Annotated in this window: 45 protein-coding genes, 2 tRNA genes and 1 riboswitch (1 of these 48 running past the window's edge); of the genes, 12 read left to right on the top strand and 35 right to left on the bottom strand. The window is 65.8% G+C overall.

Annotation, left to right across the window (positions count from 1 at the left end; all coding sequences use genetic code 11):
- From AZ34_RS03230 to AZ34_RS03205, 8 genes are all read right to left on the bottom strand, one after another.
- On the bottom strand, positions 1-3,013 hold the 5' portion of the coding sequence (locus AZ34_RS03230; protein ID WP_231495449.1) for an excinuclease ABC subunit UvrA. Its footprint begins 2,879 nt before the window's first position; only the first 3,013 of its 5,892 coding nucleotides appear in the window; the start codon lies at positions 3,011-3,013; its stop codon lies beyond the left edge, outside the window.
- A 135-nt stretch (positions 3,014-3,148) separates the two neighbouring features.
- Positions 3,149-4,282, bottom strand: coding sequence for a PPC domain-containing protein (locus tag AZ34_RS17860; protein ID WP_081767057.1), 1,134 nt, complete (start codon positions 4,280-4,282; stop codon positions 3,149-3,151).
- A 208-nt stretch (positions 4,283-4,490) separates the two neighbouring features.
- Positions 4,491-4,640, bottom strand: a complete 150-nt coding sequence (locus AZ34_RS18515; RefSeq protein ID WP_197026490.1) for a hypothetical protein — start codon at positions 4,638-4,640, stop codon at positions 4,491-4,493.
- Positions 4,641-4,824: 184 nt separating this feature from the next.
- The gene (locus tag AZ34_RS03225; protein WP_035604727.1) at positions 4,825-6,483 is read right to left on the bottom strand and encodes an MFS transporter; all 1,659 of its coding nucleotides are present in this window, start codon (positions 6,481-6,483) and stop codon (positions 4,825-4,827) included.
- 224 nt (positions 6,484-6,707) lie between these two features.
- Positions 6,708-7,430: a 2-hydroxychromene-2-carboxylate isomerase gene (locus AZ34_RS03220; protein ID WP_035604725.1), complete on the bottom strand. Its 723-nt coding sequence runs from the start codon at positions 7,428-7,430 to the stop codon at positions 6,708-6,710.
- A gap of 75 nt (positions 7,431-7,505) precedes the next feature.
- Complete coding sequence (locus AZ34_RS03215; RefSeq protein ID WP_035604722.1) at positions 7,506-8,039, bottom strand: YbaK/EbsC family protein; 534 nt, start codon at positions 8,037-8,039, stop codon at positions 7,506-7,508.
- Between the two features lie 43 nt (positions 8,040-8,082).
- Positions 8,083-8,889 (bottom strand): DUF1289 domain-containing protein, encoded by an 807-nt coding sequence (locus tag AZ34_RS03210; RefSeq protein WP_035604719.1) that lies wholly within the window; start codon positions 8,887-8,889, stop codon positions 8,083-8,085.
- An 87-nt stretch (positions 8,890-8,976) separates the two neighbouring features.
- Entirely contained in the window at positions 8,977-9,924 is a 948-nt protein-coding gene (locus tag AZ34_RS03205) for a 2-hydroxyacid dehydrogenase (RefSeq protein WP_035604716.1), read from the bottom strand.
- Positions 9,925-10,147: 223 nt separating this feature from the next.
- On the opposite strand from AZ34_RS03205, the gene AZ34_RS03200 reads away from it, so the two are divergent.
- Positions 10,148-12,472, top strand: coding sequence for a bifunctional diguanylate cyclase/phosphodiesterase (locus AZ34_RS03200; protein ID WP_231495448.1), 2,325 nt, complete (start codon positions 10,148-10,150; stop codon positions 12,470-12,472).
- A 30-nt stretch (positions 12,473-12,502) separates the two neighbouring features.
- Here the strand turns inward: AZ34_RS03200 and AZ34_RS03195 are convergent, their stop codons facing one another.
- The gene (locus tag AZ34_RS03195) at positions 12,503-13,195 is read right to left on the bottom strand and encodes an HAD family hydrolase (RefSeq protein WP_081767056.1); all 693 of its coding nucleotides are present in this window, start codon (positions 13,193-13,195) and stop codon (positions 12,503-12,505) included.
- Between the two features lie 165 nt (positions 13,196-13,360).
- On the opposite strand from AZ34_RS03195, the gene AZ34_RS03190 reads away from it, so the two are divergent.
- The gene (locus AZ34_RS03190; protein WP_035604713.1) at positions 13,361-14,692 is read left to right on the top strand and encodes an aspartate aminotransferase family protein; all 1,332 of its coding nucleotides are present in this window, start codon (positions 13,361-13,363) and stop codon (positions 14,690-14,692) included.
- On the opposite strand, the gene AZ34_RS03185 is transcribed toward AZ34_RS03190, so the two are convergent.
- Positions 14,689-16,203 (bottom strand): PLP-dependent aminotransferase family protein, encoded by a 1,515-nt coding sequence (locus AZ34_RS03185; protein WP_231495447.1) that lies wholly within the window; start codon positions 16,201-16,203, stop codon positions 14,689-14,691. The two genes, AZ34_RS03190 and AZ34_RS03185, sit on opposite strands and share 4 nt — an antisense overlap.
- Positions 16,204-16,390: 187 nt before the next feature.
- On the opposite strand from AZ34_RS03185, the gene AZ34_RS03180 reads away from it, so the two are divergent.
- From AZ34_RS03180 to AZ34_RS03155, 6 genes are all read left to right on the top strand, one after another.
- The gene (locus AZ34_RS03180; protein WP_081767055.1) at positions 16,391-17,293 is read left to right on the top strand and encodes a transporter substrate-binding domain-containing protein; all 903 of its coding nucleotides are present in this window, start codon (positions 16,391-16,393) and stop codon (positions 17,291-17,293) included.
- 78 nt (positions 17,294-17,371) lie between these two features.
- Positions 17,372-18,013, top strand: coding sequence for an amino acid ABC transporter permease (locus AZ34_RS03175; RefSeq protein WP_035604706.1), 642 nt, complete (start codon positions 17,372-17,374; stop codon positions 18,011-18,013).
- Positions 18,014-18,027: 14 nt separating this feature from the next.
- A complete protein-coding gene (locus AZ34_RS03170) occupies positions 18,028-18,705 on the top strand; it encodes an amino acid ABC transporter permease (protein WP_035604704.1) in 678 nt (225 codons plus the stop codon).
- A complete protein-coding gene (locus tag AZ34_RS03165; protein ID WP_051509491.1) occupies positions 18,698-19,489 on the top strand; it encodes an amino acid ABC transporter ATP-binding protein in 792 nt (263 codons plus the stop codon). Before AZ34_RS03170 ends, AZ34_RS03165 begins: the two co-directional genes overlap by 8 nt.
- A 61-nt stretch (positions 19,490-19,550) precedes the next feature.
- A complete protein-coding gene (locus AZ34_RS03160) occupies positions 19,551-20,300 on the top strand; it encodes a sulfite exporter TauE/SafE family protein (RefSeq protein WP_035604701.1) in 750 nt (249 codons plus the stop codon).
- Positions 20,301-20,371: 71 nt separating this feature from the next.
- Complete coding sequence (locus AZ34_RS03155) at positions 20,372-21,139, top strand: SDR family NAD(P)-dependent oxidoreductase (protein ID WP_035604698.1); 768 nt, start codon at positions 20,372-20,374, stop codon at positions 21,137-21,139.
- 107 nt (positions 21,140-21,246) lie between these two features.
- On the opposite strand, the gene AZ34_RS03150 is transcribed toward AZ34_RS03155, so the two are convergent.
- The 6 genes from AZ34_RS03150 to AZ34_RS03125 form a co-directional block, all read right to left on the bottom strand.
- Positions 21,247-22,428, bottom strand: coding sequence for an acetyl-CoA C-acyltransferase (locus AZ34_RS03150; RefSeq protein ID WP_035604696.1), 1,182 nt, complete (start codon positions 22,426-22,428; stop codon positions 21,247-21,249).
- Positions 22,429-22,636: 208 nt separating this feature from the next.
- Complete coding sequence (locus AZ34_RS03145) at positions 22,637-23,569, bottom strand: hydroxymethylglutaryl-CoA lyase (RefSeq protein ID WP_035604694.1); 933 nt, start codon at positions 23,567-23,569, stop codon at positions 22,637-22,639.
- 53 nt (positions 23,570-23,622) lie between these two features.
- Positions 23,623-25,764: an acetyl/propionyl/methylcrotonyl-CoA carboxylase subunit alpha gene (locus AZ34_RS03140; RefSeq protein WP_035604692.1), complete on the bottom strand. Its 2,142-nt coding sequence runs from the start codon at positions 25,762-25,764 to the stop codon at positions 23,623-23,625.
- Between the two features lie 130 nt (positions 25,765-25,894).
- The gene (locus AZ34_RS03135; protein ID WP_051509490.1) at positions 25,895-26,683 is read right to left on the bottom strand and encodes an enoyl-CoA hydratase/isomerase family protein; all 789 of its coding nucleotides are present in this window, start codon (positions 26,681-26,683) and stop codon (positions 25,895-25,897) included.
- Between the two features lie 31 nt (positions 26,684-26,714).
- On the bottom strand, positions 26,715-28,343 hold the full coding sequence (locus AZ34_RS03130; RefSeq protein ID WP_035604690.1) for a carboxyl transferase domain-containing protein: 1,629 nt from the start codon (positions 28,341-28,343) through the stop codon (positions 26,715-26,717).
- A gap of 52 nt (positions 28,344-28,395) precedes the next feature.
- Positions 28,396-29,577 (bottom strand): isovaleryl-CoA dehydrogenase, encoded by a 1,182-nt coding sequence (locus AZ34_RS03125; protein ID WP_035604687.1) that lies wholly within the window; start codon positions 29,575-29,577, stop codon positions 28,396-28,398.
- A 230-nt stretch (positions 29,578-29,807) separates the two neighbouring features.
- On the opposite strand from AZ34_RS03125, the gene AZ34_RS03120 reads away from it, so the two are divergent.
- Positions 29,808-30,953, top strand: a complete 1,146-nt coding sequence (locus AZ34_RS03120; protein WP_035604685.1) for an AraC family transcriptional regulator — start codon at positions 29,808-29,810, stop codon at positions 30,951-30,953.
- Here the strand turns inward: AZ34_RS03120 and AZ34_RS03115 are convergent.
- Entirely contained in the window at positions 30,950-31,888 is a 939-nt protein-coding gene (locus tag AZ34_RS03115; protein WP_035604682.1) for an AraC family transcriptional regulator, read from the bottom strand. The two genes, AZ34_RS03120 and AZ34_RS03115, sit on opposite strands and share 4 nt — an antisense overlap.
- A 99-nt stretch (positions 31,889-31,987) precedes the next feature.
- Between AZ34_RS03115 and AZ34_RS03110 the strand changes: the two genes are divergently transcribed.
- Positions 31,988-32,743 (top strand): SDR family oxidoreductase, encoded by a 756-nt coding sequence (locus AZ34_RS03110; protein WP_035604678.1) that lies wholly within the window; start codon positions 31,988-31,990, stop codon positions 32,741-32,743.
- 84 nt (positions 32,744-32,827) lie between these two features.
- Here AZ34_RS03110 and thiC read toward each other — a convergent pair whose 3' ends face one another.
- Positions 32,828-34,741, bottom strand: coding sequence for a phosphomethylpyrimidine synthase ThiC (gene thiC / locus AZ34_RS03105; RefSeq protein ID WP_035604675.1), 1,914 nt, complete (start codon positions 34,739-34,741; stop codon positions 32,828-32,830).
- Positions 34,742-34,914: 173 nt separating this feature from the next.
- Positions 34,915-35,017: riboswitch (TPP riboswitch) on the bottom strand.
- A gap of 214 nt (positions 35,018-35,231) precedes the next feature.
- Here thiC and AZ34_RS03100 point away from each other — a divergent pair.
- Positions 35,232-36,020, top strand: a complete 789-nt coding sequence (locus AZ34_RS03100; protein WP_035604671.1) for an SDR family oxidoreductase — start codon at positions 35,232-35,234, stop codon at positions 36,018-36,020.
- A gap of 44 nt (positions 36,021-36,064) precedes the next feature.
- On the opposite strand, the gene AZ34_RS03095 is transcribed toward AZ34_RS03100, so the two are convergent.
- Positions 36,065-37,024, bottom strand: coding sequence for a LysR family transcriptional regulator (locus tag AZ34_RS03095; protein WP_035604665.1), 960 nt, complete (start codon positions 37,022-37,024; stop codon positions 36,065-36,067).
- Positions 37,025-37,045: 21 nt separating this feature from the next.
- Positions 37,046-37,714 (bottom strand): carbonate dehydratase, encoded by a 669-nt coding sequence (gene can, locus AZ34_RS03090; RefSeq protein WP_035610731.1) that lies wholly within the window; start codon positions 37,712-37,714, stop codon positions 37,046-37,048.
- Positions 37,715-37,836: 122 nt separating this feature from the next.
- On the opposite strand from can, the gene AZ34_RS03085 reads away from it, so the two are divergent.
- Entirely contained in the window at positions 37,837-38,925 is a 1,089-nt protein-coding gene (locus AZ34_RS03085) for an MBL fold metallo-hydrolase (protein WP_035604661.1), read from the top strand.
- A 106-nt stretch (positions 38,926-39,031) separates the two neighbouring features.
- Here the strand turns inward: AZ34_RS03085 and AZ34_RS03080 are convergent, their stop codons facing one another.
- From AZ34_RS03080 to AZ34_RS03010, 15 genes are all read right to left on the bottom strand, one after another.
- Positions 39,032-39,427: a hypothetical protein gene (locus tag AZ34_RS03080; RefSeq protein WP_035604659.1), complete on the bottom strand. Its 396-nt coding sequence runs from the start codon at positions 39,425-39,427 to the stop codon at positions 39,032-39,034.
- Between the two features lie 414 nt (positions 39,428-39,841).
- Positions 39,842-39,917 (bottom strand) — tRNA-Phe (locus tag AZ34_RS03075).
- A gap of 39 nt (positions 39,918-39,956) precedes the next feature.
- Positions 39,957-40,724, bottom strand: coding sequence for a response regulator (locus AZ34_RS03070; protein WP_035604657.1), 768 nt, complete (start codon positions 40,722-40,724; stop codon positions 39,957-39,959).
- 56 nt (positions 40,725-40,780) lie between these two features.
- Positions 40,781-43,195, bottom strand: a complete 2,415-nt coding sequence (locus AZ34_RS03065; protein WP_051510042.1) for a sensor histidine kinase — start codon at positions 43,193-43,195, stop codon at positions 40,781-40,783.
- Positions 43,196-43,209: 14 nt separating this feature from the next.
- The gene (locus tag AZ34_RS03060; protein ID WP_051509489.1) at positions 43,210-43,896 is read right to left on the bottom strand and encodes a DUF4390 domain-containing protein; all 687 of its coding nucleotides are present in this window, start codon (positions 43,894-43,896) and stop codon (positions 43,210-43,212) included.
- A gap of 40 nt (positions 43,897-43,936) precedes the next feature.
- Positions 43,937-45,343, bottom strand: coding sequence for a 16S rRNA (cytosine(967)-C(5))-methyltransferase RsmB (gene rsmB, locus AZ34_RS03055; RefSeq protein ID WP_035604651.1), 1,407 nt, complete (start codon positions 45,341-45,343; stop codon positions 43,937-43,939).
- Between the two features lie 83 nt (positions 45,344-45,426).
- The gene (gene rpoC, locus AZ34_RS03050; RefSeq protein ID WP_035604648.1) at positions 45,427-49,653 is read right to left on the bottom strand and encodes a DNA-directed RNA polymerase subunit beta'; all 4,227 of its coding nucleotides are present in this window, start codon (positions 49,651-49,653) and stop codon (positions 45,427-45,429) included.
- A gap of 20 nt (positions 49,654-49,673) precedes the next feature.
- Positions 49,674-53,786 (bottom strand): DNA-directed RNA polymerase subunit beta, encoded by a 4,113-nt coding sequence (rpoB, locus tag AZ34_RS03045; RefSeq protein ID WP_035604646.1) that lies wholly within the window; start codon positions 53,784-53,786, stop codon positions 49,674-49,676.
- 274 nt (positions 53,787-54,060) lie between these two features.
- The gene (gene rplL / locus AZ34_RS03040) at positions 54,061-54,438 is read right to left on the bottom strand and encodes a 50S ribosomal protein L7/L12 (protein WP_035604644.1); all 378 of its coding nucleotides are present in this window, start codon (positions 54,436-54,438) and stop codon (positions 54,061-54,063) included.
- A gap of 48 nt (positions 54,439-54,486) precedes the next feature.
- On the bottom strand, positions 54,487-54,987 hold the full coding sequence (gene rplJ, locus AZ34_RS03035) for a 50S ribosomal protein L10 (RefSeq protein WP_035604643.1): 501 nt from the start codon (positions 54,985-54,987) through the stop codon (positions 54,487-54,489).
- Between the two features lie 262 nt (positions 54,988-55,249).
- The gene (gene rplA / locus AZ34_RS03030; RefSeq protein WP_035604642.1) at positions 55,250-55,945 is read right to left on the bottom strand and encodes a 50S ribosomal protein L1; all 696 of its coding nucleotides are present in this window, start codon (positions 55,943-55,945) and stop codon (positions 55,250-55,252) included.
- A 1-nt stretch (position 55,946) separates the two neighbouring features.
- Positions 55,947-56,378, bottom strand: a complete 432-nt coding sequence (rplK, locus tag AZ34_RS03025) for a 50S ribosomal protein L11 (RefSeq protein WP_035604641.1) — start codon at positions 56,376-56,378, stop codon at positions 55,947-55,949.
- A 122-nt stretch (positions 56,379-56,500) separates the two neighbouring features.
- Positions 56,501-57,091 carry a transcription termination/antitermination protein NusG gene (nusG, locus tag AZ34_RS03020; protein ID WP_419670193.1) on the bottom strand — a complete coding sequence of 197 codons (591 nt, stop codon included), beginning with the start codon at positions 57,089-57,091 and terminating at the stop codon, positions 56,501-56,503.
- A complete protein-coding gene (gene secE / locus AZ34_RS03015; RefSeq protein ID WP_035604640.1) occupies positions 57,091-57,474 on the bottom strand; it encodes a preprotein translocase subunit SecE in 384 nt (127 codons plus the stop codon). Before secE ends, nusG begins: the two co-directional genes overlap by 1 nt.
- A 110-nt stretch (positions 57,475-57,584) precedes the next feature.
- A tRNA-Trp gene (locus AZ34_RS03010) sits at positions 57,585-57,660 on the bottom strand.
- Between the last annotated feature and the right edge of the window lie 11 nt (positions 57,661-57,671).

Below are 57,671 nucleotides of genomic sequence, written 5' to 3'. Positions count from 1 at the left end.
GGCCGCCGGCTTCCCCCCCCTCCGGGCCGAGGTCGATCAGCCAGTCGCTGGCGCGCATCACGTCCAGATTGTGTTCGATGACCAGCAGGGAATGACCGGCGTCCAGCAGCTTGCGCAGCGCACGCATCAGCTTGGCAATGTCGTCAAAGTGCAGGCCCGTGGTCGGCTCGTCGAACAGGAACAGGGTGCCCTTCTTGGCGATGAACTGGCGGCTGCCCGCAGCGCGCGCGGCCTCCGCCAGAAAGCCGGCCAGCTTGAGGCGCTGCGCCTCGCCACCGGACAAAGTGGGCACAGGCTGGCCCAGGCGCAGGTATTCCAGGCCCACGTCGGCGATCGGCTGCAAGGCACGCAAGACCTCGCGGTCCTGGGCAAACAACTGGGTGGCTTCATGAACAGTGAGTTCCAGCACGTCGGCGACGTTGAAGGCACGACCCGCGCGCTCGATCGTGACTTCGAGGATCTCGGGTCGGAAGCGCTTGCCATCGCAGTCCGGACAACGCAGGTAGACGTCGCTCAGGAACTGCATCTCCACATGCTCGAAGCCCGAGCCGCCGCAGGTCGGGCAGCGGCCGTCGCCGCTGTTGGCGCTGAACTTGGCGGCGGTGTAGCCCCGCTGCCGGGCCAGCGACGCGTTGGCGTAAATCTCGCGCACCGCGTCCCAGGCGCCGACGTAACTCACGGGGTTGGAGCGCGCCGTCTTGCCGATGGGCGACTGGTCCACGAACACCACGCCGGCGAGCTGCTCGGCGCCGAGCAGCTGCTCGTGCGCGCCCGGCGTCTCGGTGGCCTGCCCGAAATGGCGCATCAGGGCCGGGGCCAACACGTCCTGGATCAGCGTGGACTTGCCCGAGCCGGAAACACCCGTCACGCAGACCAGGCGCTGCAGCGGGATCTCCACCGACACATTCTTCAGGTTGTGCTCGCGCGCGCCCTCCAGAATCAAGCGCGGGGTGTTCGCGGCCACCATGCGCTTGAAACCCATGCCGATCTGCTTGCGTGCGCCCAGGTAGGCACCGGTCAGGGTGTCGGCGTTCTTCAAGTCTTCCGTGCTGCCGTCGAAGACGATCTGCCCGCCCCGTTCGCCCGGCCCCGGCCCCATGTCGATCATGCGGTCGGCGGCGAACATCACGGCCGGGTCATGCTCCACCACCACCAAGGTATTGCCCGCGTCGCGCAGGCGCTGCATGGCCTCGATGATGCGGTGCATGTCACGCGGGTGCAGACCGATGCTGGGCTCGTCCAGCACGAACAGCGTGTTCACCAGGGACGTGCCCAGGGCCGTGGTCAGGTTGATGCGCTGCACCTCGCCACCGGACAGCGTGCGGCTCTGGCGGTCCAGCGTCAGGTAGCCTATGCCCACGTCGCAGAGGTACTGAAGGCGGGCGTTGATTTCCTCGAACAGGAGTTTGAGCGCTTGTTCTTCCCCTGTTCTGCTTGCACTGGTCGAACCCCCTCGCCCTTCGACGGGCTCAAGGCGAACGGAAGCGACGCGCTCAAAAAACTGTCGCAGCTTGTCCAGCGGCAGCAGCATCAGGTCATGCAGACTCAGGCCCGGCAGGGCATCCAGCTGCGCGCGCGTCCAGTCCACGCCCACGGGCATGAAACGCTCGTAGCGTTGGCCTCCGGGGAGGCCGTCGTCGCCTGGGATGGCCCGGCGCGACGCTGGCGCCAGCACCGCGTCCGCGTCTTCCTTCGTGCCGATGCGCCAAAGCAGGCTCTCGGTCTTGAGGCGCGCGCCGCCGCAGACCGTGCAGGGCGTGTAGCTGCGGTAGCGCGAGAGCAGCACGCGGATGTGCATCTTGTACGCCTTGCTCTCCAGGTAGCCGAAGAAGCGGCGCACGCCGTACCACTGCTTGTTCCAGTTGCGCTCCTTGAAGCCGGGCACGCCTTCGATGACCCAATCCTTCTGCGCTTGGGTCAGCTTGTACCAGGGCGTGTCGCGCGGAATGCCTGCCGCCTCGGCGTGACGCATCAGGTCGTCCTGGCATTCGGCCCAGGCCGGCGTCTGGAAGGTCTTGATGGCCCCAGAACGCAGTGTGAGTTTTTCATCGGGAATGACCAGACCAAAATCGACACCGATCACCCGGCCGAAGCCCCGGCAGGTGTCGCAGGCGCCCACCGCCGAGTTGAAGGAGAACATCGACGGAATGGGCTCGGCGTAGCGCAGGTCGCTTTCGGGGCAGTGCAGGCCGGTGGAATATTTCCAAACATCAGGAAGCTCGCCTTCGTCCTTCAAGGCATACACGTTCAGCCGCCCACCACCGCGCTTGAGCGCAACTTCAATGGCCTCGACCACACGGGCGCGTTCGGCGTTGCCCAGGCGGAAACGGTCCGCCACGACATCAAGCACTTTCCTGGGGCCGGACGGCGTGCCAACTTCGCGCTCGGCCTGCACGCGCGTGAAGCCGCTGGCGGACAGCCATTGCTCGACTTCCTGCGCCGTGGTGTTGCCCGGCAACTCCACAGGGAAAGTCAGTACCAACCTCGGATCAGCACTGGTCTGGGCCCGCTCCACCAACTGCGCGTAGATCGAATCCGGCGTGTCGTGCCGCACGGGCAAAGCGGTCTTCTTGTCGAACAGCTGACCGGCACGGGCGAAAAGCAGCTTGAGGTGGTCGTTCAGCTCCGTCATCGTGCCGACCGTGGAACGCGAACTGCGCACCGGGTTGGTCTGGTCGATGGCGATGGCGGGCGGCACGCCCTCCACCTTGTCCACCGCAGGTTTGTCCATGCGGTCGAGGAACTGGCGCGCGTAGGCGCTGAAGGTCTCGACGTAACGGCGCTGGCCTTCGGCGTACAGCGTGTCGAAGACCAGGCTGGACTTGCCCGAGCCGCTGGGCCCCGTCACAACCGTCAACTCACCGGTGCGGATGTCCAGGTCCAGGTTCTTGAGGTTGTGCTGGCGCGCGCCTCGGATGCGGATCAGGCCCTGCTCCGGCCCTGGGTTGTCTTGTGGGAGCGCCTGCGTCTGCGCGTCTACTGCTTGCTTGCCTGCGGTGCTGCCCTGGGTCATGACGGTGGCCGTGAAATGTTCGGGGCAAACATTCTAGGGCGCGGGGGCGCTGCGTGCGCGCGGGACATGGGCATGGGCCCATAAAAAAAGAGCCTGCTGGGGAGCAGGCTCTTTTTCATCGTGAGTTAAGAAGCATTAGTTGCTGCTGGCGGTCAACGACAGGGTTGCACCACTATAGGCCTCCCAGCCGTAAACCTGAACCTGCCACGTACCCGCCCCCGGGTTATTGATCGTGCAAGTCTCCGCGTTTCCTATTCCGACAGTTCGGCAGATGGGCCCGTCGGCAGACGGGCTAAACACATACAGGTCAGCGTCGCCAGTTCCCCCCGAGAGTCGGGCCGTGATTGTCGTCACGTTACTAGCCACAGTGAAATTGAAGGTCTTCGTTGAACCTTTTGTATCAGACAAACCGGACAACGCTTGAGATGCATTGTCCGTCAGGCTGACAGGCTCTGAAGCGGTCGTAGCCGTTATCGAATCGGAAGCACGTCCCGCTATCGTTGTTCCGCTGGTGCTGATCGACAGTGTTGCCGCGCTGTAAGCCGTTTCACCGAAAACGCGCACGCGCCAAACCCCTGATGTCGGGTTATTGAACGCGCAGTCTTCGGCACTCGTAGCGGCTTCCACAGAAGAACAGAATTTGCCACTGGGCGAGATAAGACGAATATCCGCATCGCCCGTGTGAGCCGAGAGTTGAGTCCGCACCGCATTCGTGCCGGAGGACACAGCAAAGGTGTAGTCCTTGACGGAGTTCAGCGTCCCCGTCAACGCCGACGACGTGTGAGGCAGACTGCTGACCGGAGACCCATTGAGCGCCGTGAAGGAGATACTGCTGAAAGAGCCACTGCCCGTACCAGCCACCACCAGTTTCCAGGTGCCCGTTGTAGGAGTTTCGATTCCGCAGCTGACGCTCTGGCCACCCACCTTGGTGCGCAGGCATACTGTTTGGCCTTGGGGATTGATGACCGACAGGGTCAGTGAGCCGGAGCCCCCCGTTGTCCATACCGACACAGGGTCCGAACCGGCGAGCAAAGACAGGTTGTAAGTGATCTTGCCATTGGCTTGCCCGGACGCCGTGGCCGAATACGGCAGGTTTCCGATGTTGACGACAGTGCCTGGATCAGAGCCACCACCACCACCACCACCACCACCACCACCACCACCACCACCACTGCCACCACCACCACCACCACCGCAAGCAGCCAACGCCGTCACAGCCAAAACCACGCCAACATGGCGCAAACGAGAAATCCAGTGCTTCACCAGCATGAGTCTGCCCTCCTTGAATCCAAAAAAAATGGGTCGATAACCTGGCTGTTTGTATCAGCTGTGTGAAGGAAAAATCATTCGCAACCGACTTCATTAACGATTTATTACAGGTCTTTCGATGCTGTCATTTGCCTGACGGCCACGCCCCCAAGAACGAAAAAGGCCTTCCGAAGAAGGCCCAGGCTGCTGCGCGATGCGCGCTACTTTTTTACTTGGCGGGCGCCGGTTCGGACGCAGGTGCGTGCACGGCCTCGGCGCCGTGTTTCTCGCCGCTCATGTCGACCTTGTCACCGGCGACGGAGATGAAATACAACGCCACGGCGGCGAACACGGCGAAACCGAGAGCAATCTTCCACATAGTTCGGGTACTTTCCTGAAAAGAACAAAAGAAAAAGAAAAGCCCCCGCCGGATGGGAGAGGGCCTTCGTAGGCCCCGGCTGCGACACCAGGGCCGCGCACTTGACTTCAGGACCTTGCTGGCCCCGAAGCCATCGGCGCTTCGGTCCGTCCCAAGCTGCGCAGGCAGCTTGGAGCCGGGGACCTCAGTCGTTGGCGTAGATGTCCACGTCCTTGGTTTCACGCACGAACAGCGTGCCAATCACCAGCGTCATGCCGGCGATGATGATGGGGTACCAGAGGCCGTTGTACATATTGCCGGTCTGCGCCACGATGGCGAAGGCCGTGGTGGGCAGCAGGCCGCCGAACCAGCCGTTGCCGATGTGGTACGGCAAGGACATGGAGGTGTAGCGGATGCGGGTCGGGAACAGCTCCACCAGCATGGCGGCGATCGGGCCGTAGACCATGGTCACCAGAAGCACCAGGTAGGCCAGGATGACGACCATCATCAACTTGTTCATCTTGGCCGGGTCGGCCTTGGCAGGGTAGCCGGCTTCCTTCAGCGTCTCGGCCACGGCTTTCTTGAACTCGGCGTCCTTGGCCTTGGTTTCGTCGGCGCTGATGCCGCGCGAGGTGTAGCTGGGGATGACCTTCTCGCCCACCTTGATGACGGCCGGCGTGCCCGCGGGGGCCACTTCGTTGTCATAGCTCACGGAGCTGGCGGCCAGCACCTGCTTGGCGATGTCGCAGGAGCTGGTGAACTTCACCGTGCCCGTGGGGTTGAACTGGAAGGAGCATTCCGCCGGGTCGGCGACCACCACCACATGGCTCTGCTGTTGCGCGGCGTAGAGGTCGGGGTTGGCGGCCTTGGTCAGCGCCTGGAACACCGGGAAGTAGGTCAGCACGGCCAGCAGGCAGCCCGCCATGATGATGGGCTTGCGGCCGATCTTGTCCGACAGGGTGCCGAAGATCACGAAGAAGGGCGTGCCGATCAGGAGCGCGGCGGCGATCAACAGGTTGGCCGTGATGGCATCCACCTTGAGCTGCTGCGTCAGGAAGAAGAGCGCGTAGAACTGGCCCGTGTACCAGACCACGGCCTGGCCGGCAGTCAGGCCGATCAGGGCCAGGATCACGATCTTCAGGTTCTTCCACTGGCCGAAGGATTCAGTCAGCGGGGCCTTGGAGTGCTTGCCCTCGGCCTTCATCTTCTGGAAGGCGGGGGATTCATTCAGCGTCAGACGGATCCAGACCGAGATGCCCAGCAGGACGATGGACACCAGGAAAGGAATGCGCCAGCCCCAATCCGCGAAAGCTGCTTCACCAGTGGCGGTACGCACGCCCAGGATGACGAGCAGCGAGAGGAACAGGCCCAGCGTCGCGGTGGTCTGGATCCAGGAGGTGTAGGCGCCGCGCTTGCCGTGCGGCGCGTGCTCGGCCACGTAGGTGGCCGCACCACCGTACTCACCGCCCAGGGCCAAGCCTTGCAGCAGGCGCAGGATGATCAGGATGACCGGCGCGGCCACGCCGATGGTGGCGTAGTTCGGCAGGATGCCGACGATGAACGTCGAGATGCCCATGATCAGGATGGTCACCAGGAAGGTGTACTTGCGACCGATCATGTCGCCCAGGCGACCGAACACGATGGCGCCAAAGGGGCGCACGATGAAACCGGCCGCGAAGGCCAGCAGCGCGAAGATGAAGGCCGAGCCCTGATCCAGACCGCTGAAGAATTGCTTGGCGATGATGGCCGCGAGCGAGCCATACAGGTAAAAGTCGTACCACTCGAATACGGTGCCCAAGGAAGAGGCGAAGATCACCTTCTTCTCCCCGGACGTCATCGGCCGTGCGGCCTCGGTTGCAGCCATGTTGTGTCTCCTTGTTGAGCTGAATTCCCCAGCATGGGGATGGCTGGAGGATTCTTGGAGCGATGGCTGACGGACCACTTACATAGGACGCTAGGACTAACCCGCGCAAGCAAGGGTTCACCCTTTGACATGCGCGGGATCGGAACACGACAAGCTGCAACCTTGCCCGCGACGACCAGCAAATGCAGGTATTGCCGTTTGCATGACCACGGGCCGGCCGCACCTCACTGCTGTTGTTGCACCGGTTGCACCCTGGCCAACACGCTGGACGGCATGAGGGTCGGGGCGCTGTCCTCCTGCTCAAACCAGGCATCGCCCTCCAGACAGCGCCGCAGCATGGGCAGACTGTCCAGCCCCCAGAACAGACGGCCATGTCCACCGCCATCGCCCTGCACCACGAAACTCGGCGCCCCGAAAGCGCCTGCAGCCACGGCCTCGTCGGTGTTGGCGCGCAAACGGTTTTTCACCACTTCGTCCTCGGGTGCATGCACGGGCCCGCCCTGCGCCGCGTGCGGCCCCAGCAGGTGCTCACGCAGGGTGACCAGTCGCTGCGGGTCGTTGGCGTCCAGCCCGTCGCGCCAGACATGGTGGAACAGGGTCTCGCAAACATACCGGTTTGGGTCGCCACCAGCGGCTGACGCGCCACCGCTCAGGCCGCACGCGACGGACAGGCGCAACAGGGGCAGGGGGTTGAAGGGATGCTCGGCCGGCATGATCAGGGGCACGCCCAGCTCATGGCCCAGCCAACGCACATGGCGATAAGTCCAGGCGCGCTTGGCCGGGATCTCGGCCGGGGCCTTGGACTCGTGGTGCTTGATCAGCGCGCCGAGCAGCATGGGGCGGTAGCTCACGCTGTAGCTCAGGCCCTCGAGGGCCCGGGGCAGTTGCGCGAACGCCAACCAGGCGTAGGGCGATATGAAGTCCAGGTAGAAGATGATGTGTTTCATGGGCGTGTCTCCTTGGTGTCCATCCGCTACGGCGGCAGAGGGTGGCGTCATCATCGCATTGGCGCCTATGCGCAGTCAGTTGGCCGCGGCCACCGTCACGTCCACCACGGGTGCCCCGCCGGTCAGGCGCGGCAGATCCTGAGGCCGCAGGCGGAACACACCATGCGGATGGCCGGCCGCGGCCCAGATGTCCTCGAAGCGGAACAGCTCGCGGTCGATCAGCAGCAGCGGCGGCTCGCTGTGACCGATAGGCGATACCCCTCCGATCGCGAAACCCGTGCGGGCCTTGACGAAGGCCGCGTCCGCGCGGCCCAGCTTGCCCACCAAGGCCTCGACCTTCTGCTCGTCGACACGCAGGTCACCCGAGGTGATGACCAGCACCGCTCTCTCATCGGCCACTGGGCCCGCCCCCGCCGCGGCGACCTTGCGACGGAACACGATGCTCTTGGCGATCTGGCCCAGCGCCACGCCCAGCGCGTCCGCCGCTTGCTGGGCCGTGCGCGCGGCGTCGTCCAGCAGCACCGGCGCATGGGGATGACCCAGGGTCTGCAGCAGCGCGGCCACGCGTTGCACGCCCTCGGGCAAGGGTTTCAGTTCAGCACCACACATGCGATCTTCCTTTGCAACACCATGACAATTCCCCGCGCAGGCGTCAGACCAAGGGCTTGAGTTTGATTTCGTCGGGCCCGGAGGACTCCCTGGCCGCCTCCAAGCGTTCGCGTGCCAGCGCCGCTTGCACGACCCGCAACATCTCTGCCCTCACCTGCGCCGCGCGCGCCGCCGCCACATCCACGGGCACCGTCTCTGGCGTGGGGGGCTCGCCCAATTGCGCGACCACGGCCTGGGGCCTGACCTCGCCCATGTCTTTGTGCATGCCCTCACGCATGGCCAGTGCGTCGGCCGTCTCTTCGGCCGAGGCCAGCTGCAGAGCGGGGGTTCCCGGCGCGGCGGCTTGGTCGGCTTGCGTCGCCGCGGGTGCGACTGGCGCGGGGACGGCGGCCACCACTGGCGGTTCACCTTGCCCGGACTCGCTGGCCACGGCGGGCGCAGCCTCGGCCGGCGCCACCTCCTCGGTGGCGGGCGCGCGCCCCGAGACGAGATCCGCCGCCACCCGATCGGGCGGCGGCGATATCTCGGGAGCCTGCAAGGCCTGCGTTTCTGACGCCGGTTCCACCGCCGGCAAGGAACGCCGCCGCCCCCTCCCCTGGCGCTCGGCACGCTCGGCCTCGCGCGCCGCGGTCAAGCGCGTCGCGATGATCTGGTTCCAGACCGCATGCCGGTCTTCGTGGCTGAGGTCAGGCCAGTTCGTGATTTCCTGCAGGCTGCGCAAACAACCGTTGCACAGACCCGTGTCGGCATCCACATTGCAGGCTTCGCAGAACAAGGGCAGACCGTCGTGCGGCAGGTAAAGGCGCCGCACACGCTCGACCAGGCGGGCTAGTGCTTGCGGGTCCATCATGGTCGCGCCTCCCTTGTGCTTGTTGGTGTTGACGATGAGCCGATCGGTCGATAGGTCGCTGGATTGATGACTGAGCCATCCCCCGAATCAATAGCCCCTGTCCAGATCCACCAAGCCCGCGATCGGCTCGCCGCGCTCCAGCCGCGCGATCTTGCCGGCGATCTGCGCCACGCTCTCCTCGCGCAGGGTGCGCGCGGCCGTGTGCGGCGTCACGGTGATCTTGGGGTGCGTCCAGAAGGGATGGCCCGCAGGCAGCGGCTCCTGACGGAACACATCCAGGGTCGCGCCCGCAAGGTGTCCGCTGTCAATCAGAGGGATCAGGTCTTCTTCGACCAGGTGCCCGCCGCGCGCCACGTTGATCAGGTAGCCCCCGGGCATGAGCTGCGCGAGCGTGTCGCGGTTGAGGATGCCTTGCGTCTCGGCGGTCAGCGGCAGCAGGCAGACCAGTACCTTGCTTGCGGCCAGGAAGGCGGGCAACTCGTCCCGGCCGGCATAACACTGCAGGCCGGGCAGCCCCAGGTCTTCGGCACGCCGGGGTGCGCGGCTCCAGCCTCGCACCGGAAAGTCCAGGCCCAGCACGGCCCGCGCCACGCGCTGGCCCAGCACGCCCAGGCCCAGGATGCCGACCGGCCAGTCCTGCCGCAGGCGCGGCCGGCGAAAACCCCAGTGGCCCTGTGCGGCCTCGGCTTCGTAGGCATCGAACTCACGGAAATGCCGCACCAACGCATGCAGCACGTACTCGGCCATCTGCGCGGACATGCCCGCGTCGTCCAGGCGCACCAGGCGCATGCCAGGCGGAAAACGCAGCTTCGTGATGGCGTCCACGCCTGCGCCGAGGTTGAACAGCGCCTTCAGACGGGTCTGTTCGTCCAGCAGACGCTGCGGCGGCGCCCACACCAGGGCGTAGTCCGCAGGCGGCGCACCGGGCTCCCACACGGCCACCTCCGCCACGATGCCGACTTCGGCCAGGGCCTGCCGCAGCGCGGACAGCCAGGGTTCGGGACGGAAATCTTCGCCGTGGAAATAAATGTTCATGTCATTGATTGGATCGGCCGTCTGCGCAGAATTCAACAGAGTTGGGACCGCAGGTGTAACAGACGGGCAAGCCTCCACCGGCTCGGATGGGAAAATTGCAGGCTTCCGCCTTTCAAAATCGTAACAAAAACCGGAGACAGGCAAGGCCCGCCACAGGCGGCGACACGCGGTGCCACGCGCCCGCAGGCCTTGCGCCCACCTGGGTCCACGTCAGGGCACCCCCATGACTGTCTGGCCCCCGGGCTATCCGGCATGGGATTTGCTGCTCATGCGCTCTCGCCTTTCAAAAAAAATGCCCGTCGCCCTGCCCATTCCGTCCGACCCTGCCGCAGCCTACGCGGGGCAGCCTCAGGTCCCGGCCAGCTCTCAGGCAGCCGCGCCCACTACCCGCTCTCGACGCAACACCCTGCTCAGTGTGCGCGAGCTGGACCGGGCCCGCGTGCTCGACACGCTGATCAACAACCTGGACGGCATGGCCTACCGTTGTCTGAACGACGCGCAGTGGACCATGGTCTTCGTGAGCCAGGGTTGCCTGGCGCTGACCGGTTACACCCCACAGGAGCTGGTGCACAACACGGCGGTGAGCTGGGAACAGATCACCCACCCGCTGGACCGCGAGCGCGTGCGCAACTCGGTGGCCACCACGTCCGCCAACAACCTGCGTTTCGCGGTGGACTACCGCATCGTCACCAAGGACGGCACCGTCAAATGGGTGAACGAACGCGGCGTGGCCGTGGCCGATGAGCAAGGCACGCTGGTGATCGAGGGCTTCATCGAGGACGTGACGGCGCAGCGGGAACTGGCCGAAGCCCAGCAAGCTGCCGAGCAACGCTACCGCCACATCTTCGAACACGCGTCCGAAGGCATCTTCCAGTCCTCGCCCGAAGGCCATTACCTGGCCGTCAACCCGGCGCTGGCCCGCCTGTATGGTTACGCCAGCCCGGAAGCGCTGATCAGCGGGCTGGCCAACATCAGCCGCCAGCTCTACGTCAAAGAAGGCCAGCGCGAATTGTTCCGCCAGATGATGGCCGAGCAAGGTGAGGTGCTGAATTTCGAATCCGAGGTCTACCGCGCCGACGGCTCACGCATCTGGATCTCGGAAAACGCGCACACGGTCTGCGATGCCGGGGGCAAGCTGCTCTATTACGAAGGCACGGTGCAAGACATCTCGGAGCGCCGCCGTTACCAGCAGGAGCTGGAACATCAGGCCAACCACGACACGCTGACCGGTCTGCCCAACCGCATGCTGCTGAGCGACCGGGTGGAGCAGGGCATCGCGCGCGCCGAACGCCTGGGCTACCACCTCGTGGTGGTGTTCATCGACCTGGACCATTTCAAGTTCATCAACGACAGCCTGGGCCATGACGCGGGCGACGAACTGCTGAAGGAAGTCGCGCTGCGGCTGCGCCGTTGCCTGCGCGCCTCGGACACGGTGGCACGCCTGGGCGGGGATGAATTCGTGCTGCTGCTGGCCGACCACTTCCGCACCAGCACCGTGATCGACCAGTTGCAGCGGGTGTTGGGCGAGATCGCGCGGCCGGTGCAGCTCTCGGGCCGCGAGTTCCAGGTCGGCGCCAGCCTGGGCGTGGCCATGTACCCGGGCGACGGCGAGGACGCGCTCGCCCTGTTCAAGCACGCGGACGCGGCCATGTATGCAGCCAAGGGCGCCGGACGCAACAACTTCCAGTTCTTCACGCGCGAGCTGAACCATGTCGCGACCGAACGGCTGCACCTGGAAGCGGCGCTGCGCCATGCCATCGACCACGAAGGTTTCGACGTGCATTACCAGCCGAAGACCGACGCCCAGCGCCGCATCATCGGCATGGAAGCACTGGCGCGCTGGCGTCCGCCCGAATACGGCCCCATCAGCCCGGACCGCTTTGTTCCGATCGCGGAGGACAGTGGCCTCATCCTGCCGCTGACCATGACCATCCTCCAACGTGCCTTCATCGCGACGAAACGCTGGAACGAAGGCCGCGACCTGAAAACCAACCCGCTACGCATCGCGGTCAACCTCTCGCCGCGCCTGTTCCTGAGCGACGACATCGTCGGCCATGTCCATCGCCTGCTGCGCGAGGCCGACCTGCCCCCCGAACTGGTGGAACTGGAAATCACCGAGACCGTCTTCATGAGCCGCAGCGAACGGGTGCTCGAAACCCTGATCCTGTTCAAGCAACTGGGCATGCAGCTGGCGATGGACGATTTCGGCACGGGCTACTCGGCCCTGAGCTACCTGCGGCGCTTTCCGCTGGACATCATCAAGATCGACCGCTCCCTGGTCACCGGCATCGAGCGCGAGGAAGAGGTGGCCATGATCGCGCGTGCCGTGCTCTCGCTGGGCCAGAGCCTGCACAAGACCGTGGTGGCCGAGGGCGTGGAAAACCAGGCGCAGTTCGACTTCCTGCGCAGTCAGGGCTGTGATGAGTTCCAGGGCTATCTGCTGTCGCGCCCCCTGGACGAGGCTGGCATGACCGCGCTGCTGCAGGCGCACGGCGGCTACATCCCCACGCCCTCGAGTGTCGATGGCGCGTCGGTCGCCTCGCGCTGAGGGCACGCCCCCTTTCAGCGGATCACCAGTTCAGCGGGCCAGCAGGCCCGGCAATTCGCGCATGTCGGCAAACAGCTGCGCCGCGCCAGCCCCCAGCAGGGCCGCCTGCTGGGCGGCATGCCGCCGCGGGTCGACGACCATCGGTGCGTAGGCGAACACCCGGGCGCCCGCGGCCACACCCGCCTGCACACCGGCCACCGTGTCTTCCACCACGGCACAACCCTCGGCGGCGACGCCCAACGCGGCAGCGGCGGCCAGGTACACATCGGGATGGGGTTTGGAGCGCGGCGTCTCATGGCCGCTGAAGATGCGGCCTTCGAAATAGTCGTACAGGCCGACCTTGCGCAACTGCAGTTCCACCTTGCCCCGGTCCGCGCCCGAAGCACAGGCCACACGCCCGGCGCAGGCCCGGTGCACCCGCGCCACGGTGTCATGGATGTGGGCGATGGCGGTGAGCCGCGCCTCCAGCGCCGCGTTGCGCCGCACATAGAAGGCTTGCAACCATTCTTCGGTGAAGGGCAGGCCCGTACGTGCTTCGATCTCCGCACGTTGGTCGCGCACCGCGCGGCCGATGAAACGCGCCTCGCATTCCTCCTGGGTCATGGACCAGCCCCGCTCCTCCAGCATGTCGCGCAGCACGCCATTGGTGATGGGCTCGCTGTCCACCAGCACACCATCACAGTCAAACAACACGGCCTCGTAGCTCATCGTCTCGATTTCCATGCGGCCGATGATAGCCAGCGCAAGCGCGGGATGACTCGGCGGCGATCTGGCCAGCGGACCGCGCGCAACTGGCTCTAAGACCCACGGCAGGCTGGCGCCATAGTCGACCCATCCCTGACACCCGGTGATGGCCCTGGCCATCACCACCGCCCCGGAGCACAACCCATGAACGCAGCCGCCCCGCTCAACAACGCCGCCGTCCGCCAGCTTGAAACCGAGCTGGTGTTGTCCTCGTGGTCGGTGCAGAGCCAGCTCAACCCCCTGGTCGTCGCGGGCGGCTCGGGTTGCATGCTCTGGGACTACGAAGGCAACCAATACCTGGACTTCAGCTCGCAGCTGATCAACACCAACATCGGCCACCAGCATCCCAAGGTGGTCAAGGCGATTCAGGACCAAGCGGCCCAGCTGTGCACGCTCGCGCCTTCCAACGCCACCGCCGTGCGTGGCGAGGCGGCCAGGCGCATCCTGGCGCGCGCCCCCAAGTCCGGCCCCCGCAGCTTCAAGAAAATCTTCTTCACCAACGCCGGGGCCGACGCGAACGAAAACGCGATGCGCATGGCGCGCCTGTACACGGGCCGTGACAAGATCCTCTCGGCCTACCGCTCCTACCATGGCAACACGGGCTCGGCCATCGTCGCGACCGGCGAAGCCCGGCGCGTGCCGAACGAATATGCACGCGGCCATGTGCACTTCTTCAACCCCTTCCTCTACCGCAGCGAGTTCAATGCCACGAGCGAGGCCGAGGAATGCGAACGTGCCCTGCGCCATCTGCGCCGGGTGATCGAGGCCGAAGGGCCGAGCAGCATCGCGGCCATCTTGCTCGAATCAATCCCGGGCACGGCGGGTGTGCTGGTGCCGCCGCAGGACTACCTCAAAGGCGTGCGCGCCCTGGCCGATGAGTTCGGCATTCAGTTGATCCTCGACGAGGTGATGGTGGGTTTCGGCCGCACCGGTGCCTGGCTTGCGCTGGAGCACTTCGACGTGCAGCCCGACCTCGTGGTCTTCGCCAAGGGCGTGAACTCGGGTTACGTTCCTGTGGGGGGCGTGATGATCTCGGACCAGATCAGTGAGTTCTTCCAGAACCGTTTCTATCCCGGTGGCCTCACCTACTCCGGCCATCCGCTGGCCATGGCCTCCATCATCGCCACGCTGGACGCCATGGCCGAGGAAGGCATGGTCGACAACGCGCGCCATATCGGCGAAGAACACCTGGGCCCAGGCGTCAAGGCGCTGGCCGCGCGCCACCCCATCATTGGCGAAACACGCGGCAAGGGCCTGTTCTGGGCGTTGGAATTCGTGAGCGACCCGGTCAAGCGCACCCCGCTGCCCCCCGCGCGCCTGGCCGAACTCAAGGCCGCCGCACTGCGCCGGGGTCTGCTGGTGTTCGCGGTGGAGAACCGCTTCCACCTCGCCCCGCCCTGCATCGTGAACGAGGCCCAGGTGAAGCAGGCCTTGGGCGTGCTGGACGAGGTGCTGACGGAGTACGGGAAGATCTAAACCCGCCCCATCACATCCGCCAGCAACTCAATCCCGGGCGCGATGCGCTCGGCGCCGATGGCAGAGAAGCCCAGGCGGAAATGCCGGTCCGAGGGCTGGGCGTCGAAGAAATGCGGCGCGCCCGGCTCGATCAACACGCTGCGGCGCGAGGCGGCCCAGGCCAGTTTTTGCGCGCTGATGCTTTCTGGTGCTTGCAGCCAGAATGCCGACGCCCCTGAGCCCGAGGCGTAAACACAAGCGCCCAGGTGCTGCTCGATGGCGTGGCGCAGCGCATCGTGCTTGCGCGCGTGCGCGGCGCGGTAACGACGCAGGTGCGCGTCGTAATCGCCTTCGGCGAGGAAGCGGGCCAGCAGGCGCTGGGCGTGCAGGGGCGCATGCCGCAGCATCAGGCGGCGCAGGGCCCGCAGTTCGCGCACCAGCTCCTCGTCGGCCACCAGGTACCCCAGGCGCAGACCCGGCCCCAGGCTCTTGGAAAAGCTGCTCAGGTAGATGACACGGCCATGCCGGTCCGCCGCCTTGAGTGCGGGCGGCGGGTGGCTGGACAGGTCCAGGTCGGCATCGTAGTCGTCCTCGATCAGCACCTGGTCATGCGCGTGCGCCTGCTGCCAGAGCCGGGCGCGCCGCTCGGCGCTGAGCGTGACGCCGGTGGGCACCTGGTGGCTGGGCGTGACGTAGACATAGTCGCAATCGGCCAGTCGCTCGTCGATGCACAGGCCGTGCTCGTCCACGTCGTGCAGGGAGATGTCTGCGTTCTGCATGGCGAACACATTCCATGCATCACGAAAGCCCGGGTTTTCCAGGCCGACGCGCACGCCCGGCCCCATCAGCAGGCGCGCCAGCAGGTAGAGCGCATTCTGCGACCCTTGCGTGACGAGGATTTCGCCCGGCGCGGCCTGGATGCCGCGCTTGGGCAAGACGCGGGTGCGCAGCTGGGTGATGAGTTCGGGGTCGTCCTGATCAACGGCGTCGCTGATCCAGAAATCGCGGTGCTGTTTCGACTGCAGCGTTTCCCGCGCCGCCCGGCGCCAGGCGGTGGCGGGGAACAGGCTCGGGTCAGCCTGGCCGTAGGCGAAAGGGTATTGATACTGCCGCCAGTTGCTGGGCCGCAGGATGCCCTGGTGCGGCCCGGCCGGATGACGGATGCGCTCGCCCCAGCTTGGTGAGCGCGCCCATCCCACCGTCGGGTCCTGCCCATCGTCACCGTCGGGTCCGGCCGCAGGCGTGGCCGCTGGGCGGGTCGCCAGTTCGCGGTAGTCCGGGTGCAGGTAATAGCCGCTGCGCGGGCGGCTTTGCAGGAAACCCTTTTCCAACAAACTCTCGTAAACCAGGGCCACCGTGTTGCGCGCCACCGAAAGCTGGCGCGAAAGGTCTCGGCAGGAAGGCAGGGGTTCGTCGGGTGGGAAAGCGCCTTGCAGGATGGCGCCCACCAGCGCCTCGCGCAGCTGTTCCTGCAAGCCCCGCGTGCGCTGGAAATCCAGGTGAAAGTAGTGGTCGATCACGGTGGATGTCAAGCAAGGGACGTACCTGGAAAAAAGAGGCACGCGCCGCATGCCCGTGGCGACGCGGCCTGCGGCGCAACTGTCCAAAACAGCACTCGCAACTGTCACCATCACCAGCCCCCGGTCGGACCGCCGTGCGTCGCCCAAGGCCCGAACCTTGCATGAAGCAGTGCATCCTCAACGACCGACCGGAGCAACCATGGCCCCCTTGACCGCTTCTTCCGTCCTTGCCTCCTTGCACGGCAGCACCCGCACCCTTGCCCGCATGCTGGCGATCGCGTTCGCACTGGGCTGCGCCGCGCTGCCAGCGCAGGCAGACCTCGCCGAGATTCAAAAAAAAGGCGTGTTCAAGGTCGCCACCGAGGACGACTACCAGCCCTTCAACTTCATCCAGGACGGCAAGCCCGTGGGCTTCCATGCCGACATGCTGGCTGACCTGCAGAAGTTCATGGCCAAGAAGAACGTCAAGGTCCAGCAGGAAATCTTGCCCTGGACCGGCTTGCTCGCCTCTGTCGCGGCGGGCCAGTACGACATGGCTTACACCGGCGCGCTGGTGACGGAAGAGCGTTTGAAGGTCTTCAACTTCACGCCGCCCTTCGCCTCGGCCCAGCACTTCTACATCAAGCGCGCGGGCGACAAGAGCCTGGGTGACATCCCCACGCTGTCGGGCAAGACCGTGGGCGTTCAGGCCGGCAGCGCTCTGCTGGCACGCCTGCCCGAGCTGGAAGCCATGCTCAAAAAGGTCGGCGGCAAACTCGGCAAGGTCGTGGAGTACCCCTCCTACCCCGAAGCCATGGCCGACCTGGCCAATGGCCGCCTGGACTACGTGATCGACGCGGTCGTGCCGGCCAACACCATCGTGGCCGCCAAGCCCAAGGTCTTCGCCAAGGGCGTGGCCGTGTCCGGCGGCGGTTTTGCGGGCTGGCCTATCCCGAAGAACAACCCTGAACTGCTCAAGCTGATGACCGAGTTCATGGCTGAACTGCGCAAGAGCGGCCGCCTGGCTGAGCTGCAGAAGAAGTGGTTCGGCGAGGCCTTCCCGGCCCTGCCGACCGAGCCCATCACCAACTTCGAGCAGTTCAAGAAACTCGCGGGCATGTAAGACCACGCCGCTCGCGCCGCGCCTGTCGAGGCCTGCCCTTCGACAGTCGGGGTACGAGCGGCAAGCCGGACCAACAAAATGGACGAACAAGCCTGGCGCATGCTGTTCGCCGGGGCCTGGGTCACGGCCTGGACTTCCGGCCTGGCCATCGGCCTGGGGGTGATGATCGGCCTGGGCCTGGCGCTGCTGCGCATGGCCCGCGTGCCGCTGCTGGACCCACTGCTGGCGGCCTGGATCAGCTTCGCGCGCGCCACGCCCCTGGTGACGCTGGTGCTCTTCATCTTCCTGGCCTCGCCCAAGATGGGCTGGTCCATGAGCCGCGAGGTCGCCGCCGTGCTGGCGCTGACCATCAACACCTCGGCCTTCAACGCCGAGGTCTGGCGCTCGGCCTTCCGGGGTTTCTCGCGTGAGCAGCTGGAAGCGGCCCTGGCCTGCGGCATGACACGCCTGCAGGCCTTCCGCCGCATCATGCTGCCGCAGATGACGGTCACCAGCATGCCAGGCCTCATTAACGAGATGACCTTCCTGGTCAAGGGCAGCCCGGCCATCGCTGTCATCGGCATGGTGGACCTGACGCGCGTGACCAACCGCATCGCCGCCGTCACCTACGAACCGCTGCCCCCCATCCTCGCGGCGGCCGTGATCTACATGGCCTTGATCGCGCTGATGGTGAAGCTGCAAGGCATCGCGCAACGCAACGCCCACCGGCTCGCGATGTAAGGACCGCACGCCCCATGTCCGACACGCCCAACAACTGGACCTCGCTCTGGGAACACCGCGACCTGCTGCTCGGCGGCCTGGGCACGACGGTTCTGCTCTTCGTGCTTGCCGCGACGGCGAGCTTCGTGTTGGGCTGCATGCTCGCTTGGCTGCTGGAAGGCCGCGACAATGCGCCGCGCCGCACGCTGCGGCTGGGCATCAACGCGCTGCGCATGCTGCCCTTCCTGATCTTCATCTACCTGCTGTACTACGGCCTGCCCAGCCTGGGTATCCGGCTGGAAGCTTGGGACGCGGGGCTGCTGGGTCTGTCCTGCTACTACGCCGCTTACTACGCGGAGGTGCTGCGCGGCGCGCGCCTGGTGTTGCCCACCGGCTCACTGGACGCGGCCTATGCGCACGGTTACCGGCGCGGCAAGGCCTTTCTGCGCATCGTGCTGCCCCAATTGGTGATGCGCACGCGCGGGGAGAGCGGCAACCTGCTGATCATGTGCCTGAAGGACACCTCCTTCCTGGGCATCATCACCGTGACCGAATTGACCGCGGCAGCCAACGCGATGTCCTCGCGTTATTTCATCCCCATGGAAGCTTTCGTGTTGGTGCTGGCGCTGTACTGGGCACTGGGCATCACGGTGGACGCGCTGATGCGCCGCTTTGGACGCTACGGGCGGCAACGAGGACTTGAATATGAGTGAGAACACGCCCACCCCACAGCCAGGCACCACGCCCGCGGTGTCGATCCGCCACCTGTCCAAGAGTTTCAACGGCGTTGAAGTCCTGCGCGACATCGACCTCAGCGTGGCCAAGGGCGAGGTGGTCAGCATCCTCGGCTCCTCGGGCTCGGGCAAGTCCACCCTGCTGCGCTGCGTGAATTGGCTGGAGCAACCTGACCGGGGCGAGATCCGCATCGGCGGCGCGCGCATGGGTGTGGACGACCGCACCGGCAAACCGCTGTCGCCGCGCGCGCTGGCGGCGATGCGCGCGCGCACGGGCATGGTGTTCCAGAGCTTCAACCTCTGGCCGCATTTCACCGTGCTGCAGAACGTGATGGAAGTGCCCGTGCATGTGCAGGGCAAGCCCAAGGCCCAGGTGCGCGAGCAGGCCCTGGCCCTGCTGGCCAAGGTCGGGATGGCCGACAAGGCCGAGCAATACCCGCACACGCTATCGGGCGGGCAGAAGCAGCGCGTGGCCATTGCCCGCGTGCTGGCCATCGAACCCGAGGTGCTGCTGTTCGACGAGCCGACCTCGGCCCTGGACCCCGAACGCGTGGGCGAGGTGCTGGCCGTCATGCGCGACCTGGCGGGCGGCGGCTACACCATGATGGTGGTCACGCACGAGATGGATTTCGCCCGCGCCGTGTCCGACCAGGTGGTCTTCCTGGAACAAGGCAAAATCATCGAGCGCTGCGCCCCCGACAAGTTCTTCACGAATCCGGAGACCGAGCGGGTGCGCAAATTTCTCGAACTGGACATCAAGTAAGCACGTGTTTCGATCCGTCTTGAGCGCTGCGGCCCGATCGGGCCGTGGCTGGGCCTGAGCCATGGAAGGCTCGGTCTGGACCTTGGCCTTCGTGGGCCTGGCCATCTTCGCCGCGGGTGTGATGCGCGGCTTCAGCGGCTTCGGCGCCGCCTTGTTCGCCACGCCCGCCCTCTCCCTGATGTTCCCGCCCGCGGCCATCGCCCCGGTGATGATGGGCTTGCAGGTCTTCTCGGGCCTGCAGACCCTGCGCGCGGACTGGCCCCACATCCTCTGGCGCCGCGTCAGGCCGCTGCTGGCCTGCAGCGTACTGGTTGCGCCCTTGGGCGCCTGGCTGCTGGTGGGCGTGCCGGCGGACGCTGGGCGCTTGGCCATCGGTGTGATCGTGCTGGCCACGGCCGTGCTGCTGCTCTCGGGTTGGCGCGCGGCACGCGCGCCCGGCACGGTGGCCACGGTCGTGGCAGGCGGCAGCTCGGGCCTGCTCAACGGCTTCTCGGCCATGGGCGGCCCGCCACTGGTGGCTTACTTTCTGAGCGGTCATTTCGCGGCCACGGCGGCACGCGCCAGCATGACCTTTGTCTTCCTGGGCCAGAACATCGTCTCGCTCGCCACCATCTTCGCGCTCGACGGTGTGCCTGCACGCTTTCTGCCCCACCTGGCGCTGGCGCTGCCGGCCCAGGTGCTGGGCATCCTGTTGGGTCAGCGCCTGTTCGAGCGCTACGGCCAGGCCCATTACCGACGCGTCTGTATTTTGGTGCTGGGCGCGGTCGCGCTGCTACTGATCGGGCGCGCGGGCTGGCAATTGCTGGTCTGATCACGCCGCACGCACAATCCCACACCCCTTTTTTTGTCCCCCTCGCTTCTTTCGCATTCAGGAATCTCACCATGAACCCACCCGTCGTCTTCATCACCGGTGCCACCTCGGGCTTTGGCCGCGCCACGGCACGACGTTTCGCGCAAGCGGGCTGGTCGCTCGTGCTCTCGGGTCGACGCACCGACCGCCTGGAAGAGTTGAAGAAGGAACTGGCGGGCAAGGCTGCGGTGCACACCGCCACGCTGGACGTGCGCGACGCCGACGCCGTGGCCGCCATGGTGGCGGCCCTGCCCGCTGCCTTTCGCCCGGTGCGCTGCCTGGTCAACAACGCGGGCCTGGCCCTGGCGCCCATCCCCGCACAAAAAGTGGTGCTGAAGGACTGGCACACCATGATCGACACCAACGTGACGGGCCTGGTGAACGTGACGCACGCGGTACTGCCCTCCCTGCTTCAAACAGGCGCGGGCGCGAGCATCGTCAACCTGGGTTCGGTGGCGGGCAGCTGGCCCTACCCGGGCGGCCATGTCTACGGGGCGACCAAGGCTTTCGTGCAGCAATTCAGCTACAACCTGCGCTGCGACCTGCAAGGCACCGGCGTGCGCGTGACCGATATCGCGCCGGGCATGGCCGAGACGGAATTCACCCTGGTGCGCACCGGGGGTGACCAAGCCGCCAGCGACAAGCTTTACCGAGGCACCACACCGCTGACGGCCGAGGACATCGCCGAGCAGATCTACTACGTCGCCACGCTGCCGGACCACATCAACATCAACCGCCTGGAGGTGATGCCCACGCGCCAGGCCTGGTCCGCCTTCGCGATCGACCGCGACCCGGCCTGAAGCCCCCGCACCGCAGCCGGCCCAAGGCTGGCTCGCGAGGATGCGGCGTCCGTTGTGTTGAGCGCAGCGTGGCGACGCGCAACCGGTGCGCAGCGCTCACAGGGGCCTCAGACCCTTTCGATCGCCATCGCCACGCCCTCGCCGCCCCCGATGCACAACGTGGCCAGGCCGCGCTTCTTGCCATGCGCCTGCAGCGCATGCAGCAGCGTGACCAGGATGCGTGCACCGCTGGCGCCGATCGGGTGACCCAGCGCGCAGGCGCCGCCGTTGACGTTGAGGATTTCGTGCGGCACCTTCAGCTCCGCCATCAGCGCCATGGGCACCACGGCGAAGGCCTCATTGACTTCCCACAGGTCCACGTCCTTCACGCTCCAGCCCGCGCGGGCCAGCGCCTTCTGCGTCGCGCCGATGGGTGCGGTGGTGAACCATTCGGGTTCGTGCGAGTTGATGGCATGGCCCATGACCTTGGCCAGGGGCTTGCAGCCCAGCTTCTTGGCGGTGGACTCGCGCATCATCACCAGGGCGGCCGCGCCGTCGTTGATGGACGAGCTGGACGCGGCGGTGATGGTGCCGTCTTTCTTGAACGCAGGCTTGAGCGTGGGGATCTTGTCCAGCTTGGCCTTGCCCGGGCCTTCGTCGATCTCGACCACGGATTCGCCGGCACGCGTCTTGACTGTCACAGGCGTGATCTCGGCCTTGAAGGCCCCGCTGGTCGTGGCGGCCTGCGCGCGCTTGACGCTCTCGATGGCGAAGGCGTCCTGCGCCTCGCGCGTGAACTTGTACTTGGCCGCGCAGTCCTCGCCGAAAGTGCCCATGGCGCGGCCCGCTTCGTAGGCGTCTTCCAGACCGTCGAGCATCATGTGGTCATAGACCTTCTCATGCCCCATGCGGTAGCCACCGCGCCCCTTGAGCAGCAGGTAGGGCGCGTTGGTCATGCTCTCCATGCCGCCCGCGACGACCACGTCCGCCGTGCCCGCGGCCAGCATGTCGTGCGCGAACATCGCGGCGCGCAGGCCTGAGCCGCACATCTTGGACAGCGTGACCGAGCCCGTGGTCTTGGGCAACCCGCCCTTGAAACCGGCCTGCCGCGCGGGCGCCTGGCCCTGGCCCGCCATCAGGCAGTTGCCGATGATGGCCTCGTTGACCAGCTCGGGCGCGATGCCGGCGCGCGCCACCGCCGCTTTGATGGCCGCGCCCCCCAGATCGTGCGCCGCGAGGGAGGCGAAGTCGCCCATGAAAGCGCCCATGGGCGTGCGGGCGCTGCTGACGATGACGATGGGATCGGACATGGTGTGCTCCTTGGGTGTGGGCCGCATGAATGACAAAGCTTGGAAGACCGGAACCTCTGCGGCCAAGTCCGGCGATTGTGCCGCGAAAGGGCGTCATCGGCACCCACGGTCACGGGTCCGCAGCACTACGTAGGGGGGACTACCCGATGCCCGTGCCGTATTACCCACTGGTATCCGGCAGATCAAACGACTCGCTGCGGGATGGAGATCAGACGGCGCGCTTCGCCCGCACCGCCTTGGACACCCGCGACACCGGTTCGCGCCCCAACACAGCACTGATGTAGACCCCCACGTCGACCAGTGCATCCAGGTCGATGCCCGTCTCGATGCCCATGCCGTGCAGCAGATACACCACATCTTCCGTCGCGACATTGCCGGTCGCGCCCTTGGCGTAGGGGCAGCCGCCCAGGCCGGCCACGGAAGACTGGAAGTTCCAGACGCCCATCTCCAGCGCCGCGCAGGTGTTGGCCAGGGCCTGGCCGTAGGTGTCGTGGAAGTGGCCCGAAATGTCGTCGATGTCGTAGTGCGCCAACGTGGCCTCGATCGCGCGTTGCACCTTGAGCGGCGTGCCCACGCCGATGGTGTCGGCCACGTCCACGCGCTGCACGCCGATGCCCTTCATGAGTCCGGCCAGCATCGCCACGCGCTCGGGCGCGACCTCGCCTTCGTACGGACAACCCACCGTGCAGGACATGGCACCACGCACCGCCAAACCCTGTTCCAGCGCCAGCGCGACCACGGGCGCGAAACGCTCGATGCTTTCGGCGATGGAGCAGTTGATGTTCCTCTGGCTGAAGGCCTCGCTGGCCGAGCCGAAGACGACGACTTCATCCGGCCATGCCTCGCGCGGCGCAGTCAGTGCCGCCTCCATGCCCTTCATGTTCGGCACCAACACCGAATAGCGCACGTCGCGGGGGGCGCCGTGAGGTCGCCGCAGACCGTGCATGACCTCGGCGTTGTCAGCCATCTGCGGCACCCACTTGGGGCTGACGAAGCTGGTGACCTCGATTTCCTGCAAGCCCGCCGCTTGCAGGCGCCGCACGAGTTCGACCTTGACCGCAGCGGGCACGGCCTGCTTTTCGTTTTGCAGACCGTCGCGCGGGCCGACGTCGACAAGCCGAACACGGGAAGGAAGATTCATGCAGCACCTCGGAACCTGGGCAACACCAGCATCGCGAACTCGAAATCACCCTGTCAATGGCCAGGCAGAACGGACTCCTGCTGCGACACGGCGGACGACAGTCGGAGCAGTTCCACACCCTCCGCCACTTGATCCCCCGGGGCGTACAGCAGCGCCTCCACCGTGCCGTCTGTTGGAGCGGTGATGGCGTGTTCCATCTTCATCGCTTCCATCACGGCCAGGACCTGCCCCTTGCGGACGGTCTCCCCTGGGCGGACCGCGAACGACAGCACCTTGCCTGGCATCGGTGCCACCAGCCGTCCCGTGACCTCGTGGGTCACCTGCGCATCGCTCAGAGTGTCACACTGCGCGATGCTACCCGCACCCTCGGCGGTGAAGACATGCCAGTGCGCCTGCTGACGGTGGACGGCCACGCCGTGGCGCTTGCCAGCCCAGCCCAGGTCCAGCCAACCCTCTGGCAGCGGCAGGAATGACAGCGGGCCCTCGGCCAGTTCGCCCCCCCACCGGACCGTCAGGTACCGTTGCTCGGCGGGCCCGTAACGCAAGAGCGCGTGTACCAGCTGCTCATGAACCACGAAGTCAAAGCGACGCGTGGCCTGACCCCAGGCCCGCCAACCATCCGGTCGCGCGTAGGGTGAAAACGGGGTGCCGAGGTGCGCGCCGACGACTTGGTCGGCTTCGTCCGCCAGCACACGCGCCACCACGGCCGCGACCTGCAAGGGCAGGCTCAGCGGCTCGCGCCCAAACAGGCGCGCGCTTTCGCGCTCGATCAGGCCCGTGTCCAGCCGGGCCCGGGCGAAGGAAGGGGTGGCCAGCACGTGGCGCAGGAACTGCACGTTGTTGGCCACGCCGACGATGCGCACCCGCGCCAGCGCCGCGTCCAGCCGCGCCAGCGCCTCCTCGCGCGTGGCGCCGTGCACGATGAGCTTGCCGATCATGGGGTCGTACCAGGGCGTGATCTCGTCGCCCTCTTCCACGCCATCGTCCACGCGCACGAACCCCGTCCCCACGTCAGCCCGCGTGAAGCAGGCGGCAGGCGGCTTGCGGTAGACAGCCAGGCGCCCGGTGGCGGGCAAGAAACCGGTGTCCGGATTCTCGGCACAGAGTCGCGCCTCGATGGCATGGCCGGTGATGCGCAGCTGCTCCTGCGTCAGAGGCAGGGACTGACCGGCCGCCACGCGCAACTGCCACTCCACCAGGTCCAGGCCGGTGATGGCTTCTGTCACCGGGTGCTCGACCTGCAGGCGGGTGTTCATCTCCATGAAGTAGAACTTCAGGGCCGTGTGGCCTGCGCCCGCCCCCGACACGGGCGCGGTCTGCCCAGGCGTTTCGTCATCGCCCGTCTGCTCGACGATGAACTCCACCGTGCCCGCGCCCACGTAACCGACGGCCTGCGCCGCGCTCAGCGCGGCGCGGCCCATCTGGCGGCGCAAGGTATCGGACAGGCCCGGGGCCGGCGCTTCCTCCAGCACCTTCTGGTGCCGGCGCTGCACGGAGCAGTCACGCTCGAACAGGTAGACCCCTTGGCCCTGGGTATCGGTGAAGACCTGGATTTCGATGTGACGCGGACGCCGCAGGTATTTCTCGATCAGCACCGCGTCATCGCCGAAGCTGCGCGCGGCCTCACGTCGACAGGCCTCGAGCGCGGCGTCAAAATCCTGCGCGCGCTCGACCACGCGCATGCCCTTGCCGCCACCGCCCGCGCTGGCCTTGATCAGCACGGGGTAGCCGATGGACTCGGCCTCGCGCCGCAGCAGCTCGGGGCTCTGTTCCGCACCATGGTAACCGGGCACCAATGGCACACCGGCCTGCTCCATCAGGCGCTTGGCCTCGGCCTTCAAACCCATGGCTTGAATGGCGGACGGCGGCGGGCCGATGAAGACCAGGCCCGCGCCCGCGCAGGCCCGCGCGAAGTCCTCGTTCTCGGACAGGAAACCGTAGCCAGGATGGATGGCCTCGGCCCCCGTGGCGCGCGCAGCGGCCAGGATGGCTTCGACGCGCAGGTAACTGTCGCGCGGTGCATTCCCGCCGGGCGTGGCGCTGATGGCCACGGCCTCGTCGCAGGCGCGGACATGCTTGGCGTTCGCGTCAGCCTCCGAATACACGGCCACCGTGCGGATGCCCATGCGCCGCGCGGTCGCGGCGACACGGCAGGCGATTTCGCCGCGGTTCGCAATGAGGATCTTCTTAAACATACCTCACTCCCGCGGCGAAATCGCCCACGCACGCTGCGCGTGCCACGCGATTTAGCTTCGCTGCTGCGCGGCGGCGCCGTTGGTCCCCGCGATTCGCCATCAGGATCTTTTTAAACATGCCGCACTCCCATCACCCCAGCCAGGACGGCTTGCGTTTTTCCAGAAAGGCCAGCACGCCTTCGCGGCCTTCACTGCTCGCGCGAATGTCGGCGATGCCTTCGACCGTCCAGTCGATCAGCGCCTGATCGATGGGGCGGCCGGCCACTTCGGCGATCAGCCGCTTGCAGGCGCGCACGGCCATCGGGCCGGTGGCGCACAGGGCACGGGCCAGTTCGTCCACCTTGGCATCCAGCCCCTCGGCACTCACCACCTCATGGACCAGGCCGATGCGATGGGCCTCGGTGGCGTCGAAGCGCTCGGCGGTGAGGAAGTAACGCTGCGCGGCGCGTGTGCCCATGGCGCGCATCACGTAGGGGCTGACGGTCGCGGGCACGAGGCCGATGCGTGTCTCGCTCAGGCAGTAGCCCGCGGTGTCCGTGCTGATGGCGATGTCACAGGCCGCCACGAGGCCCACGCCGCCCGCGTAGGCATCGCCCTGCACGCGCGCGATCACGGGCTTGGGGCATTCGGCAATGGTGCGCAGCATGTCCGCCAAGCGGGCGGCGTCGGCCAGGTTGTCCTCGCGCGTGTAGCCGGCCATGCGCTGCATCCAGCGCAGGTTGGCGCCCGCGCAGAAGGCTGTCCCGTGCGCGCCCAGCACCACGACACGCACCTCGCGCGCCTCGCCCGCAAGCGTGAAGGCGCGCGTGAGGCCGGTGATGAGGGCATCGTCAAAGGCGTTGCGCGTTTCGGGCTGATTCAGCCATATCCGCGCCACGGGGCCGTGCAGGTCCACGTCCAGCGTGATGAAGTCTTTCATGCGCCTTGCCTCCTGATTCGCCCGTGAAGCTTCACATGCGGAACACTGCGAACTTCGGTTCGGGGATGGGCGCATGCCGCGCCGCCGCCAGTCCCAGGGCCAGCACGCGGCGGGTGTCGGCCGGGTCGATGATGCCGTCGTCCCAGAGGCGCGCCGTCGCGTAATAGGGGTGACCTTGTTCCTCGTATTGCGCCTGGATGGGCGCCTTGAAGGCGGCTTCTTCCTCGGCGCTCCATAACCCGCCCTTGGCTTCGATGCCATCGCGCCGGACCGTGGCCAGCACGCTGGCGGCCTGCTCGCCGCCCATGACGCCGATGCGCGCGTTGGGCCACATCCAGAGGAAACGTGGCGAGAAGGCCCGCCCGCACATGCCGTAGTTGCCGGCGCCGAAACTGCCGCCGATGATGACGGTGAACTTGGGCACGTTGACCGTGGCCACCGCCGTCACCATCTTGGCGCCGTGGCGGGCGATGCCTTCGTTCTCGACTTTGCGGCCCACCATGAAACCCGTGATGTTCTGCAGAAAGACCAGCGGGACCTTGCGCTGGCCACACAGCTCAATGAAGTGCGCACCTTTCTGCGCGCTTTCGCTGAACAGGATGCCGTTGTTCGCCACGATGCCGACCGGCATGCCCTCGATGTGCGCGAAGCCGCAGACCAGGGTGGCGCCAAATCGGGCCTTGAACTCGTGGAACTCGGAGCCATCGACGATGCGGGCGATGACCTCGCGCACGTCGAAAGGCTTGCGGCTTTGCTGGCCTGCCTCGTCCATCGGGATGAGGCCCTGCAGTTCTTCGGCGGCGTAGGCAGGGGGCCTGGGCGTGAGGTCCGCACCGGTTGTTGGGGCCTCGCGCGCGACGTTCAGGTTCGCCACGGCCTGCCGCGCCAGGGCCAGCGCGTGCAGGTCGTCCCGGGCCAGGTGGTCGGCCACGCCCGAGAGCCGCGTGTGCACATCGCCGCCCCCCAGGTCTTCCGCGCTGACCACCTCGCCCGTGGCGGCTTTCACCAGCGGCGGGCCGCCCAGGAAGATGGTGCCCTGCCCTTGCACGATGATGGACTCGTCGCTCATGGCCGGCACGTAAGCACCACCCGCCGTGCAACTGCCCATGACCACGGCGATCTGGGCGATGCCTTGCGCGGACATCTGGGCCTGGTTGTAGAAGATGCGGCCAAAGTGATCGCGGTCAGGAAACACTTCGTCCTGGTTGGGCAGGTTGGCCCCGCCCGAATCGACCAGGTAGATGCAGGGCAAGCGGTTGGCTTCAGCAATCTCCTGCGCGCGCAGGTGCTTCTTGACCGTCATGGGGTAATAGGTACCGCCCTTCACCGTGGCGTCGTTGCAGACGATCATGCAGTCCACGCCACTCACGCGACCGATGCCCGCGATCAGGCCCGCGCCCGGCGCTTCGCCGTCGTACATGGCGTGCGCGGCCAGCGGCGCGATTTCGAGGAAGGGCGAGCCCGGGTCCAGCAGTTGTTGCACGCGCTCGCGCGGCAGCAGCTTGCCGCGCGCGACATGCTTGGCGCGGGCCGCTTCACCGCCACCCGCTTCCACACGGGCGAACTGCGCGCGCAAGTCATCCACCAGCGACCGCATGGCGGCGGCATTGGCTTGAAAGGATTCCGAGCGCGGGTTGAGTTGGGAATTGAGCTTGCTCATGTCGACCGGTGTTGTGCAATCGGTGATCCGTGCTGCCCTGGCTCTGCTGGGGTCAGGCCGTCTCGGCAAACAGTTCACGGCCGATCAGCATGCGGCGGATCTCCGACGTACCCGCGCCAATCTCGTAGAGCTTGGCGTCGCGCCACAGCCGTTCGACCGGAAAGTCGCGGGTGTAGCCCACGCCGCCCAGGGCCTGGACGGCTTCGCCCGCCATCCAGGTGGCTTTTTCCGCCGCGTAGAGGATGGCGCCCGCAGCGTCCTTGCGCAGGCTGCGCGCGTGCGTGGCACTGTCGCAGGCCCGGCCCAGGGCGTAGACATAAGCCCGGCAGGCCTGCCAGGTGCTGTACATGTCGGCCAACTTGCCCTGCATGAGCTGGAACTCGCCGATGCGCTGGCCGAACTGCTGTCGCTCGTGCACATAGGGCAGCACCACGTCCATGCAGGCGGCCATGATGCCCAGCGGCCCGCCGCTGAGCACGGCGCGTTCATAGTCCAGCCCACTCATCAGCACCTGGGCGCCCTTTCCCTCGCCACCCAGCACATTGGCCTCGGGCACTTCGCAGCGGTCGAAGAACAGCGGGTAGGTGTTGCTGCCGCGCATGCCCAGCTTGTCCAGCTTGGCGCCGTGCGTGAAGCCGGGCAACCCTTTTTCGACGATGAAGGCGGTCATGCCGCGGGCACCCAGCTCGGCGTCTGTCTTGGCGTAAACGACCAGCACGTCGGCATCCCCGCCGTTGGTGATCCACATCTTGCCGCCGTTGAGCACGTAGTAGCCGCCCTTCTTCTCAGCCTTGAGCTTCATGCTCACCACGTCGCTGCCCGCATTGGGTTCGCTCATGGCCAGCGCACCGACATGCTCGCCGCTGACCAGCTTGGGCAGGTATCGTTTCTTCTGCTCTGCGTTGCCGTTGCGGTGGATCTGGTTGACGCAGAGGTTGGAATGCGCGCCGTAGGAGAGGCCCACCGAGGCAGAGGCGCGCGAAATCTCTTCCATGGCGATGATGTGGGCCAGGTAGCCGAGATCGACACCGCCGTATTCCTCGGCCACCGTCATGCCGTGCAGGCCGATGCTGCCAAGCCGAGCCCAAAGCTCGCGCGGGAAATGGTTGTCCCGGTCGATGGCGGCGGCGCGCGGCGCGATCTCCAGGGCGCAGAAATCCGCCACGGCATGGCGCAATTCGTTCAAGGTGTCGCCCAGACCGAAGTCCAGGCCGGGCAGTGGGCGGGCGGGCATGCGCTGGTCTCCTCGGCCTTTCGTCTTGGAAACGGCCTGATCGTTGCAATCTTTTGACCAGGGCCTCCTGGGTCGGGTCGGCCCCTTTGTTTTGCGCCACAGCTTAGGCCGGACGGCGTCGCATTTGGTGCCAGAATGGTTGCAAATCACGCCACCGTGGCAAACCCAGGGTAAGCCCCGGGGGGGCCGCACCGCCCAGCCCTCACCTCCGATACGGACCTCCGTTCACCATGGCCCGCCCCGTCAGAAACGCCAACGCCGCGACGAGATCAGCCAGGGCCGCCACGCCCATGGCTTTTGTGCGGGCCATCGTCCAGGCCTACACAAATCAGGGTGCGGACCCGACGGCGGCCCTGCGATCGGCACAAATCACGCCAGCAGAATTGGCTCGCGCGGATGCCCGCGTGAGCGCCGCGCAGTTCGAAACCCTGAACGCGCACGCCATGCAGGAACTGGACGACGAGGCCCTGGGTTGGTTCAGTCGCAGGCTGCCCTGGGGCAGCCACGGGCTGCTGTGCCGTGCATCCATCACGGCGCCCGACCTGGGTGTGGCGCTCAAGCGCTGGTGCCGCCACCACCGCCTGCTGGTGGATGACCTCGCCTTGCGCCTGGAAGTCGCGCAAGGCCTGGCCTCGGTGTGGCTCGAGGAGCGGCGCCCCGGCGTCTTTCCGGCCCCCGAACTGCGCGAGTTCTGCCTGGTGTCCACGCTGCGCTTTCTGCTCGGTTACGCGAGCTGGGCCGTCGACTCGGGCCTGGCCCTGCGCTCGGTGTGTTTCCCGTATGCCGCGCCCGCGCATGCCGACGCATACGCGTTGATGTTCTCCGGGCCCGTGCGTTTCGACGCGCCCCAGGCGAGAGTGACACAAGCCGGTTTCTCCTTCGACGCGAGTTATCTGGCCCTGCCCCTGCGGCGCGACGAAGCCGCGCTGCGCACCATGCTCCAGCGTGCTCTGCCGCTGACGGTGCGCCCCTACCGGCGCGACCGCCTGCTGGGCCAGCAGGTGCGCGAGGCTTTGCGCCCACATGGCATCGGTGCGAGCGTGGGATCGGGCATGGGGTCAACCTCAGGTTCCCATGCAGGCCATGCCCCGCCGCAGACCGCGCAGGCACTGGCGGCACGACTGCACATGTCTCCACGCACCCTGCACCGGCAGCTGCAAGCCGAGGGCCTCACCTTGCAAGCACTGAAGGACGAGGCACGCCGCGGCCAGGCCGAGGACCTGCTGCGGCGCACCCCGCGCGCCATCAAGCAGGTCGCGCTGGCGGCAGGCTTTCGTAACGAGAAGAGCTTCGCCCGTGCCTTCCGCGCCTGGACGGGCCTCAGTCCCTCGGAGTTTCGTCGCCAGGCGCAGGCGCCAACGCCGGAACCGCGCTAGGTCTGTCGTCGGGCGTAGCGCCCGGGTGGCATGCCCACGTACCGCGTGAAAGCCGCACCGAAGGCACTGACTGAGCCGTAGCCGATGCGCTCGGCGATGGCTGCGATGGCCAACTCACCCTGGCGCAACCACTGCTTGGCCAGCGCCATGCGCCAGGCCAGCAGGTAGCTCATCGGCGCCATGCCGACGGCGCGCTGGAATCGCTCGAAGAAAGCCGAACGGGACAGCGCCGCCTCGCGCGCGAGTTGCGCGACGCTCCACCCGTCGGCGGGGCGCTCGTGCATGCGGCGCAGGGCCAGCGCGAGCCTGGGATCGGCCAGGCCGCGCACCAGCCCCGGCGACGCGGCCACGCTGGCCGTCGAACGGAAAGCTTCCACGAGCAGCACTTCGAGCAACCGGGCCATGACGATCTCGCGCGCGGGCCGGTCGGCGCGGGACTCTTCGCCGACCCACCGGGCCAGCGTCGCAAGGCGGCTTTCGCCTTGCACGTGCAGCCACCGGGGCAGCAAGGGCACCAGCAGCGCGGCGTCGGGTGAGCCGAACTCACAATGGCCGACCAGCAGACGCACATCCACCGCGCCCGCCGGGTCGCCGACCCGGGCGCCCCCAGGCATGGGCACCACCGGCGTGGCGACCGCTACGCCAGCGCGGGGTGGCAGTCGGTCGAGGCTGGATGTCGCGAAACCGCGTGCTGCGGGGATCAGCACAAAGTCGCCCTCGTTCAGCGTGATGGTTTCACCCCCCGCTTTGCCGCCCGCCTGGCCACCTTGTTCGCCATCCACCGTCAGAAAACAGCGGCCTTCCAGCACGACCATGTAGAAGGGGCGGCCCAATTCGGCGCGGCGCACGGCCCAGGGAGCCGACGCCACGACGAGCTTGGACAAGAGCGCGCGCGGCTTCAGCAGGGAGACGACTTCTGCCAGAGGGTCGGTCATTCCGTACTATCTCTACAAATAGATGGACTTTTCATTATAGAAAGTCCTGCTCTTGCGCCTTATCGTCTGGACTTCTGCAACCACCCGACGGAGTTTGTGATGTCCTCCTCTACTTCCACCATCCTGATCACGGGCTGCTCGTCCGGTTTCGGCCTCGACACCGCGCGTTTCTTTCTAGCCCAGGGCTGGCACGTGATCGCGACGATGCGCACGCCGCGCGACGACCTGCTGCCGCGCTCGGAGCGGCTGCGGGTGCTGCCGCTCGACGTGACCGACGCGACCAGCATCCGCCAGTGCGTCGAGGCCGCCGGACCGATCGACGCCCTGGTCAACAACGCGGGCATCGGTCTGCTGGCCCCCCTGGAGGGCGTGACCCTGGACCAAGCACGCGTGCTCTTCGAAACCAACACGCTGGGCACGATGGCGATGACGCAAGCCGTGCTGCCGCAATTGCGGCAACGGAAAGCGGGCGTTATCGTGAACGTGACCTCGAGCGTGACGCTCAAGCCCCTGCCGCTGCTGTCGGTCTATACCAGCAGCAAGGCGGCGGTGAACGCGTTCACCGAGTCGCTGGCGCTGGAGCTGGCGCCCTTCGGCATCCGCGTGCGGCTCGTTCTGCCGGGCCGCGCGCCCGAGACCCGCTTCGGCGACAACGCCCGCCAGCGCATGACCGGTGAACCCCACGCGGCGTACACCGACTTCCAGGCCCGAATGTTCGCCGCGATGCGTGACGCTGACACGCCCGTCACGCAAGCCAGAGACGTCACTGAAGCCGTGTGGCGAGCCGTGACGGACCCGGCCGCGCCGATGCGCCTGCCCGCGGGTGCTGACGCGCTGGCACTGGCGGCCGCCTGACTCCGAGAGGCCGCCCAGGTACGACGATGCGCCCGGGCAAGTACGAAGACATGGGCGAGGACGTCAGCGTGAGCCTCGGCACGTTCAACGCGAGGAGGGCTTCACCGGCTCGACCGGGATGTAGATCTCCGCGCCCTGGCGGCGGAACTCGGCCGACTTCTGCGCCATGCCCGCGTCCAGTGCCTCGCCTTCGCTCACACCCTGCGTCTTGGCGAATTCACGCACCTCCTGCGTGATCTTCATCGAGCAGAACTTCGGCCCGCACATGGAGCAGAAATGCGCCACCTTGGCCGCGTCCTTGGGCAGGGTTTCATCGTGGAATTTCTGCGCGGTGTCCGGGTCCAGCGAGAGGTTGAACTGGTCCATCCAGCGGAACTCGAAACGCGCCTTGGACAGCGCATCGTCGCGCGCCCGCGCGCCCGGGTGGCCCTTGGCCACGTCTGCTGCATGCGCAGCAATCTTGTAGGTGATGAGGCCGGTCTTCACGTCCTCGCGGTCGGGCAGGCCCAGGTGTTCCTTGGGTGTGACGTAGCAGAGCATGGCCGTGCCGAACCAGCCGATCATGGCTGCGCCGATGCCACTCGTGATGTGGTCGTAGCCCGGTGCGATGTCCGTGGTCAACGGACCCAGCGTGTAGAACGGTGCTTCACCGCAGTGCTTGAGCTGCTCCGTCATGTTCGCCTGCACCAGGTGCATGGGCACGTGGCCGGGGCCTTCGATCATGGTCTGCACCTCGTGCTTCCAGGCGATCTGGGTCAGCTCGCCCAAGGTGCGCAACTCGGCAAACTGGGCTTCGTCGTTGGCGTCCGCGCCGCTGCCGGGGCGCAGGCCGTCGCCGAGCGAGAAGCTCACGTCGTAGGCCTTCATGATCTCGCAGATGTCTTCGAAGTGCGTGTAGAGAAAGCTCTCCTGGTGGTGCGCAATGCACCACTTGGCCATGATGGAGCCGCCGCGCGAGACGATGCCTGTGACACGGTTGGCCGTCAGGTGGATGAAGGGCAGGCGCACGCCGGCGTGGATGGTGAAGTAGTCCACGCCTTGCTCGGCCTGTTCGATCAGCGTGTCGCGGAAGATGTCCCAGGTCAGGTCCTCGGCCACGCCGCCCACTTTCTCCAGCGCCTGGTAGATGGGCACGGTGCCGATGGGCACGGGCGAGTTGCGCACGATCCAGTCCCGCGTCGTGTGAATGTACTGTCCGGTGGAGAGGTCCATCACCGTGTCCGCGCCCCAGCGGGTGGCCCAGACGAGTTTTTCCACTTCCTCCTCAATGCTGGAAGTCACCGCCGAGTTGCCGATGTTGGCGTTGACCTTGACCAGGAAGTTGCGCCCGATGGCCATGGGCTCCAGCTCGGGGTGGTTGATGTTGGCCGGAATGATGGCGCGCCCGCGCGCCACCTCGTCGCGCACGAACTCGGGCGTCACCACGCTCGGAATGCTGGCACCGAAACTGTGGCCGGCCAGGCGTTGTTCGCGCGCGGCGTCGGCCATGTAGGCGCGCGTCCATTCCAGGCGCTGGTTTTCGCGCAGCGCCACGTATTCCATTTCGGGCGTGACGATGCCACGACGCGCGTAGTGCATCTGGGTAACGTTGGCGCCCACCTTCGCCCCGGACAAAGATGCCGCGCGAGCGCGGCGGGGTGCGCGCTGCAAACCTGCGGCCTCGGCGCGCAGCACGGCCAGGGCATCGGTCTCGCCCCGCTTGAGGCCATCGTCCAGCGCGTAGGGCGCACGGCCCATGTAGGACTCGGTGTCACCACGCTCGGCAATCCAGCGTTCGCGCAGCGCGGGCAGGCCCTTGCGCACGTCGATGGCGGCTTGCGGGTCTGTGTACGGCCCCGAAGTGTCGTAGACCGTGACACGCTCGCCGTTGCTCAGCGAAATCTCGCGCAGGGGCACGCGCAGGTCCGGCCGCGAACCCGGCAGCCAGGTTTTGCGCGAGGCCGGCAAGGGCGCGCGCGTGAGGGAGAGGAATTGGTCGAGGCGATCCGGTGCGTTCATCAGTCAGTCTCCGTGCAAGTTGAGAAATTGCTCGGAGCGGACGATCTGCGCGATGGTTCATCGAACGCGAACCGTGGATGGCGGGGAAACTCCCCAGGCCAGCAAGGCGGGACAGACGGGCAGCGGAAGCTACGAATGCTCGCCGGGACAAAAAACGCGAGCGCGCGGGAACACAGGCTGCTGGTCAGGCTCTTCTTACGCCGGTACAAACCGGATCAAGTTCGCGGGTTCGGATCACCGTCTCAGCAGGTCTGGCCTGCACCCCGGGCGGAAGGGACTGTAGCGCAATCCATATGCATCGAATCATGACGCTGGTCAATTTTCCGGGAACAACAGCACAAGCAGGCGAAGGGTTGCATTGCGCGGCACTCCAATTAACAACCATCAGTGATGATTGATATCACCCAATAGTTACTACCGACAACACGCGCTGATTTCTAAAGTTGCTCCCGTCGAACAACGACGTCCTTTCACTTTCAGGAGCATCATCATGTCCACCTCTGTCATCACTTCCCCCGTCGCCCAGGACCTGGGCTCTCGCGTCGCCGTCATCACCGGCGCCTCCAGCGGCATGGGCCGCGCCGCGGCCCTGCTGCTGGCCGCGCGAGGCGCCAAGGTCGCCCTGCTGGCCCGTCGCAAGGCGCAGCTGGACGAGGTCGCTGCGGAGATCCGTCGGCTCGGCGGAACTGCCCTGGCCATCACCACCGACGTCACAGACGCAGCCTCGGTGGAAGCCGCCGCGGCCGAGGTCCGCCGCGCTTACGGCAATGCCAACCTGGTCTTCAACAATGCAGGGCTGATGTTGCCCGGCGCCATCGGCCAGCAGCCCCAGGCCGAGTGGGAAACGCAAATCGATCTGAACGTCACGGGTGCGATGCGCGTGATCCAGGCCTTCGTGCCCCAGCTCGAGGAAGCCGCGGCCCAAGGTCAGGTGGTCGACCTGATCAACACCTCGTCCATCGCCAGCCAGTATGTCTACGGCTACTTCGCCGTGTATTCGGCGACCAAGGCTTTCGTCAGTCACCTGACGCGCCACCTGCGCCTGGAACTCGGCCCCAAGAACATCCGGGTTTCGGTGATCGAGCCGGGCATCACCGACACCGAGCTGCAAAGCCATTTCACCTTCCAGGGCGCCATCGACTGGATCAAGACTGCGGCGCGGTCCATGGATTTCCTGAAGGCGGAAGACATCGCCGCCACCGTCGGTTTCATCGTGTCCCTACCCCGGCACGTCAATGTGCAGCAGGTCGTGATCATGCCCACCAAGGAAGGCATCTGAGCCGCGCCCGGCCATCGCCGGGCCCGTGGCCCGCGTGATGGCGCTCAGTCGGACAGGGCGGACCGCCCCCGCTCCAAGGCTCTCAGCTCGGTGGCAGGCACATGAAAGTGCTGCTGCCCTCGCAAGCGCTCCACCGTGAAATCGATGAAGCGCCGCACGCGCAGCGGCATGTCCTTGCGCTGGGCATAAAAGAGGTGCAGCCCCATGCGTTCGCTGGTGTGGCGCACCAGCAGCGGCACCAAGGCGCCGGCCCGGATCGGCGCTGCCGCGTTGATGCTGTCGATCTGCCCCACGCCCAGGCCCTGCAGCACGGCTTGCATCTCGGCCTCTGGATCGCTGCAGCAGACCACATGCCGCACCGCTTGGTAAACGGTTTCCCCCTTCACCAGGAATTCCCAGGGCATGGGCCGGCCCGTTCCGGGCTGGCGGTAGGCGATGCAACGGTGCTGGGTCAGTTCGGCCAAAGTGTGCGGCGCGCCCTGCTCGGCCAGGTAGGTCGGGCTCGCGCAGGCGATCAACTGAATCGGAAAGAGCCGCCGGGACACGACCTGGGCCGTGGGCGGGTTACCCGCCTTGAAACCCAGATCGATGCGCTCCTCGACGATGTCCGTCGGCCCATCCTCGAGCACCAGATCGAAGGTGACCTCGGGGTACTTCTGATGAAACTCCGCGATGATCGGCAACAGCACCTTGCGCCCCACCGCGCCCCCGGCGCCGATCCGGATCAGTCCCTCGTGCCCTTGGGCCGCATCCTTCACACCCTGGATGGCGCCGGTCAAGGTCTGCAGGCTGTCCTGGACCGAATCCAGCAGGCGCTGGCCATCCTCCGTCAAGGCACTTTTGCGGGTGGTGCGATGGAACAGGCGCACGCCCAGGTGCTGTTCCAACTGGCGGATGCTCTTGCTCACGGCTTGCGCCGTCGTGCCCTGTACCTGGGCAGCGCGATTGAAGCTGCCCAGCTCTGCGGCCCGGATGAAGGTGGTGATCGCTCGGAGTTCGTCCACAGCCCTGACCCGCCCGATCTTTCAGAGGCTCAAGCCCCTCGGCATCACCGCCACGCCCGCAAGGGCCTGGCGGTAAGTCTCTTCCAGCGCTTCGGTGCTGTCCACGTTGATCTTCAAGTCCTGCAAGAGGCCATCGTGCAGGCCGAAAACCCAGCCGTGCAGGGTGACCTTCTGGCCTCGGGACCAGGCGTCGAGCATGACGGTGGTCTGGGCCACGTTGACCACCTGCTCGATGGCGTTGAGTTCCACCAGCGCGTCATGGCGGTGCTGCTCGGGCAGGCTGTCGAGCAGGGCGCGGTGGCGGTCGCGCACGTCCATGATGTGGCGCAGCCAATTGTCGGCCAGGCCGATGCGCGCGCCTTCCAGGGCGGCCTGTACGCCGCTGCAGCCGTAGTGACCCACGACCATGATGTGCTCGACCTTGAGACGCTCCACCGCGAACTGCACGGTGGACAGCACGTTGAGGTCGGACGGCACGACGATGTTGGCCACGTTGCGATGCACGAAGACTTCACCCGGGTCCAGACCGGTGATCTGGTTGGCGGGCACGCGGCTGTCGGAACAGCCGATCCACATGTACTTGGGCTGCTGTTGCGCGCGCAGGGCGCTGAAGAAACCGGGGCGCTCGCGCTCCATCTGGGCGGCCCAGGCGCGGTTGTGGGCGAAAAGGTCGGCGGGTGTCTTGCTCATGCGCGCATTTTCACCGATGTGCACCATGACCATCCCCAAGCTGGCGACGCGCGCCCGGGCGCGACAGCACGAAACCAGCCTGCTGCATACAATGGCCCGCTCCCTGGACACCTTGGCTGCGCATGAACGAACTCGAACGCGAACTGCATTACCCCCTCGGAGACACGTTGCCCGCGGCCGGCGGCACACTGGAAATCGCGCCCGGCGTGCGCTGGATCCGCATGGCCTTGCCATTCGCGCTGGACCACATCAACCTCTGGCTGCTGCGCGACGAGATCGACGCACCGGACCAGCCTGGCGGCAAGCTGCAGGGCTGGACGGTGGTGGACTGCTGCGTCAGCCGCGACGAATCCAAGGCTTTGTGGGAACAGATCTTCGCCACGCAACTGGAAGGACTGCCCATCCTGCGCGTGATCGTCACCCACATGCACCCGGACCACGTCGGTCTGGCGCATTGGCTGTGCACGCGCTGGAGCACGCCCGAACGCCCCTGCCGGCTGTGGATGAGCGCGACGGACTATTACCTGGCACGCATCGGCTCGGCTGGCAGCAACGGTTTCGGCGGTGAGGGCGCGGCCTTGTTCTTCGCCTCGCACGGCCTGCGCGACCCCGAATCCATGGCCAAGGTGCGTGAGCGCGCCCTGTATTACCCCAGCCTGGTGCCGGCCGTGCCCCCGCAGTTCGTGCGTCTGATGGACGGCGACAGGGTGCGCGTCGGCGCCCACCACTGGCGTTGCATCAGCGGTCACGGGCATGCGCCCGAGCACATCGCTCTGTACAACGAAGACCTGGGTTTGTTGATCGGCGGGGACATGATGCTGCCGCGCATCTCCAGCAACATCAGCGTGTTCGAGTCCGAGCCGGAATCCAACCCGCTCAAGCAGTTCCTGCAATCCATCGACAAGTTCGAATGCCTGCCCACGGCCACGCTCACCCTGCCTTCGCACGGCAAGCCTTTCACCGGTCTACACAAGCGCATTCGGCAATTGCATGAACACCACCGCGAGCGCCTGGCCGAAGTCATAGCGGCCTGCGCCGAACGCCCGCAATGCGCGGCCGACATCCTGCCCCTGATGTTCAAGCGCAAGCTGGACCTGCACCAGACCACCTTCGCCATGGGCGAGGCCATTGCCCACCTGCATGCGCTGTGGTACGAGGGCAAGCTGCGGCGCACGCGGGATGCGGATGGCGTGTACTACTTCCGGGGCTGAGGCCCGGGGGGTCTGCATGCGCGCCGCGACGAGCCGATGGGCCCGCTGAACGAGCGATTCAATGACGGAGTACGCCAGAAACTCTGGCGCAGCCCCGTACTTGGAGTTAAGGCTTGATTGCGAAAGCCGCCGCGCCACCGCCCCAGGAAGCCAACAGGTAGTCGGCCAACTGGTCCGGAACGTCGTTGTCAAAGCTCATCAGCAGCTCTGGCGCCTGCGCCTCGGCAGCGGACTTCAGAACACCGGCCAGACTCTCCCGTTGCGCCTCGGTCACGACATGGTGATGGCGTCGCGCCAGACTGTCCACGGTGGCCTCGCGCAGACGGTCCGAGCCGAGCACGTACCAGGCGTAGTCGATCTCATACCGTTCAAACGCGTCCTTCAGGCTTTCGCCGTTCAGCTTGGCTTCCTGCGCGAAGTGGTGCAGCGTGCGGGTGCTCAGGGTGCTCATGACGTAGGCCATGGACGCGGCGTGATCGGTCGCGGAATTGTTCAGGTTCATGGGGAACTCCTGTTGAGATGGCGCGGGTGAGCGCGGAGTGCATCGGCCTTCCGCCACATGGGTGGATGGACTAACGGATGCATGACAGTGACCCTGACACTACCGCCACGCAGTGGTAGCGTGTACCTTGCGCGGAAAAGGCGCTGGATCAGGCGGGAAAGTCGCCATCTGGGTGCCTCGGCTGCGGCTCAAGGCAGCGAAACGGGATGGCGTGGGAAATAAAAAACCATCCAGAGAAAGGACGGTTTTGAACAGGTCAGGCGTTCAATTCAGAATCGAACCACAGACGTGCAGATTTTACTACGCACACTCATATGCCACGGTGTACCTGCTTGGTGTACCAATCCAAGCGGCTAGCAACCCAGCAGAAACTAAAAAGCCCCTGACTCTTTACGAATCAAGGGCTTAGCGTTCTGGTGGCCTGGGGCGGAATCGAACCACCGACACGCGGATTTTCAATCCGCTGCTCTACCAACTGAGCTACCGGGCCGTGAGCCGCGAATTATAGCAGCAAAGTCAGGCCGAACTTTCAGAAACCAGAGGGCGGACCCTGCAGACTGTCGATGCCTTCGTCGCGTCCGTCCTCGCCACTTGCCGCCACGGCCGCGGCGCGCTTGCCGCGGCCCAGGTCCACGCCGAGCTGCTTGAGCTTGCGGTAGAGATGGGTGCGCTCGAGGCCGGTCTTTTCGGCGACGCGGGTCATGGAGCCGTTCTCGTGCGCGAGGTGGTATTCGAAATAGGCTTTCTCGAAGTCATCGCGCGCTTCGCGCAAGGGCTTGTCGAGCTGGAAATGCTGCTTCGCGGGGGGGCCCGGGTCCACAGGCTCGGCAACAGGGGCGTCCGGCAACGTGGCGCTCGCCATGCTGACGGGTGCGACCACGCTGGCACGCGGTGCAGTCGCAGGGACTACCGCCGCAGACGCAGGGGCCGTGCCATTGCGCGCCAAGCCCTGCTCCACGGCCTTGAGCAGCTTCTGCAGGGTGATGGGTTTTTCAAGAAAGGCCTGCGCGCCGATCTTGGTGGCGGCCACCGCCGTCTCGATGGTGGCGTGGCCGCTCATCATGATGACGGGCATGGTCAGCAAGCCGGCGGCGGACCATTCCTTGAGCAGGGTCACACCATCGGTGTCGGGCATCCAGATGTCGAGCAGCACGAGATCGGGGCGTTCGCGCTGGCGGGCCTCGCGCGCCTGGGCCGCGTTCTCGGCCACCTCGACGGCATGGCCTTCGTCGTTGAGGATCTCCGAGAGCAGATCGCGGATGCCGAGTTCATCATCGACGACCAGTATGTTTGCCATGGTGTGAACGCAGTGATCTCGAAACGATGGAAAAGGCGCGACAGGACGGTAGGATTTCAGGCCGGCGCGGCGGGCGGCTCCACGGTGAATGATAACGACACTTGCGCGCCGATCACCTGATCTTCGGCGACACGGTTGGAAAGATCGATGCGCGCGCGATGATCATCGACGATTTTCTTGACCACGGCCAAGCCCAGGCCGGTGCCCTTGGCCTTGGTGGTGACGTAGGGCTCGAAGGCGCGCTTGAGGATGGCGTCCGGAAAACCGGTGCCCCAGTCCAGCACGGAGAGGCGCACCCGACTGCGCGCCGGATTCCATTGGGTGCGCACGAGCACGGCGAATTCCGGCCCGCTGCGCCCAGCGGTTTCGGTGGCGTCCTGCGCGTTCTGCAACAGGTTGTGCAGCACCTGGCGCAGTTGCTGGGCGTCGCCGCGGATCAGGGGGCAGGCCGGGTCCAGCTCGGCGCGCATCAGCACATGGGGCGAGGGGGTCGGCCCAGCAAGCAGCGAAAGCTGCGGCGAAGGTTGGGCGTCGCCCACGTAGAGCTGCAGCACGTCCTGCACGAGGGCGTTCAGGTCCAAGGGCTTCAGCTCGGCGGCGGGCAGGCGCGCGTAGTCGCGGAATTCGTTGACCAGGCGCTTCATCGCATCGACCTGGTCCACGATGGTCTTGACGGACTTGGTGACCACGGCCTGCTCGGCGGGATCGACCTTGCCCGTGAGCTTTTTCTCCAGCCGCTCGGCGGAGAGCTGGATGGGCGTCAGCGGGTTCTTGATCTCATGCGCCAGACGGCGCGCCACCTCGCCCCAAGCCTGGGCACGCTGTGCCGAGACGATGTCGGAAATGTCGTCGAACACCAGCAGCCACAGGCTGCGGCCCGGCGCGCCGCCGGGCAACTCGGCGCCGCGCACCACCAGCGTGAGCACGTCGCGGTCCTTGGTGCCCATCAGATCGGCGACCTCGGAGGCAGGTTCATCGGCGCGCACCAGCGCCAGTTCGATGGACTGCTGCCAGTGGTCGAGCGAGCGCTCACCTTGCTCCGCGCGCTCAGCCACGAAATGGTCGAACTGCAACCTGACCTGACGCGCGAAGTCTTCCAGCCCCGCGATCTCGGGCAGGCGACGCCCCACCCACGGGTCCACCGGCGAGCGCAGGGCCCCGCGCAGGATCAGCTCGGCACCGGGGTTGACGGACTGGATGACACCTTGCGCGTCCAGCACCATCACACCGGCGGTCAGGTTGTCCAGGATGGTCTGCAGGTTTTCGCGCGCGGCGCTGACCTGGCCCATGCTGGCCTCGACCGCGCGCCGCGCGTCCGCGAGCTGCTGCGTCATGTCGGCGAACGAGCGAGTCAAGCCACCCAGCTCGTCGCGTCCCTGCAAGGCGGCCTTGGGCGTGAGGTCACCGGCCGCCACCTGGCGCACGCCCTCGGCCAGCAGCAGCAGGGGCTGGGTGATCTGGTTGCCCAGGGCCACGGCCAGCAGCACGGCGCCGAAGATCGCGAGGAAGAGGCTGAGCGTCAGCGTGCCGATGTACATGCGGCGCAAGCCTTGACGGGCCAGTGAACGTTCCTGGTATTCGTTGCGCGCCTCGGACACGGCCAGGGCGTTGGACACCAGACTTTCGGAAAGCTTTTGCGTCAACTCCAGATAACGCGGTTCATCCAGCATGCCCAGATTCATGCCGTTGCGGCCGGGCAGGTTGGGCATGCTGATCAGCGCCTGGATGCGCGCGGGCGCGGGCGCCATGGCGTTGCCCTCCTCCAGGCCCTCGATCCAGGTGACCACCTGTTGGCGGCGCGCGCGTTCCAGCTGGGTGGCGCTGGGTCGTTCCATGTGCAAGGCAAACCGTGAGTCCCCCGCGCTGGCCAGCATGCGCAGGGACTGCCCCTGGGCGCGCCAAAGCACGGCGTCGTGCACCTCCAACTGTTCACGCAAACGCTCGAGCAGCAGCCCGCTCTCCACATCGGAGGCGCCTTGCAACTGACCCGCCGCGAGACGGGCCTTGGCCGCCAGATCGTTGGAGAGCGAATCCAGGGTGGCACGACCGAGGTTGAGACCGGCTTCCAGTGCACCTTCCACCTGCACGTCGAACCAGCTTTCGATGGAGCGCGCGACGAACTGGTAGGACACCACGTAGATCAGCAGGCCCGGCACGAAGCCCGCGAGCACGAACACCAGCGAGAGCCGGACCAGCAAACGACTGCCGAAGCGGCGCTCGCGCACATGCCATAGCAAGCGCGCAGCCACCCAGGCGATGGCGATGAACAGCAGAATGGCCACCACCACGTTGAGCGCGAACAGACGCGCGTAATGGCGCTCATAAAGTTCATGGTTGCCGGTCGCCTGCGTGAGCAGGAACAGCAACACCAGGCTGAGCGCGACCACGATGGTCAGCAGCACCAAGAGGGCCAGGCGCAGGGAGCCCGGGGCCCGGGCCACGGCAGACAATCGGGGCAGCAAGGCTTTCACGCCGGCACCTGCCTTCAATCCAGGCGCTCCAGGCTGAAGGTACGCTGGCGGCTCAGGTCCAGCTCCCAGTCCTCGTCGCCCAGGGCGCCGATCTGCAAGGGGCGCGGCAATTTGTCGGTGTCGAGATGGAAATGGAACTCGACGCGGTAGGTGTCGTCAGCGTCCAACGCACTGCCTTCGGCCACCCGCCATTGACTGATGTGCTGGATGACGGCCAGGGCCTCGTCCAGGCTGTCAAAGAACTGCGCCAGCGCCGCGTTGCCGGCCTTGGCGGACGGCGTGGCGCCCAGGCTCAGCCGCCAGCGCTGGGTCAGCGGCTGGTAGACCAGTCGCCACTGCCGCTGGGCACGGCTGACGCGGGCGTCCAGCCACCACCAGCGCTCACGGTAGATCACGGCCTCCGCCGTGAAAATCACGGACAGCCCCTTGTACAGAGCGTCGCGCACAGGCTCCGGCAGGTTGAAACGCAGGCGGGCACTGAGCTCAAGCGCATCCCCTTGGCGACGCAATTCGAGGGGGCCGACCGACGGGCGCTGGGACAGGGCTGGCGCGGCGGGAACCGGCAGTATGGGTGCGCTGGGCGGTGCCACAGGCGCAGACACCGGGGGCGCGGCAGGCTGCGCGCCAGCGCCTGGGGCTTCATCCGCGTCGTTGGCGGCAGCCCCGACCTGGGGCAAACCCGCAATCAGGAGCAGGGGCACGATGCTCCAAATCAGGGCACGGCGCAGGCAAGCCGAAGCCTTAGCCCCCCTCTTTTGCCAACAACGCGTAATAAAAGCCATCGTGCTCACGGATGGCATTGTCCGTGAGCGCCTCGGATTGGATCGTGGAAAGAGGCCATAAATGCCCCGGAGCGGGTCGCGAAGACGCCTCTTTGTTGTGCGCAAGAAACGCCCGCACCTGTTCTTCACCTTCCGCTTTGAAAACGGAACAAGTGCAGTAGAGCATCCGGCCCCCAGGCAGCAAGCGCGGCCAAAGCGCCGCCAGCAGTCGGGCCTGCTGGCCGGCCAGGCTGCTGATGTCGCTCTCGCGGCGCAGCCAAAGCACGTCCGGATGCCGCCGCACGATACCCGAGGCGGTGCAGGGCGCGTCGAGCAGGATGGCGTCGAAGGCCAGATCGTCCGCCAGCCCGGCCTGGCGCCAGGCAGCAGGATTGCCTGCATCGGCCACCACTACCCGGGCCTGCAGACCGAGGCGCCGCAGGTTCTCGTCGATGCGCCGGCAACGCTCGGCGTCCACGTCCAGCGCGATCACTTCCGCGTCCAGGCCGCGCGCGGCGATCAGCTCCAGCAGGTGCGCCGTCTTGCCGCCAGGCGCGGCACAGGCGTCCAGGATGCGCAGCCGGCGTGCCGGCGCCTGCTCGGCCAGCAGCTCGTCCAGCAACAGCGGGGCGGCCAGTTGGGCAGCCGCGTCCTGCACTGACACGCGGCCCTGCGCGAAGCCCGGGATGCGCTGCACGGGCACGGGCTGCGCCAGCGTCACGCCGTGGGCGCCATTGCGCCACGCGGCGATGCCCGCTGCTTGCAGCTCGGCAAGGTACTCGTCAACGGGACCTTGCGCGAAGTTGACGCGCAAGGTCATGGGCGGTGGCAGGTTGTTGGCTTCCAGCACGGCCTGCCAGTGTTCGGGGGCCTCCTGCTGCAGTCGCGCGATCCACCAGCGCGGATGGTTCCATCGCGCCACCAGCGCCGTGGCCGGGTCTTCGTCGATTTCGGCCAGCAGGTCCACGCGCTCGCGCAGGAAACGGCGCAGGCAGGCGTTGAGGAAACCCGCGCTGTTGCTGACGGTACGCGAGCCATGGCGTTTGGCCGCCTCGACCGCCTGATTCACCAGGGTGTGGGCGTCGTAGTCCTGGGCCTCCGTGCTGGCCAAGGCCAGGGCCAAGCACAACAGCGCATCCACCGCAGGCACGGGCTTGCGTGGCGCGAGCAGGGCCCGCAGCGCCTCGGCACGGCCCAGACCGCGCAGCGCGGCATAAGCGAGCGCCTGCACACCTGGTCGCAGGCTGGCGACCACGACCTCGAGCGCGTCGCTGGCGGAACGGCCCGCGCGCACGGCGGCCAGCACCTGGGCCGCCGCCTGCAGCTGCTGCCACAACTCGGGCGCGCGCGCGGAACCAGAGGGAACAGGAGGGGAAGCGTCAGTCATGCGGCAGCAATAAAAACGCCCCAAGGCGTGAACCTTGGGGCATGGGCATGGACCACTGCGGACCGGTGGCCACGCAACGGCGATTACTCGCCCTGTTCAGCAGCCGTGGTCGCGGCGCCTTCGCTGTTGCTCTGGGCAGCCGCCAGTTCAACCGCTTCGGCATCGGCGATGGCGCGGCGCTCGGACTCATCCATGGCCTCGCGCACCTTGCGTGCCTCGTGGTAGGCCATGCCGGTGCCCGCGGGGATCAGGCGGCCGACGATGACGTTTTCCTTGAGACCACGCAGCTCGTCGCGCTTGCCCATGATGGCGGCTTCGGTCAGCACGCGCGTGGTTTCCTGGAAGGAAGCCGCGGAGATGAACGAATCCGTCGACAGCGAGGCCTTGGTGATGCCCAGCAGCAGGTTGGTGTAGCTCGCGGGGATCTTGCCGTCCTTGCGCAGCGCGTCGTTGGTGTTGAGGATCTCCGAACGCTCGACCTGCTCCCCCTGGATGTAGTTGGAGTCGCCCGGGTTCTCGACCACGACACGGCGCAGCATCTGGCGCACGATCACCTCGATGTGCTTGTCGTTGATCTTCACGCCCTGCAAGCGGTAGACGTCCTGCACCTCGTCAACGATGTAGCGCGACAGTTCCTCGATACCCAGCAGGCGCAGGATGTCCTGCGGATCGGCCGGACCGTCGACGATGCTTTCGCCCTTGTTGACCACCTGGCCTTCGTGCACCAGGATGTTCTTCTCCTTGGGCACGAGTTCTTCCCAGACCTTGCCTTCCGGGTCGGTGATCTGCAGGCGCACCTTGCCCTTGGTTTCCTTGCCGAAGGAGACCGTGCCGGTCTGCTCGGCCAGCACGCCCTTGTCCTTGGGCGAACGGGCTTCGAACAGCTCGGCCACGCGCGGCAGACCGCCCGTGATGTCGCGGGTCTTCTGGCCTTCGACCGGAATACGGGCCAGCACTTCGCCGGGGCCCACGTCCTGGCCGTCACGCACCTGGATCAGCGCGCCAATCTGGAAACCGATGGTCACGGAGTGGTCGGTGCCCGGAATCTTGACTTCCGAGCCCGAGGCGTCGAGCAGCTTGACCTGCGGGCGCACGACCTTGGCGGAACCGCGGCGCTTGGGGTCGATCACGACCAGCGTCGACAGGCCCGTCACTTCGTCCACCTGCTTGGCCACCGTCAGGCCTTCCTCGACGTTCTCGAACTTCACCTGACCGGCGAATTCCGTGATGATCGGGCGGGTCAGCGGGTCCCAGTTGGCAAGGATGGCGCCAGCCTTCACGGCCTGATCGGCCTTGACGGTCAGCACCGCGCCGTACGGCACCTTGTGGCGCTCGCGCTCCCGGCCATGCTCGTCATGGATGACGATCTCGCCGGAGCGGGCGATCACCACCAGCTCACCCTTGCTGTTGGTCACGTAGCGCATCGTGGCGTTGAAGCCGATCACGCCGTTGGACTTGGCTTCCACGCTGGAGGCGATGGCCGCGCGCGAGGCGGCACCACCGATGTGGAAGGTACGCATGGTCAGCTGCGTGCCGGGTTCACCGATGGACTGGGCGGCGATCACACCGACCGCCTCGCCCACGTTGACCAGGCCACCGCGACCCAGGTCGCGGCCATAGCACTTGGCGCAGATGCCGAAGCGGGTGGCACAGGTCAGGGCCGTGCGCACCTTGACTTCGTCGACGCCCACGAGTTCGATTTCCTCGATGGTGTCTTCATCCAGCATCTGGCCAGCAGGCACCAGCACGGCGCGCGTCTCGGGGTGCAGCACGTCCTCGGCGGCGGTGCGGCCGAGGATACGGTCGCGCAGCGATTCGATGACTTCACCACCCTCGACGATGGCGCGCATCAGCGAACCGTCGTGCGTGCCGCAGTCATCCTGCGTCACCACGAGATCCTGCGTCACGTCCACCAGGCGGCGGGTCAGGTAGCCGGAGTTGGCCGTCTTCAACGCCGTGTCGGCCAGGCCCTTGCGGGCGCCGTGCGTGGAGATGAAGTACTGCAACACGTTCAGGCCTTCGCGGAAGTTGGCCGTGATGGGCGTCTCGATGATGGAACCGTCGGGCTTGGCCATCAGGCCGCGCATGCCGGCCAGCTGGCGGATCTGCGCGGCGGAACCGCGCGCACCCGAGTCGGCCATCATGTAGATGGAGTTGAAGGACTCCTGGTCCACGGTCTTGCCGTGGCGGTCGGTGGTCTTCTCGACGCGCAACTGGTCCATCATGACCTTGGAGACCTTGTCGCCCGCCTTGCCCCAGATGTCCACCACCTTGTTGTAGCGCTCGCCCACGGTGACCAGGCCCGAGACGTACTGTTGCTCGATGTCCTTCACTTCTTTTTCGGCGGCCTCGATGATTTCCTGCTTTTCCTTGGGGACCAGCATGTCGTCGACCGAAATCGAGATGCCCGCGCGCGTGGCCAGGCGGAAACCGTTCTGCAGCAGCTTGTCCGCGAACACCACGGTTTCCTTCAGACCGCACTTGCGGAAGGAGACGTTGATGAGCTTGGAGATTTCCTTCTTCTTGAGCGCCTTGTTGATGTTCTCGAAAGCCAGGCCCTTGGGCAGGATCTCGGACAGCAGGGCACGGCCCACCGTGGTCTCGACCAACTTGGTCTCGGGCACGAAGTCACCCGAGGTCTTGTCCTTGGCCCACTCGGTCAGGCGCACGCTGATCTTGGCGGTCAGCTCGACGGTGCCCGAATCCAGCGCGCGCTGGACCTCGGCCACGTCGGCGAACACCATGCCTTCGCCCTTGCCATTGGTGCGCTCACGCGTCGTGTAGTACAGGCCCAGCACCACGTCTTGCGAGGGCACGATGGAGGGCTCGCCGCTGGCGGGGAACAGCACATTGTTGGAAGCCAGCATCAGGGTGCGGGCTTCCATCTGCGCTTCCACGGACAGCGGAACGTGCACGGCCATCTGGTCGCCGTCGAAGTCGGCGTTGAAGGCGGCGCAGACCAGCGGGTGCAGCTGGATGGCCTTGCCTTCGATCAGGATGGGCTCGAAGGCCTGGATGCCGAGGCGGTGCAGCGTGGGTGCGCGGTTCAGCAGCACCGGGTGCTCCTTGATCACCTCTTCCAGGATGTCCCACACCACCGGCGTGCCGGATTCGACTTCCTTCTTCGCGGCCTTGATGGTCGTGGCGATGCCCATGGCTTCCAGGCGCGAGAAGATGAAGGGCTTGAACAGCTCCAGGGCCATCAGCTTGGGCAGGCCGCACTGGTGCAGCTTGAGGGTCGGGCCCACGGTGATGACGGAACGGCCCGAGTAGTCGACACGCTTGCCCAGCAAGTTCTGGCGGAAACGGCCGCTCTTGCCCTTGATCATGTCGGCCAGGGACTTGAGCGCGCGCTTGTTGGCGCCCGTCATGGCCTTGCCACGGCGGCCGTTGTCCAGCAGGCTGTCCACGGCTTCCTGGAGCATGCGCTTCTCGTTGCGCGCGATGATCTCCGGCGCCTTGAGTTCGAGCAGGCGACGCAGGCGGCTGTTGCGGTTGATGACGCGGCGATACAGGTCGTTCAAGTCGGAGGTGGCGAAACGGCCGCCGTCCAGGGGAACGAGCGGGCGCAGGTCCGGCGGCAGCACGGGCAGCACTTCCAGCACCATCCACTCGGGCTTGATGCCGGACTTCTTGAACGCTTCCAGCACCTTGAGGCGCTTGGCGTTCTTCTTGACCTTCATCTCGGAGCCGGTCAGGTCATTGCGCAGGCGTTCGATCTCGACTTCGATGTCGATGCCTTGCAGCAGTTCCTTGATGCCTTCGGCGCCCATCTTGGCCTGGAATTCGTCGCCGTATTCCTTGACCTTGGCGTCGTAGTCGTCCTCGCTCATGATGCTGAACTTCTTGAGCGGGGTCATGCCGGGGTCGGTCACGACATAGGCTTCGAAGTACAACACGCGCTCGATGTCGCGCAGCGTCATGTCCAGCACCAGGCCCAGACGCGAGGGCAGCGACTTCAGGAACCAGATGTGGGCGCAGGGCGCGGCCAGGTCGATGTGACCCATGCGCTCGCGGCGGACTTTGGTCTGCGTGACTTCAACGCCGCACTTCTCGCAGATCACGCCGCGGTGCTTGAGGCGCTTGTACTTGCCGCACAGGCACTCGTAGTCCTTGATCGGGCCGAAGATCTTGGCGCAGAACAGGCCGTCACGCTCGGGCTTGAAGGTACGGTAGTTGATGGTCTCGGGCTTCTTCACCTCGCCGAAGGACCAGGAACGGATCTTCTCGGGCGAAGCCAGGCCGATCTTGATGGCATCGAAATGCTCATCCGGCGTGAATTGCTTGAACAGGTCGAGTAGGGATTTCATGTGACTCTATCCTTTGCGAATTAGGAGCGCTCGAGCTCGATGTCCAGGCCCAGGGAACGGATTTCCTTGACCAGCACGTTGAACGACTCGGGCATGCCGGCTTCGATGGCATGCTCGCCCTTGACGATGTTTTCGTAGACCTTGGTGCGGCCCTGCACGTCGTCGGACTTGACGGTGAGCATTTCCTGCAGCACGTAGGACGCGCCATAGGCTTCCAGCGCCCACACTTCCATTTCGCCAAATCGCTGGCCGCCGAACTGCGCCTTGCCGCCCAGCGGTTGCTGCGTGACCAGCGAGTATGGGCCGGTGGAACGGGCGTGCATCTTGTCGTCGACCAAGTGGTGCAGCTTCAGGTAGTGCATGTAGCCCACGGTGGTCGTGCGCTCGAAGGCGTCACCGGTGCGGCCGTCGTACAGCTGCGCCTGGGTGCGCGTCTCGTTCAGACCCTTGGCCTTGGCGACATCGTCCGGGTAGGCCAGCTTGAGCATGGCGCGGATTTCGTCCTCGGTCGCGCCGTCGAAGACGGGCGAGGCGAAGGGCACGCCGCTGCTCAGTTCCTGGGCCATCTGGCGCAGATCATCGTCCTTGAGCTTGGCCAGGTCTTCTTTGCGGCCCGAGCCGTTGTAGACCTGCTCCAGGAAGCCGCGGATCTCGGCCGTCGCGGCCTCGCGCTGCAGCATGTCGCCGATGCGCTGGCCCAGACCCTTGCCGGCCCAGCCCAGGTGGACTTCGAGCACCTGACCGATGTTCATGCGCGAAGGCACGCCCAGCGGGTTCAGCACGATGTCCACGGGCGTGCCATCGGCCATGTAGGGCATATCCTCGACCGGGGTGATCTTGGAGACCACGCCCTTGTTGCCGTGGCGGCCGGCCATCTTGTCACCGGGTTGCAGACGGCGCTTGACGGCCAGGTAAACCTTGACCATCTTGAGCACGCCCGCGGGCAGCTCGTCGCCTTGGGTGAGCTTCTTGCGCTTTTCTTCGAAGGCCAGGTCGAAGCTGTGACGGGTCTGCTCCAGGCTGTTCTTGATCGATTCGAGCTGCGAGGCCACGTCATCATCCGCCGGGCGGATGTCGAACCAGTGGTGCTTCTCGATGGAGGCCAGGTAGGCCTTGTCGATCTTGCTGCCCTTGGCCAGCTTTTGCGGACCGCCATTGGCGATCTTGCCGTTCAACAGCTTCTCGATCCGGTCAAAGGCGTCGGCCTCGACGATGCGCAGCTGGTCGTTCAGGTCCAGGCGGAAGCGCTTGAGTTCATCGTCGATGATCTGCTGAGCGCGCTTGTCACGCTGGATGCCTTCGCGTGTGAAGACCTGCACGTCGATGACGGTGCCTTGCGAGCCCTGGTCCACGCGCAGCGAGGTGTCCTTCACGTCGGACGCTTTCTCGCCGAAGATGGCGCGCAGCAGCTTCTCTTCCGGCGTCAGCGTGGTCTCGCCCTTGGGCGTGACCTTGCCCACCAGCACGTCACCCGGAACTACTTCGGCGCCGACGTAGATGATGCCGGACTCGTCCAGGCGATTGAGCTGCTGCTCGCTCAGGTTCGGGATGTCGCGGGTGATTTCCTCGGCGCCCAGCTTGGTGTCGCGCGCCATGACCACCAGTTCCTCGATGTGGATCGAGGTATAGCGGTCGTCGGCCACCACGCGCTCCGAGATCAGGATCGAATCCTCGAAGTTGTAGCCGTTCCAGGGCATGAAGGCGATCAGCATGTTCTGGCCGATGGCGATTTCACCCAGGTCGGTCGATGCGCCGTCCGCGATCACGTCACCCTTGGCCAACTTGTCGCCCTTCTTGACGATGGGACGCTGGTGGATGTTGGTGTTCTGGTTGGAACGCTGGTACTTGATGAGGTTGTAGATGTCCACGCCCACTTCACCGGCCACGGCTTCGTTGTCGTTGACACGGATCACAATGCGGGTGGCATCGACCGAGTCCACCACGCCCCCCCGGTTGGCAGTGACCACGGTGCCGGAGTCGATGGCGGCCACACGCTCGATGCCGGTGCCGACCAGCGGCTTTTCCGGACGCAGCACGGGCACGGCCTGGCGCGACATGTTGGCGCCCATCAGCGCGCGGTTCGCGTCGTCGTGCTCCAGGAAGGGCACGAGCGAGGCGGCCACGGAGACGATCTGCGCGGGCGACACGTCCATGTACTGGATACGGTCGGCCCCGCAGAGGATGGATTCACCCTTCTCGCGGGCGGACACCAGCTCGTCGGTCAGCTTGCCGTCCTTGTCCAGCGTGGCGTTGGCCTGGGCGATGACGTATTTGCCTTCCTCGATGGCGGAGAGGTAGTCGATCTTGGTTGTGACCTTGCCATCTTCCACGCGACGGTAGGGCGTCTCGATGAAGCCGTACTCGTTCAGGCGAGCGTACAAGGCCAGGGAGTTGATCAGACCAATGTTCGGGCCTTCTGGCGTCTCGATCGGGCAGACACGGCCATAGTGCGTCACGTGCACGTCGCGCACTTCAAAGCCGGCACGCTCGCGCGTCAGACCACCCGGGCCCAGGGCCGAGACGCGACGCTTGTGCGTGATTTCGGCCAGCGGGTTGGTCTGGTCCATGAACTGCGAGAGCTGGGACGCGCCGAAGAACTCCTTGAGCGCCGCGGAAATCGGCTTGGAGTTGATCAGGTCGTGCGGCATCAGCGGCTCTTGCTCGGCTTGGCCCAGGCGTTCCTTCACGGCCTTCTCGATGCGGGCGAGGCCGGTGCGGTACTGGTTCTCGGCCAGTTCACCGACACAACGCACGCGGCGGTTGCCCAGGTGGTCGATGTCGTCCACTTCGCCACGGCCATTGCGCAAGTCCACGAGGATCTTGACCACGGCCAGGATGTCCTCATTGGTCAGCACCATGGGACCGCTGGGGTCCAGATTGCCCAGCTTGGCGTTGAACTTCATGCGGCCCACGCGCGACAGGTCGTAGGTGTCCGGGTTGTAGAACAGGCGCTGGAACAGGGCCTGCACGGCGTCCTCGGTCGGCGGCTCGCCAGGGCGCATCATGCGGTAGATGGCCACGCGGGCGGCGAACTCGTCCGTCGTCTCGTCGATGCGCAGGGTCTGGCTGATGTAGGCGCCCTGGTCCAGCTCATTCGTGTAGATGCACTGCAGCTCCTGCACGTTGGCGGTGCGCAGCTTCTTCAGCAGGGCTTCGGTCAGTTCCTCATTGGCCTTGGCGATGATCTCGCCCGTGTCCGGGTCGACGATGTTGCGCGCGACCACGCGACCGACCAGGAAGTCTTCCGGCACGCTGATGTGGGTGGTGCCGGACTGTTCCAGCTCCTTGGTGTGACGCGCGGTGATGCGCTTGTCCTTGGCGACGATGACCTTGCCCGACCTGTCGGTGATGTCAAAGCGCGCCACCTCGCCCCGCAGACGATCCGACACGAACTCCATCTGAGCGCCACTGTCCTGCAGGCGGAAGTTGTCGTTGACGAAGAAGTTGGCGAGGATGGTTTCCGGGTTCAGGCCGATGGCCTTGAGCAGGATGGTGACCGGCATCTTGCGGCGACGGTCCACGCGGAAGTAAAGGATGTCCTTGGGGTCGAACTCGAAGTCCAGCCAGGAGCCGCGGTAGGGGATGATGCGGGCCGAGAACAGCAGCTTGCCCGAGCTGTGTGTCTTGCCTTTGTCGTGCTCGAAGAACACGCCCGGCGAACGGTGCAGCTGCGAGACGATCACGCGCTCCGTGCCGTTGATGATGAAGGAGCCCTTGTCGGTCATGAGCGGCACTTCGCCCATGTAGACCTCTTGTTCCTTCACTTCCTTGACCACCTTGTTTTGCGGCGTCGAGGACTCGCGGTCATAGATGATGAGCTGCACCCGCGCGCGCACGGCGGAGGCGAAGGTCAGGCCCCGGGTCTGGCACTCGCGCACGTCGAATGCGGGCTTGGCCAGGTTGTATTCGAGGAACTTCATCTCGACGAAACCGTTGTGCGAGACGATGGGGAAAGCCGATTCAAAAGCGGCTTGCAAGCCCTCGGGCTTGCGTTTGGTGGAGGACATGTCCGCCTGCAGGAAGCTCGTGTAGGCGTCCTTTTGCATTTGCAGGAGGTAGGGAATTTCCAGCACGCTGTCGCGGCTGCCGAAGCTCTTGCGGATGCGCTTGCGTTCGGTATAGGTGTAGGCCATGAGATCTCCGGGCTATGAGGCTCTAGGCGACTGGCGCGTCGGACGCGCGCGCGCGCACGTCAGCAGGCTTGGTGGTTGGCCGCTACCAACCTCTGGCGGACGGCCGCGCATTGCACGCGGCCCGAACCAAGGCGTCTTCTGCAGTCGGGGTCAGAAGACACTCGGAAAGAGCGCCATTGTGGCGCTATTTCCGGGTGTGCTCTGGAGGCTCTCCTCTAAGCACCAAAGGCTGGAGTGCCTTTGCAGGTCACTCCAGCCTTCGAGCCGGGCCGAATTACTTGAGTTCGGCCTTGGCGCCGGCTTCTTCCAGCTTCTTCTTGGCGGCTTCGGCGTCGGCCTTGGGCAGCGCTTCCTTGACGGTCTTGGGCGCGCCGTCGACCAGGTCCTTGGCTTCCTTCAGACCCAGGCCGGTGATTTCGCGCACGGCCTTGATGACGGAGACCTTGTTGGCGCCAGCGTCGGTCAGCACCACGTTGAACTCCGTCTTCTCTTCCGCGGCGGCAGCACCACCACCGCCACCACCGGCGGCCGGAGCGGCCATGGCGGCAGCGCTCACGCCAAACTTCTCTTCGATGGCCTTGACCAGGTCATTGAGTTCCATGACCGTCATGCTGTCGAGCGCGGTCAGAAATGCGTCTTTATCGAATGCCATTTTTGATTCCTTCAATTTCCAAACAGTTGGTTAGCAGACTGCGCCGTTTCAGGCGGCAGCCGTTTCGCCTTTTTTCGCCGCCAGGGCACCCAGCACCACGGCGGTGCGGGAGATCGGCGACTTGAGCAAGCCGCACAGCTGAGCCAGCAGCACTTCCTTGGAGGGAATGCTTGCGAGCTGCTTCACGCCGTTCACGTCCAGGGCCTTGCCTGCGAATGCACCGCCGCGGATCACCAGCTTGTCGTTGGTTTTCGCGAAATCGGCCACCACGCGAGCGGCGGCCACGGCATCGGCAGAGAAGCCATAGATCAGCGGACCGGTCATCTGGTCGCTCACCACCTCGAACGCACTGCCGGCCACGGCACGGCGGGCCAGGGTGTTCTTCAGAACACTCAGGCTCACACCTTGCTTGCGGGCGTCAGAGCGCAGCTTGGTCATGGCAGCGACCGTGATGCCGCGGTATTCCGCCATCACGAGCGTTTGAGCTTTTGCGGCGAGGCCGGTCACTTCGGAAATGACCGCTTCTTTCTCACTGCGATTCAGACTCAAGGTCTAACTCCTTCAAAATGCACCGGTTGCACTTGCGTTCGCCGGTGCGCCTTTCTTGCAGCGACCAACTGTTTCTGGAATTTGCATCCATCATGCAGCGGGATCGCCATCTGCGCTGGACATTAAGCAGACTCCGGAGGGAACCCGCACCAGCGGTCTCGGATGACCCGGTCAGCCTTGCAACCTGAGTTGCGCCGCCTTCCAGCCCACCACATCGAGCCCCCTTGCGGGCGACTCAAATCTTCTTCAATGACCTCGCGGCTCAGCCCGCGATCGTCTGGGTGTCAACGCGAACGCCAACGCCCATCGTGGACGACACGGCCACCTTGCGCAGGTACACACCCTTGCTGGTGGCCGGCTTGGCCTTGTTGAGCGCGTCGATCAGCGCAGCCAGGTTGCCTTGCAGCTTGTCGGCGCCGAAGGAACGGCGACCGATGGTGCCGTGCACGATGCCGGCCTTGTCGGCGCGGAACTGCACCTGACCCGCCTTGGCGTTCTTCACCGCCGTGGCCACGTCGGGCGTCACGGTGCCGACCTTGGGGTTGGGCATCAGGCCACGGGGGCCGAGCACCTGACCCAGGGTACCGACCACACGCATCGCGTCGGGGGCGGCGATCACCACGTCGAAGGGCATGTCGCCCGCCTTCACGCGAGCAGCCAGGTCGTCCATGCCAACCACGTCAGCGCCAGCGGCCTTGGCTTCCTCGGCCTTGGCGCCCTGGGCGAACACGGCCACGCGCTTGGTCTTGCCGGTGCCATGCGGCAGCACGACGGCGCCACGGACCACCTGGTCGGACTTCTTGGCATCGATGCCGAGCTGCACGGCCACGTCGATGCTTTCATCGAACTTGGCAGTGGCGAACTCCTGCACCAGCTTGAGCGCGTCGCCCAACGGGTACAGCTTGGTGCTGTCCACCTTGCCCTGCAGGGCCTTGGCTTTTTTGGTGAGCTTGGTCATGTCACACGCCCTCCACGTTCACGCCCATGGAACGGGCGGAGCCAGCGATCGTGCGCACGGCGGCGTCCAAATCGGCGGCAGTCATATCCTTCATCTTGGTCTTGGCGATCTCCTCGAGCTGAGCGCGGGTGATCTTGCCGACCTTGTCGACGTGCGGCTTGGACGAACCCTTGTCCAGCTTGATGGCCTTCTTGATCATCACGGTCGCCGGCGGCGTCTTGATGATGAAGGTGAAGCTCTTGTCAGCGAAGGCGGTGATCACCACCGGCAGCGGCAGACCAGGCTCGACGCCCTGCGTCTGGGCGTTGAACGCCTTGCAGAACTCCATGATGTTCAGACCGCGTTGGCCCAGAGCGGGACCAATCGGCGGCGAGGGATTGGCCTTACCAGCCGGCACTTGCAGCTTGATAAAACCGACGATTTTCTTCGCCATGCTTTACTCCTTGCGGGTGAAAACGCCCAGACTGTGCGCCTGGGCTCCCCGGGGTTGACGACTCATCGAGACACCATCCGCGCCGAGTCGGGAAGCGCGGACTGAAAACTGAACGGCCCGGATCAGGTTTTTTCGACTTGACCGAATTCCAGTTCGACCGGGGTCGAGCGGCCGAAGATCGTGACCGCCACGCGGACCTTGCTCTTCTCGTAGTTGACTTCCTCGACCGCGCCGTTGAAGTCGGTGAAAGGACCTTCCTTGACGCGCACCAGCTCACCCACGGTGAACTCGACCTTGTGGCGCGGCTTGTCCGAGCCTTCCTGCATCTGGTTGACGATCTTCATGACCTCCTCTTCGGAGATCGGGGTCGGGCGATTGTTCTTGCCGCCGCCCACGAAGCCCGTCACCTTGCTGGTGTGCTTGACCAGGTGCCAGGTTTCGTCGTCCATCACCATCTCGACCAGCACGTAGCCCGGAAAGAACTTGCGCTCCGTGGTCCGCTTCTGGCCATTCTTGACCTCCACGACCTCTTCCATGGGCACCAGGATGCGGCCGAACTTGTCCTGCAGACCGGCGCGGTTGATGCGCTCGAGGATGTTGCGCTCGACCGCCTTCTCCATGCCCGAATAGGCATGGACCACGTACCAGCGCAAATCCGGATGCTTGGCCTGGGCGGCCGGCGCGGAAGAGCTATCGATTGCGTCCGCCATCATCAGCCCCTCCAACCCAGCAACAGATCAAAGATCACCCATTCCAGCGTCTTGTCAGTCAGCCACAGGAACAAGGCCATGACCACGGCAAAACCGAAGACATACAAGGTCATCTGGATTGATTCACGACGGGTGGGCCAGACCACCTTGCCCACTTCACGCCAGGCGTCGCGTCCGAAGCTCCAGAGGTCGCGCCCCGGCTGGGCCGTGAAGAACACCGCCACCGCCAGAATCAGCGCCAGCAGCAGCGAACCCCAGCGCAGCAAGCCGCCTTGCGCGCTCAGGCCGAAAAAAGCGACAAAGCCAGCCAGCAGCAGGATGACCGCCGCTGCCAACTTGAGCTTGTCCAACCCGCTACCCACTGTTTCGACTTGTGACGTTGCCATATTTATGAACCGATTCCCTACAACCCGCCAGCGCCCCTTGAGACGCTGAAGCCCGCCAGGGCATGGCGGGCTTTTCGAACGAACCCGACGGAGCTTTCGACCCAGTCAGGTGGCAGGGGCAGTAGGAATCGAACCTACAACCTTCGGTTTTGGAGACCGACGCTCTGCCAATTGAGCTATACCCCTACACGACTTCC

This window comes from Hylemonella gracilis str. Niagara R (assembly GCF_000600295.1).
Taxonomy (GTDB): domain Bacteria; phylum Pseudomonadota; class Gammaproteobacteria; order Burkholderiales; family Burkholderiaceae_C; genus Hylemonella; species Hylemonella gracilis_A.
The sequence above is the reverse complement of the archived record's forward strand: the minus strand, read 5'-3'. Positions and strand labels throughout refer to the sequence as shown.

Excerpts from the sequence above, each read along its gene's own strand:
- AZ34_RS17860 (WP_081767057.1), bottom strand. The coding sequence starts at position 4,282 with ATGCTGGTGAAGCACTGGATTTCTCGTTTGCGCCATGTTGGCGTGGTT.
- AZ34_RS18515 (WP_197026490.1), bottom strand. The coding sequence starts at position 4,640 with ATGTGGAAGATTGCTCTCGGTTTCGCCGTGTTCGCCGCCGTGGCGTTG.
- AZ34_RS03225 (WP_035604727.1), bottom strand. The coding sequence starts at position 6,483 with ATGGCTGCAACCGAGGCCGCACGGCCGATGACGTCCGGGGAGAAGAAG.
- AZ34_RS03220 (WP_035604725.1), bottom strand. The coding sequence starts at position 7,430 with ATGAAACACATCATCTTCTACCTGGACTTCATATCGCCCTACGCCTGG.
- AZ34_RS03215 (WP_035604722.1), bottom strand. The coding sequence starts at position 8,039 with ATGTGTGGTGCTGAACTGAAACCCTTGCCCGAGGGCGTGCAACGCGTG.
- AZ34_RS03210 (WP_035604719.1), bottom strand. The coding sequence starts at position 8,889 with ATGATGGACCCGCAAGCACTAGCCCGCCTGGTCGAGCGTGTGCGGCGC.
- AZ34_RS03205 (WP_035604716.1), bottom strand. The coding sequence starts at position 9,924 with ATGAACATTTATTTCCACGGCGAAGATTTCCGTCCCGAACCCTGGCTG.
- AZ34_RS03200 (WP_231495448.1), top strand. The coding sequence starts at position 10,148 with ATGACTGTCTGGCCCCCGGGCTATCCGGCATGGGATTTGCTGCTCATG.
- AZ34_RS03195 (WP_081767056.1), bottom strand. The coding sequence starts at position 13,195 with ATGGAAATCGAGACGATGAGCTACGAGGCCGTGTTGTTTGACTGTGAT.
- AZ34_RS03190 (WP_035604713.1), top strand. The coding sequence starts at position 13,361 with ATGAACGCAGCCGCCCCGCTCAACAACGCCGCCGTCCGCCAGCTTGAA.
- AZ34_RS03180 (WP_081767055.1), top strand. The coding sequence starts at position 16,391 with ATGGCCCCCTTGACCGCTTCTTCCGTCCTTGCCTCCTTGCACGGCAGC.
- AZ34_RS03175 (WP_035604706.1), top strand. The coding sequence starts at position 17,372 with ATGGACGAACAAGCCTGGCGCATGCTGTTCGCCGGGGCCTGGGTCACG.
- AZ34_RS03170 (WP_035604704.1), top strand. The coding sequence starts at position 18,028 with ATGTCCGACACGCCCAACAACTGGACCTCGCTCTGGGAACACCGCGAC.
- AZ34_RS03165 (WP_051509491.1), top strand. The coding sequence starts at position 18,698 with ATGAGTGAGAACACGCCCACCCCACAGCCAGGCACCACGCCCGCGGTG.
- AZ34_RS03160 (WP_035604701.1), top strand. The coding sequence starts at position 19,551 with ATGGAAGGCTCGGTCTGGACCTTGGCCTTCGTGGGCCTGGCCATCTTC.
- AZ34_RS03155 (WP_035604698.1), top strand. The coding sequence starts at position 20,372 with ATGAACCCACCCGTCGTCTTCATCACCGGTGCCACCTCGGGCTTTGGC.
- AZ34_RS03150 (WP_035604696.1), bottom strand. The coding sequence starts at position 22,428 with ATGTCCGATCCCATCGTCATCGTCAGCAGCGCCCGCACGCCCATGGGC.
- AZ34_RS03145 (WP_035604694.1), bottom strand. The coding sequence starts at position 23,569 with ATGAATCTTCCTTCCCGTGTTCGGCTTGTCGACGTCGGCCCGCGCGAC.
- AZ34_RS03140 (WP_035604692.1), bottom strand. The coding sequence starts at position 25,764 with ATGTTTAAGAAGATCCTCATTGCGAACCGCGGCGAAATCGCCTGCCGT.
- AZ34_RS03135 (WP_051509490.1), bottom strand. The coding sequence starts at position 26,683 with ATGAAAGACTTCATCACGCTGGACGTGGACCTGCACGGCCCCGTGGCG.
- AZ34_RS03130 (WP_035604690.1), bottom strand. The coding sequence starts at position 28,343 with ATGAGCAAGCTCAATTCCCAACTCAACCCGCGCTCGGAATCCTTTCAA.
- AZ34_RS03125 (WP_035604687.1), bottom strand. The coding sequence starts at position 29,577 with ATGCCCGCCCGCCCACTGCCCGGCCTGGACTTCGGTCTGGGCGACACC.
- AZ34_RS03120 (WP_035604685.1), top strand. The coding sequence starts at position 29,808 with ATGGCCCGCCCCGTCAGAAACGCCAACGCCGCGACGAGATCAGCCAGG.
- AZ34_RS03115 (WP_035604682.1), bottom strand. The coding sequence starts at position 31,888 with ATGACCGACCCTCTGGCAGAAGTCGTCTCCCTGCTGAAGCCGCGCGCG.
- AZ34_RS03110 (WP_035604678.1), top strand. The coding sequence starts at position 31,988 with ATGTCCTCCTCTACTTCCACCATCCTGATCACGGGCTGCTCGTCCGGT.
- thiC (WP_035604675.1), bottom strand. The coding sequence starts at position 34,741 with ATGAACGCACCGGATCGCCTCGACCAATTCCTCTCCCTCACGCGCGCG.
- AZ34_RS03100 (WP_035604671.1), top strand. The coding sequence starts at position 35,232 with ATGTCCACCTCTGTCATCACTTCCCCCGTCGCCCAGGACCTGGGCTCT.
- can (WP_035610731.1), bottom strand. The coding sequence starts at position 37,714 with ATGAGCAAGACACCCGCCGACCTTTTCGCCCACAACCGCGCCTGGGCC.
- AZ34_RS03085 (WP_035604661.1), top strand. The coding sequence starts at position 37,837 with ATGAACGAACTCGAACGCGAACTGCATTACCCCCTCGGAGACACGTTG.
- AZ34_RS03080 (WP_035604659.1), bottom strand. The coding sequence starts at position 39,427 with ATGAACCTGAACAATTCCGCGACCGATCACGCCGCGTCCATGGCCTAC.
- AZ34_RS03070 (WP_035604657.1), bottom strand. The coding sequence starts at position 40,724 with ATGGCAAACATACTGGTCGTCGATGATGAACTCGGCATCCGCGATCTG.
- rsmB (WP_035604651.1), bottom strand. The coding sequence starts at position 45,343 with ATGACTGACGCTTCCCCTCCTGTTCCCTCTGGTTCCGCGCGCGCGCCC.
- rpoC (WP_035604648.1), bottom strand. The coding sequence starts at position 49,653 with ATGAAATCCCTACTCGACCTGTTCAAGCAATTCACGCCGGATGAGCAT.
- rpoB (WP_035604646.1), bottom strand. The coding sequence starts at position 53,786 with ATGGCCTACACCTATACCGAACGCAAGCGCATCCGCAAGAGCTTCGGC.
- rplL (WP_035604644.1), bottom strand. The coding sequence starts at position 54,438 with ATGGCATTCGATAAAGACGCATTTCTGACCGCGCTCGACAGCATGACG.
- rplA (WP_035604642.1), bottom strand. The coding sequence starts at position 55,945 with ATGACCAAGCTCACCAAAAAAGCCAAGGCCCTGCAGGGCAAGGTGGAC.
- rplK (WP_035604641.1), bottom strand. The coding sequence starts at position 56,378 with ATGGCGAAGAAAATCGTCGGTTTTATCAAGCTGCAAGTGCCGGCTGGT.
- nusG (WP_419670193.1), bottom strand. The coding sequence starts at position 57,091 with ATGATGGCGGACGCAATCGATAGCTCTTCCGCGCCGGCCGCCCAGGCC.
- secE (WP_035604640.1), bottom strand. The coding sequence starts at position 57,474 with ATGGCAACGTCACAAGTCGAAACAGTGGGTAGCGGGTTGGACAAGCTC.